This window comes from Escherichia sp. E1V33 (assembly GCF_004211955.1).
Taxonomy (GTDB): Bacteria; Pseudomonadota; Gammaproteobacteria; order Enterobacterales; family Enterobacteriaceae; genus Escherichia.
Genome location: NZ_RHJI01000010.1, coordinates 110,983 through 166,871, shown reverse-complemented (window position 1 = coordinate 166,871; position 55,889 = coordinate 110,983). Strand labels below are relative to the sequence as shown.

General features: G+C 49.7%; 64 protein-coding genes (2 of these 64 only partly in view). 34 read left to right on the top strand and 30 right to left on the bottom strand.

Annotation, left to right across the window (positions count from 1 at the left end; all coding sequences use genetic code 11):
- Window positions 1-361, top strand: partial view of a bifunctional 4-hydroxy-2-oxoglutarate aldolase/2-dehydro-3-deoxy-phosphogluconate aldolase gene (gene kdgA, locus D9742_RS08925; protein ID WP_064529269.1) — the 3' portion only. 281 nt of this gene lie to the left of the window's left edge; only the last 361 of its 642 coding nucleotides appear in the window; its start codon lies off the left edge, out of view; it ends in the stop codon at window positions 359-361.
- A 54-nt stretch (window positions 362-415) separates the two neighbouring features.
- Here the strand turns inward: kdgA and purT are convergent, their stop codons facing one another.
- The gene (purT, locus tag D9742_RS08920; protein ID WP_130236668.1) at window positions 416-1,594 is read right to left on the bottom strand and encodes a formate-dependent phosphoribosylglycinamide formyltransferase; all 1,179 of its coding nucleotides are present in this window, start codon (window positions 1,592-1,594) and stop codon (window positions 416-418) included.
- A gap of 141 nt (window positions 1,595-1,735) precedes the next feature.
- Here purT and yebG point away from each other — a divergent pair, with 141 nt between their 5' ends.
- From yebG to ptrB, 4 genes are all read left to right on the top strand, one after another.
- Window positions 1,736-2,026: a DNA damage-inducible protein YebG gene (yebG, locus tag D9742_RS08915; RefSeq protein ID WP_130208483.1), complete on the top strand. Its 291-nt coding sequence runs from the start codon at window positions 1,736-1,738 to the stop codon at window positions 2,024-2,026.
- Window positions 2,027-2,092: 66 nt separating this feature from the next.
- On the top strand, window positions 2,093-2,449 hold the full coding sequence (gene yebF, locus D9742_RS08910; protein WP_130236667.1) for a protein YebF: 357 nt from the start codon (window positions 2,093-2,095) through the stop codon (window positions 2,447-2,449).
- Window positions 2,450-2,743: 294 nt separating this feature from the next.
- Complete coding sequence (locus tag D9742_RS08905; protein ID WP_130236666.1) at window positions 2,744-3,400, top strand: tellurite resistance TerB family protein; 657 nt, start codon at window positions 2,744-2,746, stop codon at window positions 3,398-3,400.
- A 203-nt stretch (window positions 3,401-3,603) separates the two neighbouring features.
- A complete protein-coding gene (ptrB, locus tag D9742_RS08900; protein WP_130236665.1) occupies window positions 3,604-5,664 on the top strand; it encodes an oligopeptidase B in 2,061 nt (686 codons plus the stop codon).
- Here the strand turns inward: ptrB and exoX are convergent.
- From exoX to holE, 3 genes are all read right to left on the bottom strand, one after another.
- Window positions 5,661-6,323, bottom strand: a complete 663-nt coding sequence (gene exoX / locus D9742_RS08895) for an exodeoxyribonuclease X (protein WP_130236664.1) — start codon at window positions 6,321-6,323, stop codon at window positions 5,661-5,663. The two genes, ptrB and exoX, sit on opposite strands and share 4 nt — an antisense overlap.
- 24 nt (window positions 6,324-6,347) lie before the next feature.
- Complete coding sequence (yobB, locus tag D9742_RS08890; RefSeq protein WP_130236663.1) at window positions 6,348-7,004, bottom strand: carbon-nitrogen hydrolase family protein YobB; 657 nt, start codon at window positions 7,002-7,004, stop codon at window positions 6,348-6,350.
- A gap of 100 nt (window positions 7,005-7,104) precedes the next feature.
- Entirely contained in the window at window positions 7,105-7,335 is a 231-nt protein-coding gene (gene holE, locus D9742_RS08885) for a DNA polymerase III subunit theta (protein WP_000916758.1), read from the bottom strand.
- Window positions 7,336-7,473: 138 nt separating this feature from the next.
- Here holE and yobA point away from each other — a divergent pair, with 138 nt between their 5' ends.
- The 4 genes from yobA to pphA all read left to right on the top strand — a co-directional run bounded on the left by yobA (window position 7,474) and on the right by pphA (window position 10,143).
- Window positions 7,474-7,848 (top strand): CopC domain-containing protein YobA, encoded by a 375-nt coding sequence (gene yobA, locus D9742_RS08880; protein WP_130208471.1) that lies wholly within the window; start codon window positions 7,474-7,476, stop codon window positions 7,846-7,848.
- Between the two features lie 3 nt (window positions 7,849-7,851).
- Window positions 7,852-8,724 carry a copper homeostasis membrane protein CopD gene (copD, locus tag D9742_RS08875; RefSeq protein ID WP_130236662.1) on the top strand — a complete coding sequence of 291 codons (873 nt, stop codon included), beginning with the start codon at window positions 7,852-7,854 and terminating at the stop codon, window positions 8,722-8,724.
- A gap of 13 nt (window positions 8,725-8,737) precedes the next feature.
- Window positions 8,738-9,079 carry a YebY family protein gene (locus D9742_RS08870; RefSeq protein ID WP_130236661.1) on the top strand — a complete coding sequence of 114 codons (342 nt, stop codon included), beginning with the start codon at window positions 8,738-8,740 and terminating at the stop codon, window positions 9,077-9,079.
- 407 nt (window positions 9,080-9,486) lie between these two features.
- Window positions 9,487-10,143 (top strand): protein-serine/threonine phosphatase, encoded by a 657-nt coding sequence (gene pphA / locus D9742_RS08865; protein WP_130236660.1) that lies wholly within the window; start codon window positions 9,487-9,489, stop codon window positions 10,141-10,143.
- On the opposite strand, the gene D9742_RS08860 is transcribed toward pphA, so the two are convergent.
- The 5 genes from D9742_RS08860 to yebS all read right to left on the bottom strand — a co-directional run bounded on the left by D9742_RS08860 (window position 10,144) and on the right by yebS (window position 16,199).
- Window positions 10,144-10,335: a YebW family protein gene (locus tag D9742_RS08860; protein ID WP_130208463.1), complete on the bottom strand. Its 192-nt coding sequence runs from the start codon at window positions 10,333-10,335 to the stop codon at window positions 10,144-10,146.
- Window positions 10,336-10,440: 105 nt separating this feature from the next.
- Window positions 10,441-10,677: a DUF1480 family protein gene (locus tag D9742_RS08855; RefSeq protein WP_130236659.1), complete on the bottom strand. Its 237-nt coding sequence runs from the start codon at window positions 10,675-10,677 to the stop codon at window positions 10,441-10,443.
- Between the two features lie 117 nt (window positions 10,678-10,794).
- Window positions 10,795-12,234 carry a 16S rRNA (cytosine(1407)-C(5))-methyltransferase RsmF gene (rsmF, locus tag D9742_RS08850; protein WP_130236658.1) on the bottom strand — a complete coding sequence of 480 codons (1,440 nt, stop codon included), beginning with the start codon at window positions 12,232-12,234 and terminating at the stop codon, window positions 10,795-10,797.
- A 79-nt stretch (window positions 12,235-12,313) separates the two neighbouring features.
- Window positions 12,314-14,947 carry a lipid-binding membrane homeostasis protein YebT gene (yebT, locus tag D9742_RS08845; protein ID WP_130236657.1) on the bottom strand — a complete coding sequence of 878 codons (2,634 nt, stop codon included), beginning with the start codon at window positions 14,945-14,947 and terminating at the stop codon, window positions 12,314-12,316.
- Window positions 14,916-16,199: a membrane integrity lipid transport subunit YebS gene (gene yebS / locus D9742_RS08840; protein WP_130236656.1), complete on the bottom strand. Its 1,284-nt coding sequence runs from the start codon at window positions 16,197-16,199 to the stop codon at window positions 14,916-14,918. Before yebS ends, yebT begins: the two co-directional genes overlap by 32 nt.
- 129 nt (window positions 16,200-16,328) lie before the next feature.
- Here yebS and msrC point away from each other — a divergent pair, with 129 nt between their 5' ends.
- From msrC to htpX, 4 genes are all read left to right on the top strand, one after another.
- Entirely contained in the window at window positions 16,329-16,826 is a 498-nt protein-coding gene (msrC, locus tag D9742_RS08835; protein ID WP_130236655.1) for an L-methionine (R)-S-oxide reductase, read from the top strand.
- Between the two features lie 96 nt (window positions 16,827-16,922).
- Entirely contained in the window at window positions 16,923-17,621 is a 699-nt protein-coding gene (proQ, locus tag D9742_RS08830; RefSeq protein WP_000431365.1) for an RNA chaperone ProQ, read from the top strand.
- A 19-nt stretch (window positions 17,622-17,640) separates the two neighbouring features.
- On the top strand, window positions 17,641-19,689 hold the full coding sequence (gene prc, locus D9742_RS08825; RefSeq protein ID WP_130208453.1) for a carboxy terminal-processing peptidase: 2,049 nt from the start codon (window positions 17,641-17,643) through the stop codon (window positions 19,687-19,689).
- A gap of 191 nt (window positions 19,690-19,880) precedes the next feature.
- Window positions 19,881-20,762, top strand: coding sequence for a protease HtpX (gene htpX / locus D9742_RS08820; RefSeq protein WP_000984517.1), 882 nt, complete (start codon window positions 19,881-19,883; stop codon window positions 20,760-20,762).
- Between the two features lie 47 nt (window positions 20,763-20,809).
- Here htpX and D9742_RS08815 read toward each other — a convergent pair whose 3' ends face one another.
- A complete protein-coding gene (locus D9742_RS08815; RefSeq protein WP_130236654.1) occupies window positions 20,810-22,183 on the bottom strand; it encodes an MFS transporter in 1,374 nt (457 codons plus the stop codon).
- 176 nt (window positions 22,184-22,359) lie between these two features.
- On the opposite strand from D9742_RS08815, the gene kdgR reads away from it, so the two are divergent.
- Window positions 22,360-23,151, top strand: a complete 792-nt coding sequence (gene kdgR / locus D9742_RS08810; protein ID WP_096849880.1) for a DNA-binding transcriptional regulator KdgR — start codon at window positions 22,360-22,362, stop codon at window positions 23,149-23,151.
- 146 nt (window positions 23,152-23,297) lie between these two features.
- On the opposite strand, the gene D9742_RS08805 is transcribed toward kdgR, so the two are convergent.
- Window positions 23,298-23,537, bottom strand: a complete 240-nt coding sequence (locus D9742_RS08805) for a YobH family protein (RefSeq protein WP_130208729.1) — start codon at window positions 23,535-23,537, stop codon at window positions 23,298-23,300.
- Window positions 23,538-23,693: 156 nt separating this feature from the next.
- On the opposite strand from D9742_RS08805, the gene mgrB reads away from it, so the two are divergent.
- The 5 genes from mgrB to rlmA all read left to right on the top strand — a co-directional run bounded on the left by mgrB (window position 23,694) and on the right by rlmA (window position 26,205).
- A complete protein-coding gene (gene mgrB / locus D9742_RS08800; RefSeq protein WP_130236653.1) occupies window positions 23,694-23,837 on the top strand; it encodes a PhoP/PhoQ regulator MgrB in 144 nt (47 codons plus the stop codon).
- Between the two features lie 74 nt (window positions 23,838-23,911).
- Entirely contained in the window at window positions 23,912-24,199 is a 288-nt protein-coding gene (locus D9742_RS08795; protein WP_130236652.1) for a YebO family protein, read from the top strand.
- A gap of 664 nt (window positions 24,200-24,863) precedes the next feature.
- Window positions 24,864-24,980, top strand: coding sequence for a DUF2627 domain-containing protein (locus tag D9742_RS08790; protein WP_064529246.1), 117 nt, complete (start codon window positions 24,864-24,866; stop codon window positions 24,978-24,980).
- A gap of 39 nt (window positions 24,981-25,019) precedes the next feature.
- Entirely contained in the window at window positions 25,020-25,229 is a 210-nt protein-coding gene (gene cspE, locus D9742_RS08785) for a transcription antiterminator/RNA stability regulator CspE (protein WP_001062678.1), read from the top strand.
- A 166-nt stretch (window positions 25,230-25,395) separates the two neighbouring features.
- Window positions 25,396-26,205 (top strand): 23S rRNA (guanine(745)-N(1))-methyltransferase, encoded by an 810-nt coding sequence (gene rlmA / locus D9742_RS08780; protein ID WP_130236651.1) that lies wholly within the window; start codon window positions 25,396-25,398, stop codon window positions 26,203-26,205.
- Here the strand turns inward: rlmA and mntP are convergent.
- The 5 genes from mntP to manX form a co-directional block, all read right to left on the bottom strand.
- Window positions 26,202-26,768 carry a manganese efflux pump MntP gene (gene mntP, locus D9742_RS08775; protein ID WP_130236650.1) on the bottom strand — a complete coding sequence of 189 codons (567 nt, stop codon included), beginning with the start codon at window positions 26,766-26,768 and terminating at the stop codon, window positions 26,202-26,204. The two genes, rlmA and mntP, sit on opposite strands and share 4 nt — an antisense overlap.
- A 416-nt stretch (window positions 26,769-27,184) precedes the next feature.
- Window positions 27,185-27,643 (bottom strand): DUF986 family protein, encoded by a 459-nt coding sequence (locus D9742_RS08770; RefSeq protein ID WP_130236649.1) that lies wholly within the window; start codon window positions 27,641-27,643, stop codon window positions 27,185-27,187.
- Between the two features lie 54 nt (window positions 27,644-27,697).
- On the bottom strand, window positions 27,698-28,549 hold the full coding sequence (gene manZ / locus D9742_RS08765) for a PTS mannose transporter subunit IID (RefSeq protein WP_130236648.1): 852 nt from the start codon (window positions 28,547-28,549) through the stop codon (window positions 27,698-27,700).
- 12 nt (window positions 28,550-28,561) lie between these two features.
- Window positions 28,562-29,362 carry a PTS mannose transporter subunit IIC gene (gene manY / locus D9742_RS08760; protein ID WP_000406934.1) on the bottom strand — a complete coding sequence of 267 codons (801 nt, stop codon included), beginning with the start codon at window positions 29,360-29,362 and terminating at the stop codon, window positions 28,562-28,564.
- 62 nt (window positions 29,363-29,424) lie between these two features.
- Window positions 29,425-30,396, bottom strand: a complete 972-nt coding sequence (gene manX / locus D9742_RS08755) for a PTS mannose transporter subunit IIAB (protein WP_130236647.1) — start codon at window positions 30,394-30,396, stop codon at window positions 29,425-29,427.
- 315 nt (window positions 30,397-30,711) lie between these two features.
- Here manX and D9742_RS23660 point away from each other — a divergent pair, with 315 nt between their 5' ends.
- Together D9742_RS23660 and yoaE are read left to right on the top strand one after the other, a co-directional pair.
- A complete protein-coding gene (locus D9742_RS23660; protein WP_276319693.1) occupies window positions 30,712-30,870 on the top strand; it encodes a hypothetical protein in 159 nt (52 codons plus the stop codon).
- The gene (gene yoaE / locus D9742_RS08750) at window positions 30,858-32,414 is read left to right on the top strand and encodes a CNNM family cation transport protein YoaE (RefSeq protein ID WP_130236646.1); all 1,557 of its coding nucleotides are present in this window, start codon (window positions 30,858-30,860) and stop codon (window positions 32,412-32,414) included. Before D9742_RS23660 ends, yoaE begins: the two co-directional genes overlap by 13 nt.
- A gap of 2 nt (window positions 32,415-32,416) precedes the next feature.
- Here yoaE and D9742_RS08745 read toward each other — a convergent pair whose 3' ends face one another.
- From D9742_RS08745 to pabB, 4 genes are all read right to left on the bottom strand, one after another.
- Complete coding sequence (locus D9742_RS08745) at window positions 32,417-34,015, bottom strand: cyclic diguanylate phosphodiesterase (RefSeq protein ID WP_130236645.1); 1,599 nt, start codon at window positions 34,013-34,015, stop codon at window positions 32,417-32,419.
- Window positions 34,016-34,145: 130 nt separating this feature from the next.
- Window positions 34,146-35,510, bottom strand: coding sequence for an L-serine ammonia-lyase (gene sdaA, locus D9742_RS08740; RefSeq protein WP_130236644.1), 1,365 nt, complete (start codon window positions 35,508-35,510; stop codon window positions 34,146-34,148).
- A gap of 183 nt (window positions 35,511-35,693) precedes the next feature.
- Window positions 35,694-36,272 carry a CoA pyrophosphatase gene (locus tag D9742_RS08735; protein WP_130236643.1) on the bottom strand — a complete coding sequence of 193 codons (579 nt, stop codon included), beginning with the start codon at window positions 36,270-36,272 and terminating at the stop codon, window positions 35,694-35,696.
- Between the two features lie 3 nt (window positions 36,273-36,275).
- Window positions 36,276-37,637, bottom strand: a complete 1,362-nt coding sequence (gene pabB / locus D9742_RS08730; protein ID WP_130236642.1) for an aminodeoxychorismate synthase component 1 — start codon at window positions 37,635-37,637, stop codon at window positions 36,276-36,278.
- A gap of 73 nt (window positions 37,638-37,710) precedes the next feature.
- Between pabB and D9742_RS08725 the strand changes: the two genes are divergently transcribed.
- The gene (locus D9742_RS08725) at window positions 37,711-37,890 is read left to right on the top strand and encodes a YoaH family protein (protein ID WP_130236641.1); all 180 of its coding nucleotides are present in this window, start codon (window positions 37,711-37,713) and stop codon (window positions 37,888-37,890) included.
- Window positions 37,891-37,896: 6 nt separating this feature from the next.
- Window positions 37,897-38,349 carry a pentapeptide repeat-containing protein gene (locus tag D9742_RS08720; RefSeq protein WP_130236640.1) on the top strand — a complete coding sequence of 151 codons (453 nt, stop codon included), beginning with the start codon at window positions 37,897-37,899 and terminating at the stop codon, window positions 38,347-38,349.
- 89 nt (window positions 38,350-38,438) lie between these two features.
- Here the strand turns inward: D9742_RS08720 and D9742_RS08715 are convergent, their stop codons facing one another.
- Entirely contained in the window at window positions 38,439-38,738 is a 300-nt protein-coding gene (locus D9742_RS08715) for a DUF1889 family protein (protein ID WP_240780467.1), read from the bottom strand.
- Window positions 38,739-39,178: 440 nt separating this feature from the next.
- Window positions 39,179-39,523 carry a RidA family protein gene (locus D9742_RS08710; RefSeq protein ID WP_010376144.1) on the bottom strand — a complete coding sequence of 115 codons (345 nt, stop codon included), beginning with the start codon at window positions 39,521-39,523 and terminating at the stop codon, window positions 39,179-39,181.
- 131 nt (window positions 39,524-39,654) lie between these two features.
- On the opposite strand from D9742_RS08710, the gene D9742_RS08705 reads away from it, so the two are divergent.
- From D9742_RS08705 to rnd, 5 genes are all read left to right on the top strand, one after another.
- Complete coding sequence (locus D9742_RS08705; RefSeq protein WP_130236638.1) at window positions 39,655-41,565, top strand: ATP-dependent DNA helicase; 1,911 nt, start codon at window positions 39,655-39,657, stop codon at window positions 41,563-41,565.
- Between the two features lie 57 nt (window positions 41,566-41,622).
- Window positions 41,623-42,318, top strand: a complete 696-nt coding sequence (gene tsaB / locus D9742_RS08700) for a tRNA (adenosine(37)-N6)-threonylcarbamoyltransferase complex dimerization subunit type 1 TsaB (RefSeq protein ID WP_130236637.1) — start codon at window positions 41,623-41,625, stop codon at window positions 42,316-42,318.
- Between the two features lie 38 nt (window positions 42,319-42,356).
- Window positions 42,357-42,938, top strand: a complete 582-nt coding sequence (yeaY, locus tag D9742_RS08695; RefSeq protein WP_130208420.1) for a Slp family lipoprotein YeaY — start codon at window positions 42,357-42,359, stop codon at window positions 42,936-42,938.
- A gap of 204 nt (window positions 42,939-43,142) precedes the next feature.
- Window positions 43,143-44,828 (top strand): long-chain-fatty-acid--CoA ligase FadD, encoded by a 1,686-nt coding sequence (fadD, locus tag D9742_RS08690; RefSeq protein WP_130236636.1) that lies wholly within the window; start codon window positions 43,143-43,145, stop codon window positions 44,826-44,828.
- An 81-nt stretch (window positions 44,829-44,909) separates the two neighbouring features.
- The gene (gene rnd / locus D9742_RS08685) at window positions 44,910-46,025 is read left to right on the top strand and encodes a ribonuclease D (protein WP_130236635.1); all 1,116 of its coding nucleotides are present in this window, start codon (window positions 44,910-44,912) and stop codon (window positions 46,023-46,025) included.
- Between the two features lie 54 nt (window positions 46,026-46,079).
- Here rnd and yeaX read toward each other — a convergent pair whose 3' ends face one another.
- The 4 genes from yeaX to dmlA all read right to left on the bottom strand — a co-directional run bounded on the left by yeaX (window position 46,080) and on the right by dmlA (window position 51,203).
- Window positions 46,080-47,045: a carnitine monooxygenase reductase subunit YeaX gene (gene yeaX, locus D9742_RS08680; RefSeq protein WP_130236634.1), complete on the bottom strand. Its 966-nt coding sequence runs from the start codon at window positions 47,043-47,045 to the stop codon at window positions 46,080-46,082.
- A 55-nt stretch (window positions 47,046-47,100) separates the two neighbouring features.
- Entirely contained in the window at window positions 47,101-48,225 is a 1,125-nt protein-coding gene (yeaW, locus tag D9742_RS08675) for a carnitine monooxygenase, oxygenase subunit YeaW (RefSeq protein ID WP_033869918.1), read from the bottom strand.
- Window positions 48,226-48,256: 31 nt separating this feature from the next.
- The gene (gene yeaV, locus D9742_RS08670; protein ID WP_130236633.1) at window positions 48,257-49,867 is read right to left on the bottom strand and encodes a BCCT family transporter YeaV; all 1,611 of its coding nucleotides are present in this window, start codon (window positions 49,865-49,867) and stop codon (window positions 48,257-48,259) included.
- Window positions 49,868-50,117: 250 nt separating this feature from the next.
- A complete protein-coding gene (gene dmlA / locus D9742_RS08665; RefSeq protein WP_130236632.1) occupies window positions 50,118-51,203 on the bottom strand; it encodes a multifunctional D-malate/3-isopropylmalate/tartarate dehydrogenase in 1,086 nt (361 codons plus the stop codon).
- Window positions 51,204-51,305: 102 nt separating this feature from the next.
- Here dmlA and dmlR point away from each other — a divergent pair, with 102 nt between their 5' ends.
- The 5 genes from dmlR (at window position 51,306) to D9742_RS08640 (ending at window position 54,108) form a co-directional block, all read left to right on the top strand.
- Complete coding sequence (dmlR, locus tag D9742_RS08660; RefSeq protein WP_001061578.1) at window positions 51,306-52,229, top strand: DNA-binding transcriptional regulator DmlR; 924 nt, start codon at window positions 51,306-51,308, stop codon at window positions 52,227-52,229.
- 126 nt (window positions 52,230-52,355) lie between these two features.
- Entirely contained in the window at window positions 52,356-52,994 is a 639-nt protein-coding gene (gene leuE / locus D9742_RS08655; RefSeq protein WP_130208404.1) for a leucine efflux protein LeuE, read from the top strand.
- 181 nt (window positions 52,995-53,175) lie between these two features.
- Window positions 53,176-53,526, top strand: a complete 351-nt coding sequence (gene yeaR / locus D9742_RS08650; RefSeq protein WP_240780474.1) for a DUF1971 domain-containing protein YeaR — start codon at window positions 53,176-53,178, stop codon at window positions 53,524-53,526.
- Window positions 53,527-53,529: 3 nt separating this feature from the next.
- Window positions 53,530-53,712, top strand: coding sequence for a DUF1869 domain-containing protein (locus D9742_RS08645; protein ID WP_064529220.1), 183 nt, complete (start codon window positions 53,530-53,532; stop codon window positions 53,710-53,712).
- Window positions 53,713-53,859: 147 nt separating this feature from the next.
- Window positions 53,860-54,108 carry a GlsB/YeaQ/YmgE family stress response membrane protein gene (locus tag D9742_RS08640; protein ID WP_064529219.1) on the top strand — a complete coding sequence of 83 codons (249 nt, stop codon included), beginning with the start codon at window positions 53,860-53,862 and terminating at the stop codon, window positions 54,106-54,108.
- A 59-nt stretch (window positions 54,109-54,167) separates the two neighbouring features.
- Here D9742_RS08640 and yoaJ read toward each other — a convergent pair whose 3' ends face one another.
- Genes yoaJ through D9742_RS08625 form a run of 3 tightly spaced genes read right to left on the bottom strand, consistent with a single transcriptional unit; the run spans window position 54,168 to window position 55,401 of the window.
- The gene (gene yoaJ, locus D9742_RS08635) at window positions 54,168-54,242 is read right to left on the bottom strand and encodes a protein YoaJ (protein WP_001386836.1); all 75 of its coding nucleotides are present in this window, start codon (window positions 54,240-54,242) and stop codon (window positions 54,168-54,170) included.
- Window positions 54,243-54,244: 2 nt separating this feature from the next.
- Complete coding sequence (locus D9742_RS08630) at window positions 54,245-54,343, bottom strand: YoaK family small membrane protein (protein WP_001219350.1); 99 nt, start codon at window positions 54,341-54,343, stop codon at window positions 54,245-54,247.
- A gap of 32 nt (window positions 54,344-54,375) precedes the next feature.
- Window positions 54,376-55,401, bottom strand: coding sequence for a sensor domain-containing diguanylate cyclase (locus tag D9742_RS08625; protein ID WP_130236630.1), 1,026 nt, complete (start codon window positions 55,399-55,401; stop codon window positions 54,376-54,378).
- Between the two features lie 184 nt (window positions 55,402-55,585).
- Between D9742_RS08625 and D9742_RS08620 the strand changes: the two genes are divergently transcribed.
- On the top strand, window positions 55,586-55,840 hold the full coding sequence (locus D9742_RS08620; RefSeq protein WP_130236629.1) for a DUF333 domain-containing protein: 255 nt from the start codon (window positions 55,586-55,588) through the stop codon (window positions 55,838-55,840).
- Window positions 55,841-55,861: 21 nt separating this feature from the next.
- Here D9742_RS08620 and D9742_RS08615 read toward each other — a convergent pair whose 3' ends face one another.
- On the bottom strand, window positions 55,862-55,889 hold the 3' end of the coding sequence (locus tag D9742_RS08615) for a DUF488 domain-containing protein (protein WP_130236628.1). It continues 320 nt past the right edge of the window; the window shows 28 of its 348 coding nt (coding positions 321-348); the start codon falls outside the window, past its right edge — the gene reads right to left on this strand; its stop codon occupies window positions 55,862-55,864.

Genomic DNA, 55,889 nt, shown 5'->3' with positions numbered 1-55,889 from the left:
TGGTCTGACTGAACCACTGCTGAAAGCGGCGACAGAAGGTACTATTCCTCTGATTCCAGGTATCAGCACCGTTTCCGAACTCATGCTGGGTATGGACTACGGCCTGAAAGAGTTCAAATTCTTCCCGGCAGAAGCTAATGGTGGCGTGAAAGCACTGCAGGCGATTGCGGGGCCGTTCTCCCAGGTTCGTTTCTGCCCGACTGGTGGTATTTCTCCGGCTAACTACCGTGACTACCTGGCGCTGAAAAGCGTACTGTGCATTGGTGGTTCCTGGCTGGTTCCGGCAGATGCGCTGGAAGCGGGCGATTACGACCGTATTACTAAGCTGGCGCGTGAAGCAGTAGAAGGCGCGAAGCTGTAAAAGTCAAAATGCCCGATCGTGAATCGGGCATTTTTATCGCGTTTTTTTCCAGATTTAACCTTGTACTTTTACCTGTGCGGCGGCGTGCTTCGCGCGTTCAATCGCTTCATCAACACTTTCTGCGGTTGCCAGTGCTACTCCCAGACGACGGCTACCATCAATTTCCGGCTTACCAAATAAACGAATCTGCAAACCTGCGCCAACAGCCTTCTGCACGTTATCAAACGTGACATTCTGGCTGGTCAGTTGCGGCAGGATAACGGCTGAAGCTGCAGGACCATACTGGCGAATCCCCCCCACCGGCAGCCCCAGGAAAGCACGCACATGCAGGGCAAACTCAGAAAGATCCTGAGAAATTAACGTCACCATCCCGGTGTCATGCGGACGAGGGGAGACTTCACTAAAAATCACCTCATCACCACAGACAAACAACTCGACACCAAACAGACCATAACCACCCAGTGCAAGCACCACCTTGCGGGCAATCTCCTGCGCACGTTCGAGGGCCAGTGGGCTCATTTGCTGCGGTTGCCAGGATTCACGATAGTCACCATCTTCCTGGCGATGACCTACAGGCGCACAGAAATGAACACCATCCACCGCGCTGACGGTCAGCAGGGTAATTTCGAAATCAAACTTAACGACGCCTTCAACAATCACACGGCCAGCTCCAGCGCGGCCGCCTTGCTGGGCATACTCCCATGCCTGAGTCAGTTGTTCGGCAGAGCGAATAAACGTCTGCCCCTTGCCGGAAGAGCTCATTACCGGTTTAACAATGCAGGGATAGCCAATGGTGGCGACTGCCTCACGGAAAAGGCTTTCGCTATCAGCAAAACGATAAGTTGAAGTGGGAAGCTGAAGCTCTTCCGCCGCCAGACGACGAATACCTTCGCGGTTCATCGTCAATTGTGTTGCACGCGCGCAGGGGACAACATTTAGCCCTTCCTCTTCAAGCTGGATCAGCATATCGGTAGCAATAGCTTCGATCTCCGGCACGATATAATGTGGTTTTTCCAGTTCAACCACACGGCGCAATGCGTCGCCATCCAGCATATTAATGACATGGGCGCGATGCGAGACATGCATGGCGGGCGCGTCGGCGTAGCGATCGACCGCAATCACCTCTACGCCGAGGCGTTGGCATTCGATAGCCACTTCTTTACCCAGTTCACCGGAACCCAATAACATCACGCGAGTTGCTGCCGGACGCAGCGCAGTGCCTAATAACGTCATAACGAATATCCCCTGATTAATTCCGCGTGAAGTATAAACGAAAACGTTTGCGTGTGTCTTTATTGCTTGATTGCTTGCATTGATTTCTCGACTGAAAAGAAATATACTGTATAAAATTACAGTTATGGTGAGAGGCTGCAAATGGCGGTTGAAATTAAATACGTGGTCATTCGTGAGGGCGAAGAGAAGATGTCGTTTACCAGCAAAAAGGAAGCCGATGCTTATGACAAAATGCTCGATACAGCGGATCTACTCGATACATGGTTGGCGAATTCTCCGGTGACAATGGAAGACGAGCAGCGTGAAGCGCTTTCTTTGTGGTTGGCGGAACAGAAAGATGTGCTTAGTACCATTCTGAAAACCGGTAAATTACCTTCTCCTCAGGTGGTTGATACTGACACGGATGGGGAAGGTGAAACCCACGCCGCCTGAAGCAACTTGCGCTCCTGATAATTTGTACCATGCTTTCTCCTGAATCATTGTGCTATGGAGAAAAACATGAAAAAAAGAGGAGCGTTGTTGGGGCTGTTGTTGGTTTCCGCCTGTGCATCAGTTTTCGCTGCCAATAACGAAACCAGCAAGTCGGTAACTTTCCCCAAATGTGAAGGTTTAGATGCAGCCGGAATTGCTGCGAGTGTAAAACGTGATTATCAGCAAAACCGCGTGGCGCGCTGGGCCGACGATCAAAAAATCGTCGGTCAGGCCGATCCGGTTGCGTGGGTTAGTTTGCAGGATATTCGGGGTAAAGAAGACAAATGGTCAGTGCCGTTGACCGTACGCGGTAAAAGCGCCGATATTCATTATCTGGTTAATGTGGACTGTAAAGCGGGAATGGCGGAATATCAGCGGCGCTAATGGCTTCTGGTAATTCGATTGACCGTTGGCGGATGCGGCGCGAGCGCCTTATCCGCCCACCAACGTACCAGCCCCTACGGTCTTGATAAGAAGCGCCAACTTCGCATCAGGCAATTACAATCAAGTCTTCAAGCCTTAAATTAATCACATCACCCAGTACCTTACCTGACGCGGATTTCCTGTGAGGATTGCCTTCTGCCTCGCTTATTTGCGCATCTTTTGTCTCTATATACACTTTCTGACATCCTCATTCGCTATGCTATTGCCATTAAAATGGTGAATTGAGGAGCAAAAATGGCTAACTGGTTAAATCAACTGCAATCCCTTCTTGGGCAAAGCAGTTCTTCCTCTTCGTCTACAGATCAGGGAATGGGCAAACTTTTAGTACCCGGCGCATTAGGCGGGTTGGCAGGACTGCTGGTTGCGAATAAATCAGCACGTAAACTATTAACGAAATACGGTACAAACGCGTTGCTGGTTGGCGGCGGAGCAGTCGCTGGTACCGTACTGTGGAACAAATACAAAGATAAAATTCGTGCGGCGCATCAGAACGAACCGCAATTCGGCACCCAAAGTACGCCGCTGGATGAACGTACAGAACGTTTAATCCTCGCCCTGGTTTTTGCTGCCAAAAGCGATGGTCATATTGATAGTAAAGAACGCGCGGCTATCGACCAGCAATTGCGTGAAGCTGGTGTTGAAGAGCAGGGGCGTGTACTGATCGAACAGGCAATCGAGCAACCATTGGATCCGCAGCGCCTGGCCGAGGGGATTCGCAACGAAGAAGAGGCACTGGAGATCTATTTCCTGAGCTGTGCGGCTATTGATATTGACCATTTCATGGAGCGCAGTTACCTGAATGCACTGGGGGACGCGCTTAAAATTCCCCAGGAAGTCCGCGAAGGTATTGAACGCGATCTCGAACAGCAAAAACGCACTTTGTCTGAATAATCACTCCGTATAGCCTGATATGGCTGTTTATCGGGCTATATAAAACCGCACAGTTATTTGAGCGAATTAATTTCGCTGGCTACATCCTTTCGATTTTCACGCCATTACCTGTCATCATCTATACAATGACTGCCCTGTTTCGCTTGCATCCCGGGTGAGTTTTGCCACCCTTATAAGATGTTTCAACCAGAAAGAACAATAACATGCTACCAAAAGCCGCCCGCATCCCCCATGCCATGACGCTTCATGGCGACACGCGCATCGATAATTACTACTGGCTGCGGGACGACACACGCTCGCAGCCGGAAGTGCTGGATTACCTGCAACAAGAAAATAGCTACGGTCATCAGGTCATGGCTTCGCAACAAGCCTTGCAGGATCGGATATTAAAAGAAATCATTGACCGCATACCGCAAAGGGAAGTCTCTGCACCTTACGTCAAAAATGGCTATCGCTACCGGCATATTTATGAACCTGGTTGTGAATATGCTATCTACCAGCGGCAGTCGGCGTTCAGTGAAGAGTGGGACGAGTGGGAGACTTTGCTCGATGCGAACAAACGGGCGGCGCACAGTGAATTTTATTCAATGGGCGGAATGGCGATTACGCCCGATAACACGATTATGGCACTGGCAGAAGATTTCCTTTCCCGACGCCAGTACGGTATCCGTTTTCGCAATCTGGAAACGGGTAACTGGTATCCCGAACTGCTGGATAACGTGGAACCCAGCTTTGTCTGGGCGAATGACTCCTGGACATTTTATTATGTTCGCAAGCATCCGGTGACGTTGTTGCCGTATCAGGTCTGGCGGCATGCCATTGGCACACCGGCATCTGAAGACAAACTGATTTACGAAGAAAAAGACGATACCTTTTACGTCAGCCTGCATAAAACGACGTCGAAGCATTATGTAGTGATCCATCTGGCTAGCGCCACTACCAGCGAAGTTCGCCTGCTGGACGCGGAAATGGCCGATGCCGAGCCGTTTGTTTTTCTGCCGCGTCGCAAAGATCACGAATACAGCCTTGATCACTACCAGCATCGGTTTTATCTGCGCTCCAACCGCAATGGCAAAAATTTTGGCTTATACCGTACCCGTATGCGAGATGAGCAAGAGTGGGAAGAGTTAATCCCGCTGCGCGATAACATCATGCTCGAAGGCTTTACGCTGTTTACTGACTGGCTGGTGGTTGAAGAGCGTCAGCGCGGGTTAACCAGTTTGCGCCAAATCAACCGGAAAACGCGGGAGGTTATCGGTATTGCCTTTGATGATCCGGCTTACGTCACCTGGATTGCCTATAACCCTGAACCTGAAACTTCACGATTGCGTTATGGCTATTCCTCCATGACCACGCCAGATACTTTGTTTGAACTGGATATGGATACTGGCGAGCGTCGGGTACTAAAACAAACGGAAGTTCCTGGTTTCGATGCGGCGAATTACCGCAGCGAACACTTATGGATCACCGCCCGTGATGGCGTCGAAGTGCCTGTTTCGCTGGTCTATCATCGCAAGCATTTCCAGAAAGGCCATAACCCGTTGCTGGTATACGGATATGGCTCTTACGGCGCAAGCATTGATGCCGATTTCAGTTTTAGCCGCCTGAGTTTGTTGGATCGCGGTTTTGTCTATGCCATTGTCCATGTTCGTGGCGGCGGCGAGTTGGGGCAGCAATGGTACGAAGACGGTAAATTCCTGAAAAAGAAAAATACCTTTAATGACTATCTCGATGCCTGCGACGCATTGTTAAAACTGGGCTACGGTTCACCTTCACTCTGTTATGCGATGGGGGGCAGTGCTGGCGGTATGTTGATGGGCGTTGCAATTAATGAGCGCCCCGAGCTATTCCACGGCGTGATTGCCCAGGTACCGTTTGTTGATGTTGTAACAACGATGCTTGATGAGTCGATTCCTCTTACTACCGGCGAATTTGAAGAGTGGGGAAATCCGCAGGATCCGCAATATTATGAGTATATGAAAAGCTACAGCCCGTATGACAATGTCACCGCCCAGACTTATCCGCATCTGCTGGTTACGACCGGATTACACGATTCACAGGTGCAATACTGGGAACCGGCAAAATGGGTGGCTAAGTTGCGCGAGCTTAAAACTGATAACCATCTATTACTGCTTTGTACCGACATGGATTCAGGGCATGGCGGTAAATCCGGGCGTTTTAAATCTTACGAAGGTGTGGCGATGGAATATGCTTTTCTGATAGCCCTGGCGCAGGGGACGTTACCAGGCCAATCAGCGGTTTAAGCATTCTCCAGATAATGCTTCAAGGTTAAACGTAACTCCGGGCTCATCGTGTCAAGGTTGTTAAACAACCAGCGTAGATAGCCCGGATCGCGCTTTGCAACGTCTGATACGGCTTTACCGCGATACTTACCAAATGTGAAAGTCGTCAACAACGACGGCCGCCCGGTGATATCCGCCATTTGCTCCGCTGTCCAGCCGGATGTGTTCATAATATCGATAAGCAAGGCTGCGGTAATGTAGCAATCATACAACGCGCGGTGTTGATGCAGACCCGATGGTGTCTGGACATTCAGCTTGCGTGATTTATACAACGCCATATTGCTGTACTTGATCCCTGGCCACAAACGACGAGCCAGTTTCATGGTGCAAATCCACTCACCGGGCATTTCTGGCAACACCCGGCGGTCAAAGCTGGCATTGTGGGCGACATACCATTCGCTACCGTAATAGTGCGGGATAACTTCTTCAATCCACGGCTTGTCGGCAACCATGGACTCTGTAATACGGTGAATCGCCATGGCTTGTGGACTGATGGGGCGGTCGGGACGCACCAGGTGGCTCATAGGGTTGACGATTTTCCCGTTAACAACATCAACAGAAGCAATTTCAACGATCCCTCCCTGCAAACCGCAGGTTTCTGTATCGATAATGCGCAACATGGTCATGCTCCAGGAAGAAAACGCCTAGCGTAATGGAATGATATCACCTTGCCAACCCTGCGAAGAGCGCTGACCAACCAACAAAAGAGAACCGCGATCGGCGCGAACAATAAGTCGGCCATGTTCATCCCACAGTGCACTGTTACCGCGGGCGTTCGCCATTAGTACAGCGATAGAGTATTGATGTGAGAAAAACTCTAAGCGTCGGGTCGAAGCCAGTAGGTCAGGTTCACCGATACATTGCCCGGTGGTAAAAAGTGAACAAGTCGGGTCCATATCAATACCTTCCGGTTGACCATCCAATACAGTGATGGTTTCGGAACGTTGACCCAGACATGCACCATGACTTTGATGATAAATTCCTGGCGTTTTCATCCAGGGGGCGAATACTGCAATACCGCGAATAATACGCTCATTATATTCAACGGGAAGGCCCGCAATAATGGTCATTCGAGTGGTTGTTGCGGCATAACAAAGCGGGTCTAAAAGTGAGAGGTCGGGCGGAGACGGGAGCGGACGTCGCTTGTAATCGCATCCCAGTAGAGAAAGTGAAGGAAAAACCAACAGTTCGCACTGGTGCCTGGCGGCAACCCTCACGAACTCCAGATGACGGGCTACCTGTTCAGTGAGTGAAGCATTACGAGGCTCATATTGTGCGGCTGCAACTTTCCAGTACGACATGATGACTTCCTTTTCATAGTGTCTGCGAATAGTGATGTGTATGAGAAAATACTTATAATTTAGCAGGCACCATGTAAGAAAGTGTAACTTAATATAAGGTTTATTTAAGTTTGGGCTCGTAAGGTAAACGTGACAGATTTACAGAGGCGAGACGGTGGGCGATTAGGCGCTCACGAAACCAGCCGCGCAGGTGTTCCGGTTGTTCACGTTCAACCGCTTCAGCAATCACCGGCATATTGTACCGTTCTTTAAATGCCACTCCGGCAGCGGCCAGATCGACATTTACTTTATCCATTTCAGTTTGATCCAGTTTGGCCAGATTCTTCAGCATGCGGTGTCTCCTCGTTAATTGCGGGCAAAAGTTACTAAGAGTCAGTCAGGATGGCAAGCCTGAATTGATGATCCTCGACTCTCTCATTAGACAAGGTTATGCTCTGTAAAAAACTCATTACAAAAAGGAATAGATAATATGGTTTCAACTGCGCGTTCTCTTCGTTATACACTGGCAATAATTGCCGGTTCGCTGGCGGCCCCTTCCGTCTGGGCTCATGCGCACCTGACACACCAGTATCCTGCGGCGAATGCGGCGGTAACCGCTGCCCCACAGGCCATTACTTTAAATTTCTCTGAAGGTATTGAACCTGGATTCAGTGGGGCCAAAATCATCGGCCCGAAGAATGAAAATGTTAAAACATTACCCGCGAAGCGTAATGAACAAGACAAAAAGCAATTGATCGTTCCGCTTGCCGACGCCCTGAATCCAGGAAGTTATACCGTTGACTGGCATGTCGTTTCGGTGGACGGGCATAAAACCAAAGGACAGTACACCTTTACTGTGAAATAAAGCATGCTAGCGCTTACCTGGGTCGCACTACGATTTATCCATTTTATCTCTCTGATGCTGGTTTTTGGCTTCGCGATGTACGGGGCATGGTTGGCACCAGTGACGATTCGTCGATTATTGACGAAGCGTTTTTTGCGCTTACAACAGCACGCCGCCGCATGGAGTTTGATCAGTGCCGCAGCGATGTTCGCCGTTCAGGGGGGATTGATGGGCGCGGGATGGCCAGATGTCGTTTCGCTGAGCATCTGGCAGTCGGTGTTACAAACGCACTTTGGAGGCGTCTGGATCTGGCAAATCGTTCTCGCTCTCGTGACGTTGACCGTCGTCCTGATGCAACCACGGACTATGCTGCGGTTACTGTTTATGCTGACCACCGCGCAATTTATCCTGATGGCGGGGATGGGACACGCGACATTAAATGAAGGATTAACCGCAAAAATTCATCAGACTAATCACGCCGTACATCTTATCTGCGCCGCAGCATGGTTTGGAGGGCTACTACCGGTTGTCTGGTGTATGCGGCTGGTGAAAGGGCGATGGAGACGTTCGGCCATTCATGCGCTGATGCGTTTTTCCTGGTGCGGACATTTTGCTGTCATTGGCGTGCTGGTGAGTGGTGTGCTCAATGCATTACTAATCACGGGATTTCCCCCCACGCTTGCCACTTACTGGGGCCAGCTCTTATTGCTCAAAGTCATACTGGTCATGATTATGGTGGTCATCGCGCTGGCAAATCGTTATGTTCTGGTTCCAGGAATGCGGCATGACGAAGCCCGGGCCGTTCCCTGGTTTGTATGGATGACTCAACTCGAATGGGCGATAGGCGCGGTGGTACTGGTGATAATCAGCCTGCTGGCGACTCTGGAACCGTTTTGATGGATTACGATAAATGATGAAAAAAAGTATATTAGCATTTTTGTTACTCACCAGTTCCACTGCGGCGCTGGCGGCTCCTCAGGTGATTACCGTCAGCCGTTTTGAAATTGGCAAAGACAAATGGGCATTTAATCGCGAAGAAGTGATGTTGACATGCCGACCGGGTAATGCGCTGTATGTCATTAACCCTAGCACCCTGGTGCAATACCCTTTGAACGATGTTGCGCAAAAAGAGGTTTCCAGCGGGAAGACTAAGGCCCAGCCTATTTCGGTGATCCAGATTGAAGATCCCAACAAGCCCGGTGAAAAAATGAGCCTGACGCCATTTATAGAACGAGCTGAAAAACTTTGCTGATTACCTGAATTAGCCTTTTGATTTGCAAAAAAAACGCCCAGGATCTTTTATCAGATCGGGCGTTTTTTTTACTTTTAAAAGGATGATAAAGACGCTTTTTTCTGACCACTTTTCGTGTGGACTGGAAAACCTGGCGTCGTCATCTATTCTTAAAGGGCAAGGCAACTAAGCCTGCATTAATGCCAACTTTTAGCGCACGGCTCTCTCCCAAGAGCCATTTCCCTGGACCGAATACAGGAATCGTATTCGGTCTCTTTTTATCTATAAAGCCAGCGGGATGAATACATCACTGTTTTCTCTGTGCTGACTTCACAATCAACCATAACACACACTCTACTGCTTCAGTCCAGCCTTTTTTAACATTTATGTTAAAATAATGTGACCTTCTGCGCGGGAGTAAAAAATTGATGAAAGAGGCAGACCGCACCTATCAGAAAATTGATGGCAGCCATTGGCGACATATCTGGTTGGTGGGGGATATTCATGGTTGCCTTGAGCTACTGCGTATCAAATTATGGCACAGCCGTTTTGATCCGTGGCAGGATCTGTTGATCTCAGTAGGTGATGTTATTGATCGTGGCCCAGAGAGTTTGCGTTGTCTTCAACTCCTGGAGCAACGCTGGGTCAGAGCGGTAAGAGGCAATCATGAGCAGATGGCGATAGATGCGCTGGCGACGCAGCAGATGTCTTTATGGTATATGAACGGTGGTGACTGGTTTGCTGCACTGGCAGATAAGCAACAGAAGCAAGCTGAAAGGGCGCTCAGCAAAGGCCAGCATCTGCCTTTTATTCTTGAATTAAACAGTCGCACTGGCAAACATGTTATTGCTCATGCTGATTATCCTGACAATGTTTATCAATGGCAAAAGGAAGTCGATTTGCACCAGGTCTTGTGGAGTCGTTCGCGATTACGTGAAGGCCAAAAAGGGCAGGGAATTAGCGGTGCTGACCATTTCTGGTTTGGCCATACGCCATTACCTCATCGCGTAGATATTGGAAACTTGCATTATATAGACACCGGCGCCGTCTTCGGAGGGACGCTTACTGTGGAACAACTCCAGTAATTAAAAGTCACTGTACTCCTGCGCGGGCCGCCAGAACCCATCAATAAAATCCTCAACAGGAAAGCAGCCGCCGTGTCGGATCCGTTGATCGTCCATTGAGTAGACGCACTGCTGTTCCGTGTTGTAAACATCAACAACAATATCTTCACAGCCAGCGTCCAGATAGCAAACAAAAAGTACCAGCGCGAACATTTCATCCTCGAAGTGTGGTGCCGTACCGTTAAGTTTAGGAGAGTATTTTACTTCGGGGAAATAACCAGAATAAATAACCCGCCATGCCGACGGGTTGTTTTTGGATCAGGCAAGACGCATAATCCAGGCATCAGACTTTTGATCGTAGCGGGAGCGGTACAGGACAGAGTGTTCGCCGTTTAGTAGAGCTGGAATGCTGGTTTCGGCGTCCCAGGCATCCAGTTGCATACATAAATCGGGGTCAGATTTACAAGGAATTGTTAATGTTCGATCGCCTGGCGATTCGCCGTGTAACTCGCCGTCATCGATTTCAAAAGCGCCTATGCGCACACTGGTTTTCATCTTCGTGCTCTCCATTTATCTGCCGGTTGTGGTACGACCAGTCCGATCGCACCATTTTTCAGCGTAGTCAAGGCAGTGAGATTCGCCAGTCAAAACGTGCGCTTTTTTTGTGCGCTGTCAGGCGTTACCGGTAAACAGTTTTCCGTCACGTACCAGTTCCCGTGGATAACTGTTTTTCAGTCGCGAGCCAATACGTTTGGCTAAACCAATTGGCTGATGCTGGAAGGTTACCAGCACATCATCCGTAGTTGGCGCGGTTTGCGGGTAAACATCCCGCCCGCGATACCACTCTTCCGCTTCCTGAGGCGTCAGTTCGAAAGCGTTCGTATCGTTGGGGGATGCCAGGGCAATAACCGATTCATGCTGCCAGCGATAACCTTTGTTATGCGTCTCGGCAAGCTTAATTCCCAGACGGGAAAATCGGACTTTACCGATCAGGGCTTCAATGCCCACCGGGAACAGCCAGAGTTCTTTATCGCGCTGCCAGAGGCGCAGATTTTCATCCCACTGTAAGCCAACGGCAGTCGCCGCCTGGCGAATTTGTGCGGCTTCGCGATCTTTGATTGGGCTAAACGGGAAATTACCCACTTTGTATTTCGGTGCCGGTAAGGCGGGAATCGATTGTGTTTTGCGCAACCGGGCAACGAAGAAACCTTCGCAGTCGTAAATTTGCGGGAAAACGTGCAAAAAGCCTTCTTCGGTCAGTGCCTTGTCCGCGCCAGGGAAGAGATTGCCAAGCGGTAAAAACTCAACTGCGTCGGGGTAAGTCTCTTTCAGCCACAGGCAAACGGCTTCGTTTTCTTCCTTGTTTAAGGTACAGGTTGAGTAGACCAGCGTACCGCCAGGACGTAAAGCGTGAAAGGCACTGTCGATCAGTTCTCGTTGGGTCGCCGCAATTTCCTGATTGCTTTCCGGTGACCAGTTTTTCAGTGCGTCGGGATCTTTACGCACCACGCCTTCGCCAGAGCAGGGGGCGTCCAGTAAAATGGCATCGAACATTTCTGGTAACGCCGCACCAAAGACGCGACCATCAAAATGAGTCAGAGAGACGTTACGGATACCGCAGCGACTGATATTGGCATGTAACACTTTTACCCGGCTGGCGGAAAACTCATTGGCAAGGATCGCACCTTCGTTATTCATCCTCGCGGCAATTTGCGTGGTTTTTGAGCCTGGCGCGGCAGCGACATCCATCACCCGCTGTGGGGCATTACCGTCGGCAAATAACGCGGCAACCGGTAACATTGAACTGGCTTCCTGAATATAAAACAGGCCGCTTAAATGCTCGGCGGTACTACCCAACGGCAATGCCTCTTCATCGTCGCGTTCAATCCAGAAACCTTCTTCACACCACGGAATAGGTGTAAGCGTCCAGCCGTAAGGCGCGGTTAATTGCAGGAAATCAGCAACGGAGATTTTCAGCGTATTTACGCGAATGCTGCGGCGCAACGGGCGCTGACAAGCGGCGAGAAAATCATCAAAAGAGAGCGTCGAAGGCATGGCTTCGCGCATTTGTGTCAGAAAGGCGTCCGGGAAATAAACGGTGTGTTGGGCCACGAGCATGTACCACTGGCAAAAAAACAGGCGCGCAGTTTAGCATAAACGCTCCGGCGCAGGCACGCCGGAGCTATGTGGATTATCGGGGCAGTGCTGTTCCCCATTCACGCCACTCTTTCGGTTCACTTTCCAGCAACAGGAAGTGTTTGCCTTCCTGGGCTTTCGGCGCCAGCGGCGTACCTGGTGGCGTCGCGAAGGCGATCCCGCCACGGATAAACTGGTTAAATGTACCGGTTTTCACCACGCCGCCCGTCAGACCGAAGTCCAGGCTGTAGCCCGAAGCTAACCAGAAGACGGAATTGTTACGCACCAGGTGCTGGTAACGTTTACTGATGCGCATCGCAATCATCACCCGATCCGACAATGTACCCAGCGTCATACCGGTAACCGTGCCTACTTCCAGACCACGGAACAGTACTGGCGTACCAATGCCTAACGAACCAGCTTCCGGCGCTTCGACAATAATGCTTAAGCCATCAAGGTAACGAGAATCAGTAATAGTGGCTTCTTGCAACTCAAAGTCACGGCGAGGATTACCCCGACCTGGTTCGACGTTGATATACGGCTGGAGGATAGTATCAAGATGCTCAACGCCAGCGGCCGAAATTTGCGGTGTGACCACCGAGAAGCGCGTACCGCCGCGGGCGAAGGTCTGGACATACTCCGGATAGAGAACCGCTTTTGCCTGCACTTCATTGCGTGCGGTGATCAGATCCAGCGTCTGGATTTGCCCGATATCAATACCGAGATAGCGAATTGGCATCCCGACCGCCAGTTTTCCGGCATCAAAAGCATGGAGAGTAATCTGCCCACCAACCGCACGGGCCGCTGTTTCGGAAGCATACAGAATACGTTTGTCGCCTTTGCGCTGACTGGCGCTGGCACCGCTGAGATTATCGAAGCTGATAGCCCCTTTTAATGCTCTTGAAAGCGGGGATGCCTGTACGGTCAGGCCACTACCATTCAGTTGAACTTTCGCGCCGCCTTCAGCCCAGAACACGCTGTTGCTGGTCAGCAGGTTGCGATATTCCGGTTTAATGTGCAGATCGATATCGAACGCATTGGCCCGTGGACGTACGGTAATAACTTCACCAACTTCAAATTTACGGTACAGCACTACCGATCCCGCCTGCACATCCGGCAGCGTCTCTGCACTCAAACTCACGGTCGTTGTGGGTAAATCACTAAGACTATTTTCGAGGGCTTTTTCCAGATTGGCGTACAGTGGATAGCTGGCTTTCATCTCACCTTTGTCGCCTGGCAGAATACGTATCCCGCCGTTTATCCATTCTGAGGCGCTGGCACCGAGAAACTCAACGCCATCCAGACCCACTTTCACGTCGACACGACTATTAACGACAAATTTGCTATCGCCTTTTACCAGTTCGCGATGCTGAGGCTCGATGGCGACGGTAAAGGTGACGCCTTTGCTGGTGAGTTTACGGTCGATAACCTGACCGACCTGTACGCCGTGAAGAATGAGCGGCTGACCGGCATCGATGCCATAGCTTTCTGGTGCTGTCAGGGTTAGCGTCAGAACATCGGGCTCTTGCAGTAAAGCTTTCTCACCAGGCACTACAACGAACTCTTTGCGTGGTTCGCCATCACCAGGCACCAGTTCGAACGTTTTGCCCGTCAACAGGGCGCTGAGATTGGCGTCGCTAAGAGATAACTTCGGGTTACGTAATTCGATGCGGGTGTTTTCACGAAGCAGGGTGACGACGCTGGGATCAACGGTCATTTCCCCGGTGACTTTGCCACCTGGGTTTAAATTCAGTTTGGTCAGTTGCCCGACTTCCAGCCCCTGGTACATGAGCGGCGTTGAATCGGCGTTTAATCCGGCTCCGCCTGGTAGATCGAGCTTTATGATCACCCCACGCTGGCTGTGGGCGAGATCCTCATACAGACCAAAGGTATCTTCCGGATCGGCAGGTTTCGACTCTTCTGGTGAATCGAAGGCAATTGCACCGTTAACCAGGGCAGCCAGACTTTCCAGTTTCACCTTTGCGCCACTGATACTGACGTTGGCATCAACACCAGAAACGTTCCAGAAACGGCTGCCTTTTTTCACCAGATCGGTGAAGCGCCGTTCAATCAGGACATCAATCACCACACCTTGCTTATTGGGATTGATCGCATAGTCATAGACGCGTCCTACTGGGATTTTGCGGAAATAGACCAGCGAGCCGCTGTTCAATGAGCCGAGATCGGGGGCTTGCAGGTGAATCATCAGATCACCATTATCCAGTCGATACTTTGGCTGGGTATCGAGCGCCACAAAGTGATCCTGCTCCTTACCTTTACCGGGCATCATGCCGATATAGTTACCACCGACCAGCGCATCCAGCCCGGAAACACCTGCAAGTGAGGCTTTCGGCGTTACCAGCCAGAACTGCGTCTCTTCGCGCAGCGCATCTTTCATGTCGGACTTGATGCTGACCTTCACTTCAATCTTACGTAGATCGTCGCTGAGGCTGACATCCTGCACCGTTCCGACTTCAACGCCCTGATAACGCACAGGCGTGCGGCCCGGGACAATACCATCCGCCGACATAAAGTCGATGGTGACGGTATTGCCCCTATCCTGATAACTGTCCCAAATCAGCCAACCGGCAATCATTAGCGCGATGAACGGCAACAGCCAGAAGGGTGAGATACGGCGTTTAGTTTTAATTTGCGCTTCAGTCGTCGAAGCGGGCGTTTCCTGACTCATGTGCATCCCAAAGTAAGCGGCTGTCCAGCCATTCCACTGCAAGAATAGTCAAAATAACCGCTGCGCCGAAATAAAACGCAGCTGGTCCCATAGTAAAAGCGAGGATCTGATCGCGATTAATCAGCGACATGGTTAATGAAATGACAAACAGATCGAGCATCGACCAGCGGCCAATCCAGGTCACCATCCGCAATAGCAAAATTCGCGTGCGTAAGCCTTGCTGGCATTTAAAATGAATGCTTACCAGTAAAGTAAACATGACGATCACTTTGGTGAACGGCACCAGAATACTGGCGATAAAAACAATTCCGGCGACGGCAATATTGCTGTTTCCCAGCGACATAATTCCGGAAAGAATCGTATCTTCTTGTCGTCCACCGTTCAGGTAAATGATCGAAATAGGTAGCAGGTTGGCTGGTAACAACAAGACAATTGAAGCCAACAACGCCGCCCAGCATTTTTGAATACTATGATGGCGACGCAAGCGAAGTGGAATATGGCAGCGGGGGCAGCGACCGCGCGGATCGGGATAGCCGGTAAAGTGACAGCCCAGGCAAACGCGTAATTTCTCGTCCCTACGCGTGGCAGGGCGCTGCGGATAAAATCGCTCCCACAGCTGTTCAACATTAAGATGTGACAACGTCACCGTAGTTAAAATCACCAGCGCGAAAAAAGAGAATAGCCCGACGCCCGCCTGGATATGGGCGTAATCCTGTACCTTTATAGAAGCAACACCGATACCTACCAGATAGATATCAAGCATTACCCACTCTTTTAATCGCTCGAGCATCAGCAACACCGGGCGTAAATTCATTCCCAGCCGATTGCCAAACCATAAATAAGCAATAGAGGTCACCAGAATGAGAGGTGCGCCGATAACGCAGAAAAACACCATTGCGCCGGTTATCGCATCGCCCTGTTTGGTCATCTGCCAGATGCCTTGCATTACATTGGCGTCGATACGGATACCTAACAGCCAGATATGTAATAGAGGTTCGCCCCAGGCAAACGGCATAAGCAACAACATAGTAAAAGCCATTGCAGCCAGCCTTGTGAGCGACCAGTCACGCCCATCACGAATTTTTGCCTGACAGCGCGGGCAATAGGCACTCTGATGAGAATTTATCTCGGGCAGGCTAAACAGCATGTCACATTGCGGGCAACGTTGATAATCACCACGCGGTAGTTCCTCGCCAATTGCCCTCACTGTTATCTTTTTGGTCGGCGTAATTTGTGGGGTGTTAAGAGCCATGACATGCCAGATGTAATAAGAATTAACATTTATCTTAACCCATGATGGGAATGATCTTGAGCATTAACGCATTTAATGCTTATTTTAATAGGCTGGCAGTTCCAGGTAAGACAACTAAGTGATTATATAATGAACAAAACAGAATTTTACGCGGACTTAAACCGCGACTTTAATGCGTTGATGGCGGGAGAAACTAGTTTTCTGGCAACGCTGGCGAATACCAGTGCTTTGTTATACGAGCGTCTGACTGACGTAAACTGGGCTGGGTTTTATTTACTTGAGGACGATACGCTGGTTCTCGGACCGTTTCAGGGCAAAATTGCCTGCGTACGAATCCCGGTAGGGCGCGGCGTGTGTGGCACTGCAGTTGCCCGCAATGAAGTACAGCGAATCGACGATGTTCACGCCTTTGACGGACATATTGCCTGTGATGCGGCGAGTAATTCTGAAATTGTTCTGCCGCTGGTGGTGAAAAATCAGATTATTGGCGTTCTCGATATCGACAGTACAGTCTTCGGTCGCTTTACAGACGAGGACGAGCAAGGCTTACGTCAGCTTGTGGCACAGCTTGAAAAGGTGCTTGCAACGACGGATTACAAAAAATTCTTTGCGAGCGTCGCAGGATAATCAACGGATAACGTAGCATTTACTGATGACGTCATTATAATGACGCCTGTTCATGCCTGCGCTTGTTGGCTACGTCCGTTGTAATCAGGAAATTTCATGGAAAATCAACCTAAGTTGAATAGCAGTAAAGAAGTAATCGCGTTTCTGGCCGAACGTTTTCCCCACTGTTTCAGTGCGGAAGGTGAAGCGCGTCCGCTGAAAATCGGTATTTTTCAGGATTTGGTCGATCGCGTTGCTGGGGAAATGAACCTTAGCAAAACGCAACTGCGATCCGCTTTACGTCTCTACACTTCGAGCTGGCGCTATCTGTATGGCGTTAAACCTGGCGCGACGCGTGTCGATCTCGACGGCAACCCATGCGGTGAGCTGGACGAGCAGCATGTAGAACATGCTCGCAAGCAGCTTGAAGAAGCGAAAGCGCGCGTCCAGGCGCAGCGTGCCGAACAGCAGGCGAAAAAACGCGAAGCTGCCGCAGCTGCAGGTGAGAAAGAAGACGCACCACGCCGCGAACGCAAGCCACGTCCTGCCGCGCAACGCCGTAAAGAAGGCGCCGAGCGCAAACCTCGCGCGCAAAAACCGGCTGAGAAAGCGCCAAAAACAGTAAAAGCACCTCGCGAAGAACAGCATACCCCAGTTTCTGACATTTCAGCTCTGACTGTCGGACAAGCCCTGAAGGTGAAAGCTGGTCAAAATGCGATGGATGCCACCGTATTAGAAATCACCAAAGACGGCGTCCGCGTCCAGCTGAATTCGGGTATGTCTTTGATTGTGCGCGCAGAACACCTGGTGTTCTGAAACGGAGGCCGGGCCAGGCATGAACATGTTTTTTAGGCTTACCGCGTTAGCTGGCCTGCTTGCAATAGCAGGCCAGACCTTCGCAGTAGAAGATATTACGCGTGCTGATCAGATTCCGGTATTAAAGGAAGAGACGCAGCATGCGACGGTGAGTGAGCGCGTAACGTCGCGCTTTACCCGCTCCCATTATCGCCAGTTCGACCTCGATCAGGCGTTCTCGGCCAAAATCTTTGACCGCTACCTGAACCTGCTTGATTACAGCCACAATGTGCTGCTGGCAAGTGATGTTGAACAGTTCGCGAAAAAGAAAAATGAGCTGGGCGATGAACTACGCTCCGGTAAACTTGACGTTTTCTACGATCTCTACAATCTGGCGCAAAAACGCCGTTTTGAACGTTACCAGTACGCCTTGTCGGTACTGGAAAAACCGATGGATTTTACCGGCAACGACACTTATAACCTGGACCGCAGCAAAGCGCCCTGGCCTAAAAATGAGGCTGAGTTAAACGCGCTGTGGGATAGCAAAGTTAAATTCGACGAGTTAAGCCTGAAGCTGACGGGAAAAACGGATAAAGAAATTCGTGAAACCCTGACTCGTCGCTACAAATTTGCCATTCGCCGTCTGGCGCAAACTAACAGCGAAGATGTCTTCTCGCTGGCAATGACGGCGTTTGCGCGCGAAATTGATCCGCACACCAACTACCTTTCCCCGCGTAATACCGAACAGTTCAATACTGAAATGAGCTTGTCGTTGGAAGGTATTGGCGCGGTGCTGCAAATGGATGATGACTACACTGTTATCAATTCGATGGTGGCAGGTGGCCCGGCTGCGAAGAGTAAGGCTATCAGCGTTGGTGACAAAATTGTCGGTGTTGGTCAAACCGGTAAGCCGATGGTTGACGTGATTGGCTGGCGTCTTGATGATGTCGTTGCCTTAATCAAAGGACCGAAGGGCAGTAAAGTTCGTTTAGAAATTTTACCTGCCGGTAAAGGGACTAAAACCCGTACGGTAACGCTGACGCGTGAACGCATTCGTCTGGAAGACCGCGCAGTTAAAATGTCTGTGAAGACCGTCGGCAAAGAAAAAGTGGGCGTACTGGATATTCCCGGCTTCTATGTTGGCTTAACAGACGATGTCAAAGTTCAGTTACAGAAGCTGGAAAAACAGAATGTCAGCAGCGTCGTCATCGACCTGCGTAGCAATGGCGGCGGGGCGCTGACCGAGGCAGTATCGCTCTCTGGTTTGTTCATTCCTTCCGGTCCGATTGTTCAGGTCCGTGATAACAATGGTAAAGTCCGCGAGGACAGTGATACCGACGGCCAGGTGTTCTATAAAGGTCCGCTGGTGGTATTGGTCGACCGTTTCAGTGCTTCGGCTTCGGAAATCTTTGCTGCCGCGATGCAGGATTACGGTCGTGCGCTGGTTGTGGGTGAACCGACATTCGGCAAAGGCACTGTCCAGCAGTATCGTTCTCTGAATCGTATCTACGATCAGATGTTACGTCCTGAATGGCCGGCGCTGGGGTCAGTACAGTACACAATCCAGAAATTCTATCGCGTTAACGGTGGCAGCACCCAACGTAAGGGCGTGACGCCGGATATCATCATGCCGACGGGCAATGAAGAGACGGAAACGGGAGAGAAATTCGAAGATAACGCGCTGCCGTGGGATAGCATTGATGCTGCAACTTATGTGAAATCAGGCGATTTATCGGCGTTTGAGCCGGAATTGCTGAAGGAACATAATGCGCGCATTGCGAAGGATCCTGAATTCCAGAACATCATGAAGGATATTGCTCGTTTCAATGCCATGAAGGACAAACGCAATATTGTTTCTCTGAATTACGCTGTGCGTGAGAAAGAGAACAATGAAGATGATGCGATGCGTCTGGCGCGCTTGAACGATCGCTTTAAACGCGAAGGCAAACCGGAATTGAAGAAGCTGGATGATTTGCCAAAAGATTACAAGGAGCCAGATCCATATCTGGACGAGACAGTGAATATCGCACTCGATCTGGCGAAGCTGGAAAAATCCAGACCAGCGGAACAGCCCGCTCCCGTCAAGTAACATCAATCAGGCACAAGAAATTGTGCCTGATTTTTTAACAGTGGCAAGATGCCGTAAATCAGATGCTACAAAATGTAAAGTTGTGTCTTTCTGGTGACTTACGCTCTATCCAGACTTGAAAATAGTCGCGTAACCCATACGATGTGGGTATCGCATATTGCGTTTTGTTAAACTGAGGTAAAAAGAAAATTATGATGCGAATCGCGCTCTTCCTGCTAACGAACCTGGCCGTAATGGTCGTTTTCGGGCTGGTACTGAGCCTGACAGGGATACAGTCGAGCAGCGTTCAGGGGCTGATGATTATGGCCTTGCTGTTCGGTTTTGGTGGTTCCTTCGTTTCGCTTCTGATGTCCAAATGGATGGCATTACGATCTGTTGGCGGGGAAGTGATCGAGCAACCGCGTAACGAAAGGGAACGTTGGCTGGTCAATACTGTAGCAACCCAGGCCCGTCAGGCGGGGATTGCTATGCCGCAAGTAGCTATCTACCATGCGCCGGATATCAACGCCTTTGCGACAGGTGCTCGTCGTGATGCCTCTCTGGTTGCTGTCAGCACCGGTTTGCTGCAGAACATGAGCCCGGATGAAGCCGAGGCGGTAATTGCCCACGAAATTAGCCACATTGCTAATGGTGATATGGTTACCATGACGCTGATTCAGGGCGTGGTGAACACCTTCGTTATCTTTATTTCACGTATTCTGGCGCAGCTTGCCGCAGGCTTTATGGGCGGTAACCGTGATGAAGGTGAAGAGAGCAACGGCAACCCGCTGATCTACTTTGCGGTTGCGACGGTGCTGGAGCTGGTATTTGGTATTCTGGCGAGCATTATCACCATGTGGTTCTCGCGTCACCGTGAATTCCATGCCGATGCAGGGTCAGCCAAACTGGTTGGTCGTGAGAAAATGATTGCTGCGCTGCAGCGTCTGAAAACCAGCTATGAGCCGCAGGAAGCAACCAGCATGATGGCTTTTTGTATCAATGGTAAGTCCAAATCGCTGAGTGAGCTTTTCATGACTCACCCGCCGCTGGATAAACGTATTGAAGCCCTGCGTACGGGTGAATACCTGAAGTAACTTGCAGTAAATATTAAAAAAGCGCGTCCTGGGTGACGCGCTTTTTTTTAGCCTTGTGTGCGCGGTTGGGTAATGCGTAAACCACTGACACAGGCGGCGATCACTGCCAGAATAGCCGCAGCCGTCAGCGAGACGTGCGTACCATTATCGCCAAACTGATTCAACATCAGCGCCACCAGAGCTGCACCGCTACTCTGACCAAGCAGACGCGCTGTACCCAACATTCCACTTGCACCGCCGCTACGCTCACGCGGGGCGGAGGTAATAATGGTGTGATTATTGGGGGACTGGAATAACCCAAAGCCTGCACCGCATAAGATCATCGGCCAGATGATATTGATATCAGCAGGTGAAGCTGGCAACAGGACCAGAGAAAAAAGTCCCGCCGCCATGATGAACAGCCCTAAAGCACCAAGTAATCCTGCATGGACGCGCTCTATCAAATAACCTGCCAGCGGAGCCATTACCATCGTTGCCAACGGCCACGGGGTCAGGAGCAAACCTGTCTCAACTTCACTACGCCCAAGTACAGTTTGCAGATAAAAAGGCAGGGAAACCATCGCCAGCATTTGCGCGCAGAAAGAGCAAATAGAGGTACAAATTGATAGCGTAAACAGTGGAATACGCAGTAAATCTACCGGTAGCAGCGGTACGGGAAGCGAAAGTTGGCGACGAATAAAGAAAATACCAACAATTATCATTACCGCCAGTTCAGCGCCGATCAGCGTCAGCGATTGCCCCTGAGCAAAACCACTCAATGCGGTAATAAGCAGGCCGAATGTCAGCGCATTCATCACGGCGCTGGGCAGGTCAAACCGCGGCTTGCTGGTGCGAGAACCATTTGGCGGCAGAAAACGCATCGCCAGCAGAAGGGCGATAATGCCCAACGGTACGTTAATTAAAAATAACCACTTCCAGGACGCAATAGAAAGGATTGCGGCGGCGATCGTCGGCCCGGCAGCAGAGGAGACAGCAACGATGAACGAGTTAATTCCCATCCCTCGCCCCAGAAAACGTTGTGGGTAGATTAAGCGGATGAGTGCAGTATTGACGCTCATTAACGCCGCGCCGCCGACACCTTGTATTACACGCGCCAGGGTTAGCATTTGCAGTGAATCAGAAAGAGCGCAGAACAACGATGAAAGTAGAAAAACCACCAGGCCGAATTTATAAATTCGTCGATAGCCAAACATATCGCCCAAAAACGAGAACGAGAGTAAGGAGATAACGATCGCGATTTGGTAGGCATTCACCACCCAGATGGAACTGGCTGGCGTGGCGTGGAGATCGGTTGCAATGGTTGGCAAGGCGACATTGGCAATAGCTCCGTCAAGAACCGCCATCGAAATACCAATAATAATGGTTAAAATTGCGCCGTACCGCTGAGGCAACGGCAGGCCATCGGCCTGAACTTTTGGCATAGGAATTTTATATCTTTTGGTAATAATCAACAGGGGTATGATTTTAGCACTGATATTCACGGTGAATGTCGCAGAATTGTAACTAACCGGCAAAAGATGGATTGCGACCACCCTGGCGCGAAATTATAATAAAAAACAGTTCTAATTTTTATAAAACACTCGCAATGAGGTGATAAATGGCTAACGCAGATCTGGATAAACAACCTGATTCTGTATCTTCCGTACTGAAGGTTTTTGGCATTTTGCAGGCGCTGGGGGAAGAGCGCGAAATAGGGATAACCGAGCTGTCACAGCGCGTCATGATGTCAAAAAGCACCGTTTATCGCTTTTTACAGACCATGAAAACCCTGGGCTATGTCGCGCAGGAAGGGGAGTCGGAGAAATACTCTCTGACCCTGAAATTGTTTGAGCTGGGCGCTCGCGCTTTACAAAACGTCGATCTTATTCGCAGTGCAGATATCCAGATGCGAGAGATCTCCCGTTTGACCAAAGAAACCATTCATCTTGGCGCACTGGATGAAGACAGCATTGTTTACATCCACAAAATTGACTCTATGTACAATTTGCGCATGTATTCACGGATTGGCCGTCGTAATCCTCTTTACAGCACTGCGATCGGTAAAGTGCTGCTGGCCTGGCGCGATCGCGATGAAGTGAAGCAAATCCTTGAAGGCGTGGAATATAAACGCAGTACCGATCGGACCATCACCAGCACAGAGGCGTTATTACCCGTGTTAGATCAGGTCCGCGAGCAGGGATACGGCGAAGATAACGAAGAACAAGAAGAAGGGCTACGCTGCATCGCTGTTCCGGTGTTTGACCGTTTTGGTGTGGTGATTGCTGGCTTGAGTATTTCCTTTCCGACGCTGCGTTTTTCTGAAGAACGTTTGCAGGAGTATGTGGCTATGTTGCATACGGCAGCGCGCAAAATATCCGCACAAATGGGGTATCACGACTATCCATTCTGATTAGAATAAGAACCTGTCTGCGTGAAATCCAGACAGGTTCTTCATTTAGTGTGAATTAAATAATGTTAATAGAGATATCGTTCGAACAGGAGATGAAAGGACTTTATATCCATTAGTTTTGGTGTGGATATTTGTACCGTTATCTATCAATCATTATCGACGACGATATTGCTTTTACGTAGCAGCGGGCAATCTGTAATCCCCAAAAAACCGCTTTTCGTATGCAGATATTGCACCGTGCTTGTGCTTCGGGCGGTGAGATACGTGCATTGCAGCCCTAACCCGGCAGCATTTTCCTTGCTTCCAATCAGAACGCCATATCCGCTGAGTAATAATCCTGTCCATACCAGTGCTATCAAGATAATTGTGCGAATAATGAATCGCATTACGACCTCTTCTCTTTTTGTTTGCTTAATCGTAGCGGCAATATGGACTGAAGCAAGCGTATCATTCCGAAAAAGCACGAATATCGACATAGTTAGGCGTTGTTTAACTAACACATGATAGTTTAAAGGCAGAAGATAGGTTAAACGGAGATTGGAGTGAAAAAGTTTCGATGGGTCGTTCTGATTGTCGCTGTGCTGGCTTTCTTGCTGCTATGGATGCAGGTATTCAACATAATGTGCGATCAGGATGTGCAATTTTTCAGCGGAATTTGTGCCATCAATCAGTTCATCCCGTGGTGATATCATTTTTTCATCAGTAGATTTCCTTCCTGCGTAGCAGTGGTAAAATGGCGCCTCTACTTAGAGGTGGTTAAATGAACGAAGTTGTAAATTCAGGCGTGATGAACATTGCGTCTTTGGTTGTATCGGTAGTGGTTCTCATTATTGGGCTCATCTTGTGGTTTTTCATCAACCGTGCCAGTTCCCGGACTAACGAACAGATTGAATTGCTTGAGGCATTGCTGGAGCAGCAAAAACGGCAGAATGTACTGTTACGCCGCTTGTGCGAAGCTAACGAACCTGAAAAAGCGGATGAAAAGGTTACAGAGAACCAAAAAACGGCTGAAGATGAAGATATTATTCGTCTGGTAGCAGAACGGTAATCCTTCCTGCAATTTGAGTAACCCTGTGTTGATGGGTTACTCATCTCATCATTCTTATATGCACTATAATGATGCAATTGATTCAAATTAATCCTTTATTTGATTTTGATTATTTATCCTGTTATTTATTCATTTATTTCGACATCAGAAAAAGTTATTTTTTGTACTGGCTTGTTGGGATGTTTGCATCGGAATAGTGATTAATCACAGTATTGTTTATAAGCGAAACGTTTCTCTCCTCATTTTTTTACTATTCATCATTTTTTCTTATTTTACATTATTAATATGCCTGGGATATGGCTTCAGTATTGTATCTGTGTATGTTGTTAACTGACTGTTTTATGAGATAAAGTTATATAACGCTTTATCATTACATAGTATAAAAAGTGATATCACACACATTGTGTGATTAAATTGTATTTCTGAGCTGGAAGATTAGAACTTATTGAACTATGGTAGAAACCACATCAGATAAGGCATCTGTTTGTACTGGTATGCTTAAGTGTCTCGATATATCGACACGGATTCCGTTGCATAAATGTGCAAAATAGTGGAAGGCGTATCGAGATTTGTGCAGCTGATCGAGACATGTTTAAAAATGGCTTGCCATATTTAACGTTGTATGTGATAACAGCTTTGGGTTAAACGAGGTACAGTTCTGTTTATGTGTGGCATTTTCAGTAAAGAAGTCCTGAGTAAACACGTTGTCGTTGAATACCGCTTCTCTGCCGAACCTTATATTAGTGCCTCAAGCAGTAATGTGTCAGTTTTATCTCTGTAATGCCTGCGGGCGAAGAAAACAATCTAAGGAATTTTTCAAATGGCAAAGATTAAAGGTCAGGTTAAGTGGTTCAACGAGTCTAAAGGTTTTGGCTTCATTACTCCGGCTGATGGCAGCAAAGATGTATTCGTACACTTCTCCGCTATCCAGGGTAATGGGTTCAAAACTCTGGCCGAAGGCCAGAACGTTGAGTTCGAAATTCAGGACGGCCAGAAAGGTCCGGCAGCTGTTAACGTAACCGCTATCTGATCGAATTCACTGATCTGAAGTGTTAACGCACTTCAATCTCGCTATAAAGCCTCGTCGAAAAACGAGGCTTTTTACTTTGTTAAATGTTCGCTTCCAACCTTCGAATATTTGCCCGCAGCGCGATTCGCGTTACACTTGCGGCATTTAGTATCCTGCCGGAGTTTTCATGTCGTTTTCCTGTCCACTTTGCCATCAGCCTCTATCGCTTGAAAAAAATAGCTATATCTGTCCCCAGCGGCATCAATTTGATATGGCGAAAGAGGGATATGTCAATCTCATGCCCGTTCAACATAAACGATCCCGCGATCCGGGCGACAGCGCGGAAATGATGCAGGCGCGACGCGCGTTTTTAGATGCCGGTCATTACCAGCCGCTTCGTGATGCAATGGTCGCTCAATTAGGTGGATGTCTTAATGAGCACGCAACGGCTGTACTGGATATAGGCTGTGGGGAAGGGTATTACACTCATGCTTTTGCCGATGCATTGCCAGAAGTGACAACCTTTGGTCTTGATGTCTCTAAAGTTGCAATCAAAGCTGCGGCGAAACGCTATAAGCAGGTTACCTTTTGTGTCGCTTCCAGCCACCGTCTGCCTTTTGCCGACGCCAGTATGGATGCCATTATTCGCATCTACGCGCCATGCAAAGCAGAAGAGTTAGCGCGTGTCGTGAAACCGGGCGGGTGGGTAATTACCGTTACTCCAGGGCCACGACATTTAATGGAGTTGAAAGGGCTGATTTACGACGAAGTACTTCTGCATGCGCCTCATACTGAACAACTGGAAGGTTTTGCATTACAGCAGAGCGATGAACTGCGGTATCCGATGCGTCTTCGCGGCGATGAAGCCGTCGCGTTGTTACAGATGACGCCGTTCGCCTGGCGTGCGAAGCCAGATGTCTGGCAAACATTGGCAGCAAAAGAAGTATTCGACTGCCAGACGGACTTTAATATTCACCTCTGGCAGCGAACAAATTAACCGTGGTAGTGCGTCCAGAGGATCTGGGCGCCGATGCCGATCAGTACCAGCCCGCCGAGAATTTCCGCTTTTTTCCCAATAATTGAGCCGATAAAGCGACCAATCATCATCCCTAATGTCGACATAATCAACGTTGCACAACCAATAGCCAGCGCGGTTGCGATAATGTTGACTTGCAGAAAGGCCAGACCTACACCAACTGCCATCGCATCCAGACTGGTGGCAATCGCGGTAGTCACCAGCAACCAAAAGCCATGACGGCGGCGTGGCTCTTCATCTTCATCATCTCCACCGCGAAAACCCTCAATAATCATTCGCCCGCCGAGGAATATCAGCAGCACAAACGCAATCCAGTGGTTCCATTCAAGGACAAAGCGGCTAGCCAGCATGCCCAGCCCCCAGCCGATTAGCGGCGTCAGCGTTTCGACGGCACCAAAAATAAGGCCGGTTCGCAGGGCTTCAGAAAATTTCGGTTTATGGAGGGTGGCACCTTTACCGATTGATGCAGCGAAGGCATCCATCGACATACCAAAAGCAAGAAGAACAGTAGCAGTGATATTCATGACAACGTCCTGACCGGGGTATCCATAAAACACATCTCCGCCCCCCGCAAACATGCACACATGAACGACAAGACGCGTTCATGCAGGCATAGCGATTGATGTGCATATGGTCTCGCCTGACTGAAAATGTTCAGTCCGTACGTGCCACGTTTTGCAACGAGTATGTTGACACGTACATTTCCGGAGTCTGGAAATCGGCTACTCCCCAAATGAGGGCGCAACCTTAACATATTTTGAGAATATAAAACAATGGGGGGAATATATTATTTCATTATTTTGTTGATAACGATTTTCATTTAGATTTATATATCAATGAAACGTTAAAATAAATAACAAATTATCGAAGAGATAATATAGCCTAAGCTATGTCTGGTTATTAAAAATACACTTAACATAGCTTTGGCTAAAGATGTAACTTATTGAGTGGAAATAAGAAGTTTATAAATTTTCTCCAGGTCGTCGATATTTCGAACGCGGATTAACAACCGACGCTGTTCTAATTGCATGACCAGGACACCATCTTCCGATAAGTTCATTGCTTTTATCCGGCTATATTCAATCCAGACATTGGCGAAGAAAAAACCTTTCTGTTTGAAGATAATTTTCGGAACGCGGATCCAGAATATATAAAAACCCATCAGCGCCAGAGCACTTAATAACCAGGTGGTAATTTGTGCGCCATGACTGGTCACATTATTGTAGATAAGAATGACAATCAGCCCGACGAAGATAACGCTGTCGATGCGACCGCGCCGCAGCAAAGGGATTGCAAGCAAGGTGGGGCCGTTGCGGCGGGGCATAATGAACTGATCGTATATCGCAAAGGCAAGCAGTGCGGCGATGAACAGAATCAGTACCAGTTCCGTGATTGTCATTAATCCTCCAGATAAAAAAACGGGGCCAAAAGGCCCCGGTAGTGTACAACAGTCTTACAGACCAAGCAGGCCGCAAGCGTAACCAGCGATACCGATGACGAAGAAGCCAACGATGATCCACAGCGGGTTCACTTTTTTGCGCAGCAGCCACATACAGGCGAAGGTCAGCAGCAGCGGCACCAGGCCCGGCATTAACTGATCAAGAATGGTCTGTACAGTGGTAACGTGCTCTTTACCCGTCTGGTCAGTGATGCGTGAGACGACCAACGGGATATTGACATGTGTCCACTTGTTAACCAATGCCCCCATGACAAACAGGCCGAGAATAGACGCCCCTTCCGTCAGTTTTTGCAGGAAGCCGCCGCCCATATCTTTAACGATATCGATGCCCTTAGAGTAACCGTATGCTACGCCGTAGTAACGTGTTGCCAGACGTACCAGGTTAAACAGGATAAAGAACAGCAACGGACCTAACAGGCTGCCGCTCATCGCGATACCGGCGCCCAGCGCTGCAAATACCGGACGTACCGTACCCCAGAAGATTGGGTCGCCTACACCTGCCAGCGGCCCCATCAGACCAACTTTGATACCGTTGATTGCGCCATCGTCGATCTCTGCGCCGTTAGCACGCTGTTCTTCCAGCGCCAGGGTTACACCCAGAATTGGCGCCGCCACGAACGGTTGGGTGTTAAAGAATTCGAGGTGACGTTTAATCGCTTGTTTACGGGCATCGTTGTTCTCTGGGTAGAGGCGACGAATCGCCGGCACCATAGAGAAGCAGAAGCCCAGCGCCTGCATACGTTCGAAGTTCCATGAACCCTGGAAGAGGTTAGAACGCAGGAAGACGCCACGAATATCACTCTGAGTGAGTTTTTTCTCGGTGGTAGTTTGAGTTGTATCAACCATTTCGCTCACCTGTTAGTCCAGTTCGTTGTCGAGGTCGTTGTTACCAGCAGCCTGAACTGGCGCACCGGCGACGCGGTTATATTTCGGGCTAAGCTGAATGTAGAGCACCGCCATAACGGTACCGATAACACCCAGAGCAACCAGGTTAAAGTTGGTGAATGCTGCGGTTACAAAGCCGAGGTAGAAGAACGGCATCAGGTAGCCAGCGCGCATCATGTTGATAACCATTGCATAACCAACTACCACGATCATGCCACCGGCAATGTTCAGACCATTGGTCACCACTTCCGGAATGGCGTTCAGCATGTTTTGAACTTCGCTGGTACCAACAGAAAGCGCAACGATAACGGCCGGAATAGCCACACGCATTGCTTGCAGGAACAGAGACGAAACATGGATCCAGGAAATCGCCGTCAGGTTACCGTTTTCTGCCGCCTTATCCGCAGCGTGCTGGAAAGCAACGGTAATAGTACGAACGATAATGGTCAGAACCTGGCCTGCTGCTGCCAACGGAATTGCCAGCGCGATACCGGCACCGATGCTCTGATGACCAGCAATAACCAGAATGGTAGAAATAATAGAAGCCAGGGCGGCGTCAGGTGCAACAGCTGCACCGATGTTCATCCAGCCCAGAGCGATCATTTCCAGGGTACCACCGATAATAATACCGGTTTTCATATCCCCAAGAACGATACCCACCAGGGTACACGCGATTAGCGGACGGTGAAACTGAAATTCATCGAGGATTGATCCCATACCTGCGATACAGGCTACGATAAATACCAGCACAATTTGAAGAGTGGTAATCTCCATTGTACTTCTCCTGTTTACGTAAGACTTAAGTGTGAAAACTGAGTGATAATCAACACAATACGTTACTTATCGATTTTGCTGATCAGATCCATCATTTTCAGTTTCGGATCGGTGGAAACCTTACGGACTTCCAGCTCGATACCGCGTGCATTCAGTTTCTTGAATGCTTCGATATCTTTTTCATCAACCGAAACTGCGTTATTCACCTGAGTTTTGCCCTGACGGTATGCCATACCACCGACGTTGACTGAGGTGATTTTCACGCCGCCTTCAACGAGACGCTCAACATCTGTCGGGTTGGTAAATAACAGCATCACGCGTTCGCCCGCATATTTCGGGTTGTTGTAGACGCGAATCATTTTGGCGACATCAACTACATGCGCTGTTACGCCGGGAGGTGCAACCTGGGTGAGCAGTGTCTTACGAACGGTATCCGCAGCCACTTCGTCACTAACTACGATGATACGGGAGACATTAGTTTCTTTGGTCCAGCGGGTAGCAACCTGACCGTGAATCAAACGGTCGTCGATACGCGCGAGGCCAATTACCATATAGTCGTTTGGTCCCATTGGTTTTGCCGGAGCAGGGGCCGCTTTCGGTGCCGCTGCGGCGGGGGCTGGAGCTGCTTTTTCAACGGGTTTCGCTTTCAGTGCTTTCACACCTTCGCGGCCTGTTTCTACGGCCAGTGCTACCAGCTCGTCAAAGCTTGGGTCATCATCACGAGCCATTAACGTTTCCACTAGCATTGGAATGTTAACACCTGCGATCACTTCATAATGCTCTTTGTCGACGACAATGCGGCTGGCAGCATTGAATGGACTGCCTCCCCATGTATCAACGAGAAACAGCACGCCTTTAGTGGTGTCGAGTTTTGCCAACTGAGCGTTGTACTTTTCGATTAGCGTTTCGGCATTTTCGCCTGGAACAAAATCGATCCAGCCAACGTTTTCCTGCTCGCCTAACAGCATCTCTGCCGTTTTAAGCAACTGCTCTGCAGCCCAACCATGTGTGCCTATAACAATAGCAATGGTCACTTGCTACCTCCTTATTATTGTTAACATCTCAACGTGCCAGATGTATTTTTGAATCGTCGTCCACAATCGAATCGATTCAGATAAGGGCTACAACCAGAAACCCCCTGTGCCTCGCGATTTATTTTAGATATCGAAAAAAATATTTTTTGTGATGAAGATCCGTAAATTAACTTTGAATTGACAAAATTCCGAAAGACGAAAAAATGTTGTCACATTCATTTGCAAAGGAAGGTAAATCTTTGCCAAATCAGCGATCTCTCTGATATGTTTAACTCCCGTTTAACAACCAAGGAGTATAGGGCTGCAGCCCGCAATATGGATCGTCACCGACGTCACTTCAGCATCAGGCCATATAGCGCCTGCCTTACTGGCATTTTTTGCCGCACCTTTTGTTTGTATTTTCTCGTTTCGCCTGCATTATTTCTGGCGCCGATTAGCTATTCCTTAAGCAGGAGCTTGTCATGGAATTCTTAATGGATCCCTCGATTTGGGCGGGGCTGCTCACGCTTGTCGTCCTTGAAATCGTGCTGGGTATCGATAACCTGGTTTTTATCGCCATCCTTGCCGATAAACTGCCGCCAAAACAACGTGATAAAGCGCGTTTGTTGGGGCTATCGCTGGCGTTGATTATGCGCCTGGGGCTGTTATCGCTTATTTCATGGATGGTCACGCTGACCAAACCACTATTTACCGTAATGGATTTTTCTTTCTCCGGGCGCGATCTGATTATGCTGTTCGGGGGGATATTCTTGCTGTTCAAAGCGACAACCGAGTTGCATGAGCGGCTGGAAAACCGCGATCATGATTCCGGTCACGGTAAAGGTTATGCCAGTTTCTGGGTGGTCGTCACACAGATAGTCATCCTTGACGCTGTCTTCTCGCTGGATGCGGTGATTACTGCAGTAGGGATGGTCAACCATCTGCCGGTAATGATGGCTGCGGTCGTGATTGCGATGGCGGTTATGTTGCTGGCATCGAAACCGCTGACTCGCTTCGTTAACCAGCATCCAACAGTTGTTGTGCTCTGTTTGAGCTTCCTGTTGATGATTGGTCTGAGCCTCGTAGCTGAAGGTTTTGGTTTCCATATTCCAAAAGGCTACTTGTATGCAGCAATTGGTTTCTCGATCATCATCGAAGTGTTTAACCAGATTGCGCGCCGTAACTTTATTCGCCATCAGTCGACCTTACCGCTGCGTGCGCGTACCGCCGACGCCATTCTGCGTTTGATGGGTGGGAAACGTCAGGCAAATATTCAGCACGATGCCGATAACCCGGTGGCAATTCCGGTTCCAGAAGGTGCCTTTGCCGAAGAAGAGCGTTATATGATTAACGGCGTACTGACTTTGGCGTCACGCTCTCTTCGCGGCATTATGACGCCACGCGGTGAAATCAGTTGGGTAGATGCTAACCTTGGCGTTGATGAAATCCGCCAGCAATTGCTCTCTTCACCGCACAGCCTGTTTCCGGTATGTCGTGGTGAACTGGATGAAATTATCGGTATCGTGCGTGCTAAAGAACTGCTGGTGGCGCTGGAAGTCGGTGTTGACGTGACGGCGATTGCTTCGGCTTCTCCGGCGATAATCGTTCCGGAAACCCTTGACCCTATTAACTTGTTGGGTGTGTTGCGACGTGCTCGCGGTAGTTTTGTTATCGTTACCAACGAATTTGGTGTGGTGCAAGGTCTTGTTACGCCGTTGGATGTACTGGAAGCCATTGCTGGTGAGTTCCCGGATGCAGATGAAACGCCGGAAATTGTTACCGATGGCGATGGCTGGTTGGTAAAAGGTGGTACAGACTTACATGCCTTACAGCAGGCGCTTGATGTTGAGCACCTTGCCGATGATGATGATATTGCGACGGTTGCAGGTTTGGTAATTTCTGCAAATGGTCACATTCCTCGCGCAGGAGATGTGATTGATGTTGGACCACTGCATATCACCATCGTAGAAGCCAATGATTATCGTGTTGATCTGGTTCGTATTGTTAAAGAGCAACCGCCGCACGATGAAGACGAATAACACTAACGCAATGGCATAACGGGCGTAACGTGTCTGTTATGCCGGGCGGGCGGCGGTTGGCTGCCCGCCAGCCATTTCGGGAAATCACGCAGCGGCATGGGTTGCGCGTATAAATACCCTTGTAAAATATGCACTCCATGACGGCGCAAATACTTCGCCTGTTCTTGCGTTTCCACACCTTCCGCCACCAGTTCAATATTCAGTCTCTGCCCCAGCGCTATGATGATATCGGTCACCGTCGAGTTAACTGCGTCTGAACCAATTGCCGCAGTGAAAGACTTATCGATCTTCAGGACGTCGGGGCGTAACGTTTCCAGCCATGAAAACGAACTGTTGCCAGTACCGAAATCATCGATCGCCAGCTTGACATTTTTTCGGTGTAGCTCACGTGCAATGCGGTAATCGACATCCAGCAAGGCATCGCGCTCGGTAATTTCGAGGATTAGCGGCTGAATCGGGTTAGCACTAAACCAGTAATGATTGAGATCTTTTAACAATGCGCCGCGGCGAAAATGGCTGGGGGCGACGTTAATGCCGATGTGGAACTGGTTGCTCATAGGAAAAACGTGGAGTTGACGGATGGTTTCCATCATCACATAACGGGTAAGCGGCACTATCAGGTGATGTTCTTCCGCAATGGGGATAAATACATCCGGCGAGATCCATCCCTGACGCGGGTTATTCCAGCGCAGCAATATCTCTACACCAATACATTGCTGCGAGCGTGCATTGAGCAGGGGCTGGCAAAATAACTCAAATTCGCGCTGCACCAGCCCGAGATTTATCTCGCGCGAAAAGCTCATTCTATGGGCCGTGGCCAACCATGCGATGTAACCTACCAGTAAACTCAACAGTACCGCTAGTGGAAACTGGCTGGGAAGATAGTGCAACGCTAGCGCCGTCGCACCAGGTCCACTAACGCTGATGATAAAAGGAAAATTCTGTGATGAAACCTGATAACGTTCATTGCCATTAAGTGGAGGTAAAGAATCAACCAGACCGTCATCATAGAGTAAATGGCGGTCGGCCACCGTCAGGCTGGCAGTTCTTATTTGCGGCAATTGCGGCTCCAGCAACATAGCCATCAACAGGTCGATGTTGATCATCTCCATCACGCCATCTCTGCCATTGCCTGGTAAAGGCGTCCACTGAATCAATACCGGGCTGTCTTTAATCAATACGCGGTCGGTAGTCAGGCGTAAAAGGGGCTGCGGAGCGGGTAAATCAGCCTGAATATCCTCAGCGGGGACATTGCGATAACCAAAAATGCTGGAACAATAAAGCGTGCCGTCTTGCACCAGGCCAATTGACCGTACAGTTTGCAGTTTTGCCGCCTGTTTGCGTAAGGGGAGATGGGCGACAGAGCAGGGGAGTCCAATCAGGGGAAGCAGTACGTTGTTACCTTCCTGAAGTGGAAGCAGGACTTTGTCTAATTCCTCGACGGCGTGATTGGCAAAGAGCACTACCCGCTGCTGATTTAAGTTCCGCTGTGAAATAAATCGCACGCTTAGTGTTGCCACAAATGTAAAGAGTGCACAAATCGTACAAACAATCATTCGATTACGGCGATAGGTTTTAATGATCCGTTGTGCTTTTTGCATGCGGGCCACCCGGTAAGCGTATGGCGACAAACGCCTGACGCAACAGTGGAAGTGTAGTGGGGAAAATTACAGCAGACGAGAAAGCGAGGATAAATTCGCCCATCCGTTGCAGATGGGCGAGGATAAAGTATTAGTCACACTGGACTTTTATCGCCAGACCACCGCGTGAGGTTTCGCGATATTTAGCGTTCATATCCTTTCCTGTTTCGTACATCGTTTCGATGACTTTATCCAGTGAGACGCGTGGTGCGCTGGTACGACGCAGAGCCATCCGCGCGGCGTTAATCGCCTTCACTGATGCAATGGCGTTACGTTCAATGCACGGAACCTGAACCTGACCAGCAACCGGATCGCAAGTCAGACCAAGGTTGTGTTCCATGCCAATTTCGGCCGCCACGCAAACCTGTTCAGGGCTACCGCCCAACAGTTCTGCAAGACCCGCCGCAGCCATTGAACAAGCAACGCCCACTTCGCCCTGGCAACCGACTTCCGCACCGGAAATAGACGCGTTCATTTTGTACAGTGCGCCAATCGCTCCGGCCGCCATAAAGTAGCGGGTATAAATATCAGGGCTGACCGATTCAATGAAGTGGTCATAGTATGCCAGCACTGCAGGAACGATGCCGCAGGCACCGTTAGTCGGTGCAGTTACCACACGCCCACCCGCTGCGTTTTCTTCGTTAACTGCCAGCGCAAACATGTTTACCCAGTCGATGACATTCATCGGATCGTTAGACAGTTTATCGCTGGAAACCAGCATACGGCGCAGGGCAGACGCACGACGAGGCACGCGCAACGGTCCAGGCAATACGCCTTCGGTATTCATGCCGCGATCAATACATGCCTGCATGGTTTGCCAGACATGGGCGAAATACTCGTCGATTTCTTTCTTACTGTGCAGCGCCAGTTCGTTCTGCATCGCCAGGCCGGAAAGGGAATAGCCGGTTTCATTACAGTAAGCCAGCAGTTCGGTTGCTGATTTAAACGGATAAGGCACGCTGACGTCGTTGGCAGCATCCTGTCCAAAATGTTCTTCATCGACGATGAAACCGCCGCCGATGGAATAATACGTTTTGCTGTAAACGACTTCATAGCCGTTATAAGCGTGGATCTGCATGCCGTTTTCATGCAGCGGCAGATTGCCATTATGAAAACGCATTCCGTTGTCACGAGGGAAATCGACTTCATGCCGACCCTGCGCCAGCAGCAGACGTTCGCGCTCTTCCACGTCGCGAATAAAACCGGGGATGCTGTCGATATCCACGGTGGCAGGTTCGTTACCTGCAAGACCCATAATAATAGCGATATCGGTATGGTGGCCTTTACCCGTTAATGACAGTGAGCCATAAACATCCACAGCGACACGGGTAACGCTATCCAGTAAGCCTTTTTCGACCAGGTCATCGACGAACTGTTTACCTGCCTTCATAGGCCCTACGGTATGGGAAGATGAGGGGCCAATCCCCACCTTAAACATGTCGAATAGACTAATCACGATAATACTCCTGACAAGGTGACTGGACTTCCAGTAACGAACTAATAACAGCGCATAGTGTAAGAGGGAACGCGGCGACAGGTTTAACTATTCACATGAATTAAACTAATCAAAAACCGCGATTTAACTAATATTGCGATGATTGTCTCAAGTAGTGTTTTGTAGATGTAAAGATAAGTATAGTCAGGGTTTCACACCAATTTGCAGCGCCAGTTCACGAATTATGCCTGCGGTCATTCCCCATACAAAATACTGTTCGTACCAGGAAAGCCATACCCGATGCGAATCGCCACGGCGGTAGATATCCAAAGGATGATACCGGCCCAAATGTAACGCCTGGGCGAGCGGCATTTCAAACACGGCGGAGACTTCATCTTCACTGGCGCGATACGGTAAATCTGGCGGGATAATGCCGACCACGGGAGTGACCTGGTAGCCCGTTACGCTATCGACAGGGGGCAGCACGCCGATAACCTCAACGGCTGAAGGCGGTATGGCGACCTCTTCTTCGGCTTCACGTAGCGCAGCGGCGATAACTGACGTGTCCGTGTCATCGACTGCGCCTCCAGGGAATGCGACTTGTCCAGCGTGTTTACGCAGATGAATGGAACGCTGAGTCAGCAACAAGCCCGGTTGCGGTCGGCGGACGATGGGGATTAACACGGCAGCCTGACGATGATTTAAGGTTTCCCGGTTAATTTGCGGACGCAATAGTTGAAATCGCGATAAAAAATCATCAAGCGTCAGGCCACGGTATTCCACGTCTTACTTCTCCAGTTGCTTCAGGATACGATTAACTTTATCAAAAGTTTCCTGATATTCCGCTTCTTCCTGGCTATCAGCAACGATGCCGCCACCAGCGGAACAGTAAATCTGCCCGTTAACCGCCGTCAGCGTGCGGATGGTGATGCTGGTATCCATATTGCCGCAGAAGCTTAAATAGCCAATGCTGCCGCACCAGGCGTTGCGTCGCTGCGGTTCCAGTTCATCAATAATCTCCATTGCCCGCACTTTCGGCGCGCCGGTGATTGAGCCGCCGGGAAAAGCAGCGCGCAGCAGATCGCTGGCATGCAACTGCTCTGGCAGGCGTGCCGTTATGGTGCTGACCAGATGATGTACAGCAGGGAAGGGTTCTACCACAAAAAGTTCAGGCACTTTTACTGAGCCAGGTACGGCAACACGGCCGATATCATTGCGCATTAAATCGACAATCATCAGGTTTTCGGCGCGATCTTTCGGTGAGTTCGCCAGTTTTGCTGCTTGTTGGCTATCTTCCTGAGGATCGGGCAGACGAGGGAGTGTGCCTTTAATCGGGCGGGTCTGGATCTCATCGGCATCACAAAGAATAAACCGTTCTGGCGAAAGGCTTAAAATCACACCTTGTTCCAGACGCAGGAAGGCACTAAACGGTGCGCGGTTTGCCTGATTAAGCTGCACGAATGCCTGCCATTCATCGCCAGAATAGGTCGCGTGAAAACGCTGGGCGAGATTTACCTGATAGCAATCGCCGCTGTGCAGATATTCCTGCACCTGGCGAAATTTTTCGCCGTACTGCTCGCGGGTCATATTGGATTGCCAGTCGGAAGTGAGCGTGAAATCTTCCTGCGGGGAGAATTGCTGGCTTTCCAGCCAGGCCCGACGGGCATTGACATCATTATGACTCAGCAAAGAAACTGTTTGACGCTGGTGGTCGACAACCAGCGCCCAGTCGTAGATACCCACTGCCATATCCGGCAGAACGATATCTTGTTCCGCAATTTCTGGCAGTGACTCAAAACGGCGGCCCAGATCGTAGCCAAACAACCCCAGCGCGCCGCCCTGAAATGGCAAATCTTCGTTATGCGCTGGGCGAATGTCTGCGCGATCCAGCACCTGCTGGAGCACCTGTAGCGGGTCATCAGTGGTCGTTGTGCGTTTTTCGCTTTCACTAACAACGGTTTCTTTACCGAAAGTGGTTAAAGTGCAAATTGGCTCAGCGACCACAATATCAAAGCGGCTATATGGATGTTCGGCGTAGCCGGAGTGCAATAACATCGCCCACGGCAGGTGGCTTAAGCGGGCAAAATAGAATTCAGCGGCGTCCTGACGCCAGGGTAAAGTAATCACAGCGGGAGATAACGTCTTCATCAGTCCTGACTCTACTGGCTATGTGCCGGGTAGCATGAAATAATTAGCGCCAACAATTTAGCAGGAGTTAACAATGTTTGCAGGTTTACCTTTACTCACCCATGAACAGCAGCAAAAAGCCGTTGAGCGTATTCAGGAACTAATGGCACAGGGGATGAGCAGCGGTCAGGCAATCGCGCTGGTGGCAGAAGAGCTGCGTGCTAACCATTCCGGCGAACGGATTGTGGCGCGTTTTGAGGATGAAGACGAGTAATACAAAATGATCCGTATCGATTTCGTCACGGATGACGTCCTGTATCTTGATACGGATAGCCTCATCGGCTGGGATTTTTCCGGCATGAACTTACATCGTGCCATTTTTGACGGTATATGCCTGGACGGCGCGCGGTTTAATGATGCGCATCTGCGTAATATCAGTTTTATCAACGCTTCCCTTATTGGGGCCGACCTCTCGTCCAGCGCACTGATGTGTGCCTGGTTAAATCACGCCGATCTGACGAATTGTAATTTTGCTCAGTCACGACCCATTGCTGCTGATTTTAGTCTTGCACGACTTTATGGGGCAGATTTTACCGACGCCGATTTAAGAGGCGCTAATTTTTCATCGACACATCTTCAGAATGTTTGTTTTAACGGGGCGCATTATGACAAACGAACTGTCTGGCCCGCAGAGTTTGATCCAAAGATTTACGGGGCTGTGTTGGTTGATTGAATTTGGCGGGGTTAATGATGGCAAGAAAAAGACGCTTTTATGTGGTCAACAAAAGCGTCCAGGTCAATTTTTGCTGATAGAGAATTAACTCATACCAGTGCTTTGAGTTCTTCCTGCATGTACGATGAAAAGTATTCTGGGTTTTTAATCACAATGCGTTCACCAGACTCCATTTTTTTTGCCCATCCTACCATTTTTTCCGTGAATCCTGGATTCCAGCCCTCTTGATCGGCTCGCGCAGTAATATCGGCGGAACTGGCGGGTACACCCAGGTCATGCAAATATTTAAATATTCCCTTCGCCGTACTTTCATTCATAGAACTTGGTGTTGGTGCTGATACATCCATGGCACCAATAAAATCCAGAGCTTTATCTATTACTGCAGGCATATTCTTTTCCTTAAAATTAACCATGTGAACAATAAGGCTATATATGACCTTAAATTGCGTCCAATATCAAAGGGATTATAACGATATCTCATTAGTTAACCTATTGACATTCAGGTATTTTAAAGGTAGCAGGTCATAGCCGGTTATGTAGTGATGTACCGCAAATTAACTGCAAATAGAAACGCTTCAGCCCGAGTTTTCAAGCAAGAAAGAGAGCAGGAAGAAGTTCAGAGTAGGCTAATCAGGGAGTTAACATAATAATTTGATTTTGCTGATTAATATCAGTTTTGTATAAATAACACCGAATCAATAAAAATAAAGAATAAATGATCTGAAGGTGCATTACACATCTAAAACACTGGCCGTTTAATTCAAAATCGGCCAGTGTTTTAGATAAATTATTGTGAGGCTTTTGCAGAAATAGAATTCTTTTTCTGAAATTAAACCGCCGCGATAATCTTAATTTCAACCTTGTACTGCGGATTCATCAGGCCCGCTTGCACCGTGCAGCGCACCGGCGCGTGACCCGCGACAACCCAGGCATCCCATGCTTTATTCATTGCCGCAAAGTCGTTTTTATCGGCAAGGAAAATGGTGGCATCCAGAATGCTCGATTTATTGCTGCCCTGTTTTTCCAGCACGGCATCAATTTGTGCCAGCGTGTTGGCGGTTTGCTCAAAAGCATCAGCATCGAGGTTTTCTGGTACGCCAGTGTAGTAGAGCGTGTTGTTGTGGATCACCACATCAGACCAGCGGGCTTCAGCGTCGATACGAACGATAGTCATCATTATGTCCTCGTTAACTTTCCATTTTTGTGCTGCAAAGACTGCCACAATGTGAGGTCGCAGTCACCACTTCAACTGGCGAAAACCAACCGGGCCTGACATAATCCCTGTTCAAATCAACAGGGGGTAGTGTGACGGACGATTTTGCACCAGACGGTCAACTGGCGAAAGCGATACCAGGCTTTAAGCCTCGTGAACCACAGCGACAGATGGCAGTCGCTGTGACCCAGGCGATTGAAAAAAGCCAGCCGCTGGTGGTGGAAGCGGGAACCGGTACGGGTAAAACCTATGCCTACCTGGCACCTGCGCTGCGGGCGAAAAAGAAAGTCATTATCTCAACCGGCTCAAAAGCGTTGCAGGATCAGCTCTACAGCCGCGATTTGCCGACAGTAGCAAAGGCGCTGAAATTCACTGGCAACGTAGCATTGCTAAAAGGGCGCTCAAACTATCTCTGCCTCGAACGTCTCGAACAACAGGCGCTGGCGGGCGGCGATTTGCCAGTACAAACCTTAAGTGATGTGATCCTCCTGCGCTCCTGGTCAAATCAGACGGTAGATGGCGATATCAGCACCTGCGTTAGCGTGGCGGAAGATTCGCAGGCGTGGCCGTTGGTCACCAGCACCAACGATAATTGTCTCGGCAGCGATTGCCCGATGTATAAAGATTGCTTTGTGGTTAAAGCACGCAAAAAAGCGATGGACGCCGATGTGGTGGTGGTAAACCATCATCTGTTTCTGGCGGATATGGTGGTGAAAGAGAGCGGATTTGGCGAACTGATCCCAGAAGCAGACGTCATGATCTTCGACGAAGCCCACCAGCTACCGGACATTGCCAGCCAGTACTTTGGTCAGTCGCTCTCCAGTCGACAACTGCTTGATTTAGCGAAAGACATCACCATCGCCTATCGCACCGAATTAAAAGACACCCAGCAGTTACAAAAATGCGCCGACCGCCTTGCTCAGAGTGCACAGGATTTTCGTCTGCAACTCGGCGAGCCAGGTTATCGCGGTAATCTGCGCGAACTGTTAGCAAACCCGCAAATTCAGCGGGCGTTTTTACTGCTCGATGACACTCTTGAACTCTGTTATGACGTGGCGAAACTGTCACTAGGGCGTTCCGCCTTGCTGGATGCAGCATTTGAACGCGCCACCCTTTATCGCACGCGGCTTAAACGGCTGAAAGAGATCAACCAGCCGGGTTACAGCTACTGGTATGAATGCACCTCGCGCCATTTTACCCTGGCGCTGACGCCGTTAAGCGTGGCGGATAAATTCAAAGAATTAATGGCGCAAAAGCCCGGTAGCTGGATCTTTACCTCGGCAACGCTGTCGGTGAATGACGATCTGCATCATTTCACCTCGCGGCTAGGCATCGAACAGGCCGAGTCGTTGCTGTTGCCAAGTCCCTTTGACTACAGTCGCCAGGCGTTACTCTGTGTGCCGCGCAATCTGCCGCAAACCAATCAGCCGGGTTCCGCACGTCAACTGGCGGCAATGCTGCGACCGATCATCGAGGCTAACAACGGTCGTTGTTTTATGCTTTGTACCTCGCACGCCATGATGCGCGATCTGGCCGAGCAGTTCCGTGCTACCATGACGCTTCCCGTGTTGTTGCAGGGGGAAACCAGCAAAGGCCAACTGTTGCAGCAGTTTGTCAGTGCCGGTAACGCGCTTCTTGTGGCAACCAGCAGTTTCTGGGAAGGTGTGGACGTTCGTGGCGATACGTTGTCGCTGGTGATTATCGACAAGTTGCCGTTTACTTCGCCGGATGACCCGCTGTTAAAAGCGCGAATGGAAGATTGCCGTTTGCGCGGTGGCGATCCGTTCGATGAAGTGCAACTGCCAGATGCCGTCATTACTCTCAAACAGGGAGTAGGGCGACTGATTCGCGACGCCGACGATCGCGGCGTGCTGGTGATTTGCGATAATCGGCTGGTGATGCGCCCTTATGGCGCCACTTTCCTTGCCAGCCTGCCGCCCGCGCCGCGTACCCGTGATATTGCCCGTGCAGTTCGCTTTCTGGCGATACCATCCTCCGGGTAATTTGTGATGGAGTATGGTATAATGCGCGCCTTTTTATTGATCTAAGCACGAAGACCCATGCGAATTCTGGCTATCGATACTGCGACAGAGGCCTGCTCTGTCGCCCTGTGGAACGACGGTACTGTCAATGCTCATTTCGAGCTTTGCCCTCGTGAACATACTCAACGAATCTTACCGATGGTGCAGGATATCCTGACCACCAGCGGGACCTCCCTGACTGACATAAATGCGCTGGCTTACGGACGCGGCCCCGGCAGTTTTACCGGCGTGCGCATCGGTATTGGTATTGCGCAAGGGCTTGCACTTGGCGCGGAACTACCGATGATTGGCGTCTCCACGCTAATGACAATGGCGCAAGGGGCATGGCGCAAAACTGGCGCAACCCGCGTACTGGCAGCTATTGATGCACGAATGGGCGAAGTTTACTGGGCCGAATACCAGCGTGATGAAAACGGTATCTGGCATGGTGAAGACACCGAAGCCGTACTGAAACCTGAATTAGCCCATGAGCGGATGCTGCAGCTTTCTGGTGAATGGGTGACCGTGGGTACAGGCTGGCAAGCCTGGCCAGATCTCGGTAAAGAGAGCGGGCTGGTTTTGCGCGACGGAGAAGTTTTACTGCCCGCTGCAGAAGATATGCTGCCGATTGCTTGTCAGATGTTTGCCGAGGGTAAAACGGTGGCGGTGGAACATGCCGAACCGGTTTATTTACGTAACAACGTCGCATGGAAGAAACTTCCAGGCAAAGAATGAATCTTAAGAGTATGCCCTGAGAAAAAAGGAGTCGCATCATGGCGGTTCAAAACAACGTTATCAAAGGCATACTGGCAGGTACGTTTGCGCTAATACTAAGCGGTTGTGTCACTGTGCCGGACGCCATTAAAGGCAGTAGCCCAACCCCACAACAAGACTTAGTTCGGGTGATGAGTGCGCCGCAGCTGTACGTTGGTCAGGAAGCGCGATTTGGCGGTAAAGTGGTTGCGGTGCAAAACCAGCAAGGGAAAACCCGCCTGGAAATTGCCACTGTACCACTCGATAGCGGAGCAAGGCCGACGCTGGGAGAACCGTCGCGTGGGCGCATTTATGCCGATGTGAATGGTTTTCTTGATCCGGTCGATTTCCGTGGGCAGCTGGTGACAGTTGTCGGGCCAATCACCGGTACGGTTGACGGAAAAATCGGCAACACGCCATATAAATTTATGGTAATGCAGGCAACGGGTTACAAACGTTGGCATTTAACCCAGCAGGTGATTATGCCGCCACAGCCGATTGATCCCTGGTTTTATGGTGGGCGAGGCTGGCCCTATGGTTACGGCGGCTGGGGCTGGTATAATCCTGGTCCCGCAAGAGTACAAACAGTTGTAACTGAATAATTGCTTGTTTTTAAAGAAAAAGAAACAGCGGCTGGTCCGCTGTTTCTGCATTCTTACGGTAAAGATAAAAATAAATAGTGACGCGCTTCGCAACCTTTTCCTTGGGTAATTATCAAGCTGGTAAGATGAGTTAATATTATGTTAACAACATGTTTATCACTTGGGGTTGCGATGACGACGAACACGCATTTTAGAGGTGAAGAATTGAAGAAGGTTTGGCTTAACCGTTATCCCGCGGACGTTCCGACGGAGATCAACCCTGACCGTTATCAATCTCTGGTAGATATGTTTGAGCAGTCGGTCGCGCGTTACGCCGATCAGCCCGCGTTTATGAATATGGGGGAGGTAATGACCTTCCGCAAGCTGGAAGAACGCAGTCGCGCGTTTGCCGCTTATTTGCAACAAGGGCTGGGGCTTAAAAAGGGCGATCGCGTTGCACTGATGATGCCTAACTTATTGCAGTATCCGGTGGCGCTGTTTGGTATTTTGCGTGCCGGGATGATCGTCGTAAACGTCAACCCGTTGTATACCCCGCGCGAGCTCGAGCATCAGCTCAATGACAGCGGCGCATCGGCGATTGTCATTGTGTCCAACTTTGCTCACACGCTGGAAAAAGTGGTCGATAAAACCGCAGTTCAGCACGTTATCCTGACCCGTATGGGCGATCAGCTTTCCACAGCGAAAGGCACACTGGTTAACTTCGTTGTTAAATACATCAAACGTCTGGTGCCGAAATATCATCTGCCAGATGCCATTTCATTTCGTAGCGCCCTGCACAACGGCTACCGTATGCAGTATGTCAAACCTGAACTGGTGCCAGAAGATTTAGCCTTCCTGCAATACACTGGCGGCACCACAGGTGTGGCGAAAGGCGCGATGCTGACTCACCGCAATATGCTGGCGAACCTGGAACAAGTTAACGCTACGTATGGGCCGCTGCTGCATCCGGGCAAAGAGCTGGTGGTGACGGCGCTGCCGCTGTATCACATTTTTGCACTGACCATTAACTGCCTGCTGTTTATCGAACTGGGTGGGCAGAACCTGCTTATCACTAACCCGCGGGATATTCCGGGGCTGGTCAAAGAGCTGGCGAAATATCCGTTTACCGCTATCACCGGCGTAAACACCTTGTTCAACGCGTTGCTGAACAATAAAGAGTTTCAACAACTGGATTTCTCCAGTCTGCACCTTTCTGCAGGCGGTGGGATGCCTGTTCAGCAAGTGGTGGCAGAACGCTGGGTGAAACTGACCGGACAGTATCTGCTGGAAGGTTATGGCCTGACCGAATGTGCGCCGCTGGTCAGCGTGAACCCCTATGATATTGATTATCATAGCGGTAGCATTGGTTTGCCGGTGCCGTCGACGGAAGCCAAACTGGTGGATGACGACGATAATGAAGTACCGCCAGGTCAGCCAGGTGAACTTTGCGTCAGAGGTCCACAGGTGATGCTGGGCTATTGGCAGCGTCCGGATGCTACCGATGAAATCATCAAAAATGGCTGGTTACACACCGGCGACATCGCGGTAATGGATGAAGAAGGATTCCTGCGCATTGTTGATCGTAAAAAAGACATGATTCTGGTTTCCGGTTTTAACGTCTATCCCAACGAGATTGAAGATGTCGTCATGCAGCATCCTGGCGTACAGGAAGTCGCGGCTGTTGGCGTACCTTCCGGCTCCAGTGGTGAAGCGGTGAAAATCTTCGTAGTGAAAAAAGATCCATCGCTTACCGAAGAGTCACTGGTGACCTTTTGCCGCCGTCAGCTCACGGGCTACAAAGTACCGAAGCTGGTGGAGTTTCGTGATGAGTTACCGAAATCTAACGTCGGAAAAATTTTGCGACGAGAATTACGTGACGAAGCGCGCGGCAAAGTGGACAATAAAGCCTGAGCGTTAAGTCAGTCGTCATACGCCGGTTAATCCGGCGTTTTTTTTGACGCCCACTAAAGAGATTACAATTTGAATTACCAAATGATTACCACGGACGATGCGCTGGCTTCTTTGTGTGAAGCTGTCCGTGCCTTTCCGGCAATAGCCCTGGATACTGAATTTGTTCGTACGCGCACTTATTACCCGCAACTGGGACTGATTCAACTTTTTGATGGCGAGCATCTGGCGCTAATCGATCCGCTCGGGATCACTGACTGGTCACCGCTAAGGGCAATCTTGCGCGATCCGTCCATCACCAAATTTCTCCATGCGGGCAGTGAGGATCTGGAAGTGTTCCTCAATGTCTTTGGCGAGTTACCACAACCCCTGATTGACACGCAAATTCTGGCAGCTTTCTGCGGACGCCCGATGTCGTGGGGATTTGCCTCCATGGTGGAAGAGTATACCGGCGTTACGCTGGACAAGAGCGAATCGCGCACCGACTGGTTGGCCAGACCGCTAACCGAACGTCAGTGCGAATACGCGGCAGCGGACGTCTGGTATCTGTTACCGATCACCGCCAAGCTTATGGTAGAAACGGAGGCCTCCGGCTGGCTACCAGCGGCGCTGGATGAATGTCGCCTGATGCAAATGCGTCGTCAGGAAGTCGTTGCGCCGGAAGATGCCTGGCGTGATATCACCAATGCCTGGCAATTACGCACACGCCAACTGGCCTGTCTGCAACTGTTAGCCGACTGGCGACTGCGCAAGGCGCGAGAGCGCGATCTGGCGGTGAACTTTGTCGTGCGTGAAGAGCATTTGTGGTCGGTAGCACGTTATATGCCGGGAAGTCTTGGCGAACTGGATAGCCTGGGCTTATCCGGTAGCGAAATCCGCTTCCACGGTAAAACGCTGCTGGCTCTGGTGGAAAAAGCCCAGGCATTGCCGGAAGAGGCGTTACCGCAGCCGATGCTTAACCTGATGGACATGCCTGGTTATCGCAAAGCGTTTAAAGCGATTAAGTCGCTGATTACTGACGTGAGCGAAACGCACAAGATCAGCGTCGAATTGCTGGCGTCGCGTCGGCAAATCAACCAACTGCTGAACTGGCACTGGAAACTGAAACCGCAGAACAATTTACCGGAGCTGATTTCTGGCTGGCGTGGTGAATTGATGGCGGAAGCATTACACAATTTATTGCAGGAATATCCGCAGTAAAACCTTCCTGAGCCGGACAGGGCGCGGCCAGCGCCGCATCCGGCTTCAGACAAACTATAAATCTAACACCAGGCGTTTACCCTTCGCGCGCGAACAACAGATCAACATACTCTGCTGGCTGGCGCGTTCTTCATCGCTAAAATACTGGTCGCGATGGTCAGCTTCACCTTCCAGAATTGCCGTTTCGCAGGTCCCGCATACTCCTTCGCGACATAAACATTCCACTTTTGCCGCTTTATTATTTTCAATAACCTGCAAAATGGTCATCTCTTTCGGCACCACAAACTCTTTACCGGAACGGGCGAGCACCAGGGTAAATGCATCGCCGGTTTTGTCTTCAATAGCAAACTGCTCAAAGTGCAGCGTATCGGCGGCGATGTTCAGACGCGCGGCTTCGCTTTTTACCGCTTTATTCAGTACCTCGGGACCACAGGTATAAACGTGTGTACCTGGTTCGATATCCGCCAATAGCCGCGCTAATTCCAGCCGCGTTCCGGTCGATGAGTGATGAAAATGGATTTTATCCGTCTGCGGATGTTGGACTAGCTCATCACGAAATGCGCAACTTTCTGGATTTCGCGTGCAGTAATGTAGCTGCCAGTCGACGTCGCTGTGTTGCAACTCTGCCATGTGCGACAGGAAAGGGGTGATACCAATGCCGCCCGCGATAAACAGATGCTTTCTGGCCGAGGGAATTAGCGCAAACAGGTTATTAGGCGTCGAAATCGTTAACCGATCGCCCACTTTTACCTGCTGATGCAAAAAGCGGGAACCGCCGCGCGAGTTTTCTTCCAGTCGAACGGCAATCTGATAATGAGTTGTATCGAGAGGCGAACTCAGCAGTGAATACGCATTGCTGTACTGGTTATCACCATCGCTCATCTGCACAATGACGTGACTTCCTCCAGTAAACGCAGGTAATGGTTTGCCATCGGTTGCCACCAGCGTGAAGCGTTTCACCTGTTCGGTAAGGGGTTCAACCTGGCTCACCTGTACTTCAAACATTTGATAGTCTGACATTGCTGTACTCCATCAAAAATCAGCCCGGCGACGGAATAGACCGCCGCCGATGTCATTAGTCCTTAAACACCTGCGCCAGCAGATTATGGAAATGGGCGATACCGTGTTCGGAAATCCCGCTACCGCTACTGTCGGCCATGATGCGCCCCTGACCACGATAGCCACGCGATTTCAGCCCTTTTTGTACGCTTTCAACCAGACGTAAATCTTCCGGACGGAACACATCGCGATACCACTCAATCAGCGATTTTTGCTCGTCAGTTAACTCTTCATTGGTGAAGTAGATATCATAGTTTTGCAGGGTGGTTTCAGAATCCACAGGGAATTCATAAATGACCGTCATCATCCCTTTGATCGGGGTGACGTTCAGCATCGTGCACGGCCACAGCCAGAAACCGTGGAATGCCGCATCCGTACCCTCTTCAAATTTAAACGACTGTTCGGACGGTTTGGCAAAGCCGTATTGCAGCGTCCAGTTGCCGTGCATGGTGTGCCAGTAACGGTCGACCTGAACGGAGTCGGAGAAACCAGGATGCGCCGGACCACAGTGATAGCACTCAAGATAGTTATCGACAATGTTCTTCCAGTTGGCAGGCGTGCGGGTGGTAAAGCGGGCTGCCAGTTTCAGGTCGTGGACTTCCGGGCAGGCTTCCAGCACTTTTGCCCCCAGACCAGGTAACTGATCTTCCACGCTGGTAGCGTTAGGGTCCATGTTGATGAAGACGAATCCGGCATATTCTTCCAGACGCACCGGAACCAGTTGCGCTTTGTCGCTATCGAAATTGGCGACGTTTTCACAGTTACGTGCGTGAGCCAGGTTGCCATCGAGTTTGAATGCCCAGGCGTGATACGGGCAGGTAATCACATTTTTCGCTTTCCCTTCACCGCTCAACAACTGATGACCACGGTGCGGACACACGTTATAGAACGCGCGCAAAACCTTATCACGACCGCGTACCAGAACAATGCTTTCGCCAATGATCTCTCGCGTCACGTAATCATTCGCATTCGCCAGTTCGCTACTGTGGGCGACGCAAATCCAGCTTTTAGCAAAGACGTTCTCTTTTTCGTGCTCAAAGGCGTTCTGATCGGTATAGAAACGCGCCGGAATAGTCCATGCTTCTTGCGGGTTGGCGCAAAAATTTTCAGGTAGTACTAAGTCAGGGCTTAGATTGCTCATAGGGATACCTTTATCGTTAGGATGATGGCGTTCAGTTGTCGCCTTTGAATACCGTTCCTGGCGGGATCAGCGGATTTTTTTCCGATGCTTCTACCGGTGTCTGCGGGAGATAATCTTCAACTTGATGGGCCGGGATATCGGCGTAATCCTGCTTCAGCCAGCGAATAAATCCACCGACTTTCACCAGTAAAATGACGAGGAAGGGCAGGGCTGTTAGTACCACAGTGGTTTTCATGGTTTCCAGCGATGCACCAGTAAATAAGATAGACAGTGGAATCAGGGTGATCACCACGCACCAGAACAAGCGCAGACCACGGTCAGGGTCGTCACCTTCCTGGAGATTTCGCGTACTGGTCGCCGCCATAGTGTAGGCAACAGCATCCATATGCGAGGCAAGGAAAATAATCATCACGCCCAGGTATGCGGCGAGGAATAATTTACCGGCTGGCAATGACATCAGGACTTGTTGAACGGCAGTTTCACCGCCCAGAGTTTCCAGCACTTGCGGGACGTTGATCACGCCATTGATAAACTGATGAATAGCATAGCTTTCCATTACACCGAAGAAGAACCAGCAGCCGACGGTGCTTCCGAGGATCAAGCCCCAGATAACCTCTTTGATCTTACGACCACGTGATACGCGGGTGACAAACATTGCCACGCCGGGCGTGTAAGAGATCCACCACAGCCAGTAGAAAACGGTCCAGTTGCGGGTAAATGAACCATCGCCAAGCGGATCGGTAAATAAGCTCATTTGCAGGAAGTTTTGCGTGGTCAGGCCGATGGCATTGATGATGCTGTTGGTAATAAATTCGGTTGGACCGACAATCAGGACCAGCAATGGCAGCAGGAACGCGCCCCAGCCAACCATTTTGCTCAGACGTTGCAAACCGTTGTTGATACCAATCCATGAACTTAGGCAAAAAATGCCGCCGGAAAGCAGGATAACAAAAGCCTGCACGGTGAAGTTATCTGGTAAACCGGTCAGCGCGGAAAGCCCACGGGTAAAGGTTGCTGCGGTTACAACAAGGGAAATGGTCAGTGCGCCGACAGTGGCGATCAGGAACATCAAATCGACCAGTTTTCCCCACGGGCCTTGCGGACGAACGCCGGTAATGGCGGCAATAATGCCGGAAAGACTCAGCCCCTTGTTTTTCCGAACATGAAAGTGATAAGCCATGATTAATGAGGCCAGCGTATAAGTTGCCCACGCGCTGATTCCCCAGTGGAAGAAGGAGTAGGGAACGCTAAATTCGAGGGCCTGTTGTGAACGCGGTGCGATATTTAAACCAGGCGTTTGATAATAATAGGCCCACTCAGCAACCCCCCAATAAAGCGTAGAAGAACCTAAACCGGCACAAATAAACATAAACAGCCAGGAGAGTGTACTGTATTCCGGTTTACCTTCGCCGAGGCGAATATTACCGTATTTGCTGGTGGCTAAATAAATCACCAGTCCCATTGCCAGCAAAACCAATACCTGTACGGCGGAACCTAATGTACGCGTAACAAAAGTGTATATTGCGTTGGCCGCGTCGGCCGATTGTTGTGGGAAAAGGCTTAATGCAGCTGCGATGAAAAGAATGGCCACCAGGCTGATGCTAATCAGCGGCACATCTTTTTTCTTAACGTTGCTCATCATGAGTCATCTCCTGGGCATAAAAGCCCGTCGCTGGCTTTTGCCAGTTGTAATTATGTGCAGGGTAATGAGTTGTATGTTGTATTTAACAGATTGATTATTTGCATGTTACATAAATTAAACAATTAAGAATACGGAAAGCCATAAAACACGAAACGGAAACAATGAAAGGTGAAATGACGCAGGTTATTTACTGCAAAGAACGAATAAAAAAACCGCGTCAGTGACGCGGTTCAAATAAACTGGTTTGACCTTAACGCAAAATGATTTTGCAAATCGCCTCGGCAACCTGTGACGTGGTGGCATTGCCTTTCATATCCGGTGTTTTCGGCCCGTGAGCAATCACTTCTTCAATCGCAGCCAGAATGCCATTGTGCGCTTGCTGGAAACGCTCATCGCCATTGCCGAGAAAATCGAGCATCATTGCCCCGGCCCAAATCGTGGCGATAGGGTTAGCGATATTTTTACCGTAGATATCCGGCGCGGAACCGTGGACTGGCTCGAAGAGCGACGGAAACGTACGTTCCGGATTCAGGTTGGCGGAAGGGGCAATACCGATTGTGCCGGTGCAGGCTGGACCAAGATCGGAAAGGATATCGCCAAACAAATTGGATGCCACCACCACATCAAAACGTTCTGGTTGCATCACAAAGCGCGCGCAGAGAATATCAATATGCTGCTTGTCCCAGCGGATCGCCGGGTAATTTTCTGCCATTGCTTCCACGCGCTCATCCCAGTACGGCATGCTGATGGCTAAACCGTTCGATTTAGTGGCAGAAGTTAGCGTCTTGCGTGGGCGGCTTTGCGCAAGTTCGAAGGCATAACGCAAAATGCGATCGACACCACGGCGGGTAAATACCGACTCCTGGATGACAACTTCATGCTCCGTTCCTTCGTTTAGTCGTCCGCCCAGAGACGAGTATTCGCCTTCGGTGTTCTCGCGCACTACGTAAAAATCGATGTCGCCAGGCTGTTTCCCCGCCAGTGGACAAGGTACGCCAGGAAAGAGGCGGACCGGACGCAGGTTAACGTATTGGTCAAACTCACGGCGAAATTTCAGCAGCGATCCCCATAACGAAATATGGTCCGGAACGGTATCCGGCCAGCCGACGGCACCAAAGTAAATAGCGTCGAAACTGCTTAGTTGTTCATGCCAGTCGTCCGGCATCATTTTGCCGTGATGGCTGTAATATTCACAGCTTGCCCACTCCATCTGCTCAAAACTTAAGGCGAAGCCCCAGCGTTCAGCGGCAGCCTGTAACACACGAATCCCTTCAGGAAGGACTTCTTTGCCGATTCCATCCCCGGGTATTGCAGCGATCCGAAACGTTTTCATCATTGGGTTCTCACTTCCTGACCATCAAAATTGACAATACTCTCATCCTATAATTGACTGAAAAGGAATTAATCCCCGCAACTGGTGAAACATAAAACACGAATCATGAATAATTTACCGCTGCTGAACGATTTGCGCGTCTTTATGCTGGTGGCTCGCCGGGCTGGTTTTGCCGCCGTGGCGGAAGAACTGGGCGTTTCACCGGCGTTCGTCAGCAAGCGCATCGCCTTGCTGGAGCAAACGCTAAACGTGGTGTTGTTACACCGCACCACCCGCCGCGTCACCATTACCGAAGAAGGAGAGCGGATTTATGAATGGGCGCAGCGGATTTTGCAGGATGTCGGTCAGATGATGGACGAACTTTCTGACGTGCGTCAGGTGCCACAGGGGATGCTGCGTATTATCAGCAGCTTTGGTTTTGGACGACAGGTGGTGGCTCCGGCGTTATCAGCGCTGGCGAAGGCGTATCCGCAACTGGAATTACGTTTTGATGTGGAAGACCGGCTGGTCGATTTGGTCAATGAAGGTGTCGATCTCGATATTCGCATTGGCGATGACATCGCCCCTAATTTAATCGCCCGCAAACTGGCGACCAATTACCGCATTCTCTGCGCGTCGCCGGAATTTATTGCGCAACATGGCGCGCCGAAACATTTAACCGATCTTTCTGCATTGCCGTGCCTGGTCATTAAAGAGCGCGATCATCCTTTTGGTGTCTGGCAATTACGCAATAAAGAAGGCCACCATGCGATTAAAGTCACCGGCCCACTGTCGTCTAATCATGGAGAAATTGTCCATCAGTGGTGTCTCGATGGGCAGGGGATTGCTCTGCGTTCCTGGTGGGATGTTAGCGAAAACATTGCTAGTGGTCATTTAGTGCAAGTGCTACCGGAATATTACCAGCCAGCGAACGTCTGGGCCGTTTATGTTTCAAGGCTGGCGACGTCAGCGAAAGTGCGGATAACGGTAGAATTTTTACGCCAGTATTTTGCCGAGCACTACCCGAATTTTTCACTGGAGCATGCCTGATTAATGATTCAATTATCGGGTTATTATCAGGTTAAAACCTGATTTTCTCCTTTCTAACCCACTACAGATTGGTTAGCATATTCACCTTTAATCGCGCATTTCCCAAAGAAAATTAAAGAGGTTAACGTGTTCGCTGAATATGGGGTTCTGAATTACTGGACCTATCTGGTTGGGGCCATTTTTATCGTGCTGGTGCCTGGGCCGAATACCCTGTTTGTGCTTAAAAATAGCGTCAGCAGTGGAGTGAAAGGTGGTTATCTTGCAGCCTGCGGCGTATTTATTGGTGATGCGGTATTAATGTTTCTGGCGTGGGCAGGTGTGGCAACGTTGATTAAGACCACACCGATATTATTCAACATCGTACGTTATCTTGGTGCGTTTTATTTGCTCTATCTTGGGGGCAAAATTCTTTATGCCACCCTGAAGGGCAACAATAGCGAAGCCAAATCGGATGAACCGCAATATGGTGCTATTTTCAAGCGTGCCTTAATATTGAGCCTGACCAACCCGAAAGCTATTTTATTCTATGTATCATTTTTCGTGCAATTTATCGACGTTAATGCGCCACATACGGGTATTTCGTTCTTTATCCTGGCGATGACACTTGAGATAGTCAGCTTCTGTTATTTGAGCTTCCTGATTATTTCCGGCGCCTTTGTCACGCAGTACATTCGCACTAAAAAGAAACTGGCAAAACTAGGCAACTCTCTGATTGGTTTGATGTTTGTCGGTTTTGCCGCACGACTGGCGACGCTGCAATCCTAATTCTCTCCGCCCGCGTTTCCGCGGGCTTCCCTCCTGAACGCTACTGCGATTGGACGCTGATACGGTGCTAAAAAGTAACCAATAAATGGTATTTAAAATGCAAATTATCAGGCGTACTCTGAAACGGCTGGAATAAACGGTTTTCAGCGCATTTACCGAAGGAGGGGGAAGGATGCTACAAATCCCACAGAATTATATTCACACACGCTCAACGCCTTTCTGGAGTAAACAAACCGCACCTGCCGGAATATTCGAACGTCATCTTGATAAAGGAACGCGTCCGGGGGTTTACCCTCGATTGTCTGTCATGCATGGGGCGGTCAAATATCTCGGCTATGCTGATGAACACAGCACAGAACCAGATCAGGTGATCCTTATCGAAGCGGGGCAATTTGCGGTGTTCCCGCCAGAAAAATGGCACAACATTGAAGCCATGACTGACGATACTTATTTCAACATCGACTTCTTCGTTGCTCCTGAAGTCCTGATGGAAGGCGCGAAACAACGGAAAGTCATTCATAGCGGGAAATGAATTATGGGCAAAGCAACGTATACCGTAACCGTCACCAATAACAGTAATGGTGTCTCTGTTGATTACGAAACAGAGACACCGATGACATTGCTGGTGCCAGAAGTGGCGGCGGAAGTGTTAAAAGATCTTGTTAACACGGTGCGCTCTTATGATACGGAAAACGAACATGATGTTTGTGGCTGGTAATTTAACCTGATAGAAAATGGCGCCGTTTTATGCGCCATTGCAAAAAAATATGCGTGATGCTCATCACAATTTTTACTTCTTTAATGTTGTGCTATGCTTTTTATTAGCGACTAACACGCTAATACAAAACAGATAAGGAAGGATAAAATGGGCATTTTGTCATGGATTATTTTTGGGCTTATTGCTGGTATTCTGGCGAAGTGGATTATGCCAGGTAAAGATGGTGGTGGATTCTTCATGACTATCCTGTTAGGGATTGTCGGCGCCGTGGTCGGCGGATGGATCAGTACACTGTTTGGTTTTGGTAAAGTCGATGGCTTTAACTTTGGCAGCTTCGTGGTTGCGGTGATCGGTGCACTTGTCGTGCTGTTTATCTACAGAAAAGTCAAAAGCTAACGCTGAAATAAAACAAAGGCTGCGTATACGCAGCCTTTGCTATTTTTACAGATGCAGTGTTACCACCATCCTAGCTCGGTACCAAGGACGACAATAATCGCAACACCCATCATAATAATCGTTGTTTTTTTCATCTTTATGCTCCCGGGGCAGCATAGCCGCCAATAAAAAACCACGCTAAAAATACGACTGCCGTAATAAAGATTACGACAGGGAAAATAATACCGATTCGCATGTTATCACCAATCAAAAGGATGTGAATACGCCTCAGGAATCCAGAGCTGAATGCGCGACAAAAGGTTTTTTCTCTTTGTGTTTTTTCTCCTGGTACATTGCGATATCGGCGGCATGCAGGGCGCTGTCGGCATCGGTTGTTTCAGGATCCACTTCAATAATGCCAAGGCTGGCGCCAGGATAAAACAAGTCAACATCACCTAAGTGATATTCACCGCGTATTTGCTGCTGAATACGCTCACGCAATGACTGGATATCGGCATTTTCATCGGCCAGCGAAACGACCAAAAATTCATCACCGCCGAGACGACCTATGATCTCGCTATTCTGATGTAGTGTGTTAAGGCGCTGGCCAACCTGAATAAGAAACAGATCGCCGCTATTATGACCAAAACGGTCATTGATTAATTTGAAGTTATCCAGATCGATAAAGGCAATAATTGCTTTACGCTTCAAATGCCGTGCGAGAGAAAACAGTGTCGTCAGATTATCAAAAATTGCCCTTCGATTCGGCAGCCCCGTCAAAGAGTCAGTATAGGATTGTGCGATCAACGCCGCATTCGCTTCACGCAATTGCTCAACCAGCGCCTCTTTTTGGATGTATTGTGTAATAAGCCCGGCGAATAGCTGCAAAACTTGCTCCGCGCGTTCGCTCCACGGGCGTTTCTCGCTGCTGGCGGCGCAAAGCGTGCCGTAAAATGAGCCATCCGGTAAGTGAATTGGCGTGCTCAGAAATGTCGTGATCCCAAGATTGCGTGCCGCAATGCAGTCACCCCAACGGTCAGGGACTTCATCGCTGAAAAAACAGTTCTCATCAATTGCGCGTTTGCATAATGAATGATCCCAGGAAACGGTAAAATTTTCCGGGATGTGCATTTTTTGGCTATTACGGGCATACAAAATGTGTTGCAGGCGCGCGTCAATATCCACTTTTGTCAGATACGTCGACTCCATGTCGGTAACCATTTCTAACATCTCCAGAAGTTGCCGGACCAGACTTTCCAGAGACTGTTCTGAGGCGAGTGACTGCGAGACGCGAGCAATGATCTGATCTGACACGAAAGAACTCCAGTAGGTGGTGGGTAAAATGCTGAATATTTAATCTTTGCAGGCATGATAAAACATCATCAACGAAGATGAAACCAGACGTAATATATTTTGAGTGAATGTAAAAGAAATAGTGCTGCAAAACATAACGATACCGCGATACTCTAAAGTGTATATAAACGAGAGGGATCACTATATGAAAGTTATCCGTTTTGCTCTGCCTTGCCTGTTAGCCCTGGCGGGGTGTTCAACCGCTTCTCAACCGGATGCGCCTAAACCGCCACATGTTGGAATGGCTAACCCCGCATCGGTCTACTGCCAGCAAAAGGGAGGTACGCTTATTCCGGTACAAACAGCGCAAGGGGTCAGCAACAATTGCAAATTACCGGGCGGTGAAACGATTGATGAATGGGCATTATGGCGGAGGGATCATCCGGCTGATAGAAAATAACAACCGGATGCCGGGCTAGAATCACAAATTGCGTAGCCAATCGGCCAGC

Excerpts from the sequence above, each read along its gene's own strand:
- purT (WP_130236668.1), bottom strand. The coding sequence starts at position 1,594 with ATGACGTTATTAGGCACTGCGCTGCGTCCGGCAGCAACTCGCGTGATG.
- yebG (WP_130208483.1), top strand. The coding sequence starts at position 1,736 with ATGGCGGTTGAAATTAAATACGTGGTCATTCGTGAGGGCGAAGAGAAG.
- yebF (WP_130236667.1), top strand. The coding sequence starts at position 2,093 with ATGAAAAAAAGAGGAGCGTTGTTGGGGCTGTTGTTGGTTTCCGCCTGT.
- D9742_RS08905 (WP_130236666.1), top strand. The coding sequence starts at position 2,744 with ATGGCTAACTGGTTAAATCAACTGCAATCCCTTCTTGGGCAAAGCAGT.
- ptrB (WP_130236665.1), top strand. The coding sequence starts at position 3,604 with ATGCTACCAAAAGCCGCCCGCATCCCCCATGCCATGACGCTTCATGGC.
- exoX (WP_130236664.1), bottom strand. The coding sequence starts at position 6,323 with ATGTTGCGCATTATCGATACAGAAACCTGCGGTTTGCAGGGAGGGATC.
- yobB (WP_130236663.1), bottom strand. The coding sequence starts at position 7,004 with ATGTCGTACTGGAAAGTTGCAGCCGCACAATATGAGCCTCGTAATGCT.
- holE (WP_000916758.1), bottom strand. The coding sequence starts at position 7,335 with ATGCTGAAGAATCTGGCCAAACTGGATCAAACTGAAATGGATAAAGTA.
- yobA (WP_130208471.1), top strand. The coding sequence starts at position 7,474 with ATGGTTTCAACTGCGCGTTCTCTTCGTTATACACTGGCAATAATTGCC.
- copD (WP_130236662.1), top strand. The coding sequence starts at position 7,852 with ATGCTAGCGCTTACCTGGGTCGCACTACGATTTATCCATTTTATCTCT.
- D9742_RS08870 (WP_130236661.1), top strand. The coding sequence starts at position 8,738 with ATGATGAAAAAAAGTATATTAGCATTTTTGTTACTCACCAGTTCCACT.
- pphA (WP_130236660.1), top strand. The coding sequence starts at position 9,487 with ATGAAAGAGGCAGACCGCACCTATCAGAAAATTGATGGCAGCCATTGG.
- D9742_RS08860 (WP_130208463.1), bottom strand. The coding sequence starts at position 10,335 with ATGTTCGCGCTGGTACTTTTTGTTTGCTATCTGGACGCTGGCTGTGAA.
- D9742_RS08855 (WP_130236659.1), bottom strand. The coding sequence starts at position 10,677 with ATGAAAACCAGTGTGCGCATAGGCGCTTTTGAAATCGATGACGGCGAG.
- yebT (WP_130236657.1), bottom strand. The coding sequence starts at position 14,947 with ATGAGTCAGGAAACGCCCGCTTCGACGACTGAAGCGCAAATTAAAACT.
- yebS (WP_130236656.1), bottom strand. The coding sequence starts at position 16,199 with ATGGCTCTTAACACCCCACAAATTACGCCGACCAAAAAGATAACAGTG.
- msrC (WP_130236655.1), top strand. The coding sequence starts at position 16,329 with ATGAACAAAACAGAATTTTACGCGGACTTAAACCGCGACTTTAATGCG.
- proQ (WP_000431365.1), top strand. The coding sequence starts at position 16,923 with ATGGAAAATCAACCTAAGTTGAATAGCAGTAAAGAAGTAATCGCGTTT.
- prc (WP_130208453.1), top strand. The coding sequence starts at position 17,641 with ATGAACATGTTTTTTAGGCTTACCGCGTTAGCTGGCCTGCTTGCAATA.
- htpX (WP_000984517.1), top strand. The coding sequence starts at position 19,881 with ATGATGCGAATCGCGCTCTTCCTGCTAACGAACCTGGCCGTAATGGTC.
- D9742_RS08815 (WP_130236654.1), bottom strand. The coding sequence starts at position 22,183 with ATGCCAAAAGTTCAGGCCGATGGCCTGCCGTTGCCTCAGCGGTACGGC.
- kdgR (WP_096849880.1), top strand. The coding sequence starts at position 22,360 with ATGGCTAACGCAGATCTGGATAAACAACCTGATTCTGTATCTTCCGTA.
- D9742_RS08805 (WP_130208729.1), bottom strand. The coding sequence starts at position 23,537 with ATGCGATTCATTATTCGCACAATTATCTTGATAGCACTGGTATGGACA.
- D9742_RS08795 (WP_130236652.1), top strand. The coding sequence starts at position 23,912 with ATGAACGAAGTTGTAAATTCAGGCGTGATGAACATTGCGTCTTTGGTT.
- D9742_RS08790 (WP_064529246.1), top strand. The coding sequence starts at position 24,864 with ATGTGTGGCATTTTCAGTAAAGAAGTCCTGAGTAAACACGTTGTCGTT.
- cspE (WP_001062678.1), top strand. The coding sequence starts at position 25,020 with ATGGCAAAGATTAAAGGTCAGGTTAAGTGGTTCAACGAGTCTAAAGGT.
- rlmA (WP_130236651.1), top strand. The coding sequence starts at position 25,396 with ATGTCGTTTTCCTGTCCACTTTGCCATCAGCCTCTATCGCTTGAAAAA.
- mntP (WP_130236650.1), bottom strand. The coding sequence starts at position 26,768 with ATGAATATCACTGCTACTGTTCTTCTTGCTTTTGGTATGTCGATGGAT.
- D9742_RS08770 (WP_130236649.1), bottom strand. The coding sequence starts at position 27,643 with ATGACAATCACGGAACTGGTACTGATTCTGTTCATCGCCGCACTGCTT.
- manZ (WP_130236648.1), bottom strand. The coding sequence starts at position 28,549 with ATGGTTGATACAACTCAAACTACCACCGAGAAAAAACTCACTCAGAGT.
- manY (WP_000406934.1), bottom strand. The coding sequence starts at position 29,362 with ATGGAGATTACCACTCTTCAAATTGTGCTGGTATTTATCGTAGCCTGT.
- D9742_RS23660 (WP_276319693.1), top strand. The coding sequence starts at position 30,712 with ATGGATCGTCACCGACGTCACTTCAGCATCAGGCCATATAGCGCCTGC.
- yoaE (WP_130236646.1), top strand. The coding sequence starts at position 30,858 with ATGGAATTCTTAATGGATCCCTCGATTTGGGCGGGGCTGCTCACGCTT.
- D9742_RS08745 (WP_130236645.1), bottom strand. The coding sequence starts at position 34,015 with ATGCAAAAAGCACAACGGATCATTAAAACCTATCGCCGTAATCGAATG.
- pabB (WP_130236642.1), bottom strand. The coding sequence starts at position 37,637 with ATGAAGACGTTATCTCCCGCTGTGATTACTTTACCCTGGCGTCAGGAC.
- D9742_RS08725 (WP_130236641.1), top strand. The coding sequence starts at position 37,711 with ATGTTTGCAGGTTTACCTTTACTCACCCATGAACAGCAGCAAAAAGCC.
- D9742_RS08720 (WP_130236640.1), top strand. The coding sequence starts at position 37,897 with ATGATCCGTATCGATTTCGTCACGGATGACGTCCTGTATCTTGATACG.
- D9742_RS08715 (WP_240780467.1), bottom strand. The coding sequence starts at position 38,738 with ATGCCTGCAGTAATAGATAAAGCTCTGGATTTTATTGGTGCCATGGAT.
- D9742_RS08710 (WP_010376144.1), bottom strand. The coding sequence starts at position 39,523 with ATGACTATCGTTCGTATCGACGCTGAAGCCCGCTGGTCTGATGTGGTG.
- tsaB (WP_130236637.1), top strand. The coding sequence starts at position 41,623 with ATGCGAATTCTGGCTATCGATACTGCGACAGAGGCCTGCTCTGTCGCC.
- yeaY (WP_130208420.1), top strand. The coding sequence starts at position 42,357 with ATGGCGGTTCAAAACAACGTTATCAAAGGCATACTGGCAGGTACGTTT.
- rnd (WP_130236635.1), top strand. The coding sequence starts at position 44,910 with ATGATTACCACGGACGATGCGCTGGCTTCTTTGTGTGAAGCTGTCCGT.
- yeaX (WP_130236634.1), bottom strand. The coding sequence starts at position 47,045 with ATGTCAGACTATCAAATGTTTGAAGTACAGGTGAGCCAGGTTGAACCC.
- yeaW (WP_033869918.1), bottom strand. The coding sequence starts at position 48,225 with ATGAGCAATCTAAGCCCTGACTTAGTACTACCTGAAAATTTTTGCGCC.
- yeaV (WP_130236633.1), bottom strand. The coding sequence starts at position 49,867 with ATGATGAGCAACGTTAAGAAAAAAGATGTGCCGCTGATTAGCATCAGC.
- dmlA (WP_130236632.1), bottom strand. The coding sequence starts at position 51,203 with ATGATGAAAACGTTTCGGATCGCTGCAATACCCGGGGATGGAATCGGC.
- dmlR (WP_001061578.1), top strand. The coding sequence starts at position 51,306 with ATGAATAATTTACCGCTGCTGAACGATTTGCGCGTCTTTATGCTGGTG.
- D9742_RS08645 (WP_064529220.1), top strand. The coding sequence starts at position 53,530 with ATGGGCAAAGCAACGTATACCGTAACCGTCACCAATAACAGTAATGGT.
- D9742_RS08640 (WP_064529219.1), top strand. The coding sequence starts at position 53,860 with ATGGGCATTTTGTCATGGATTATTTTTGGGCTTATTGCTGGTATTCTG.
- D9742_RS08630 (WP_001219350.1), bottom strand. The coding sequence starts at position 54,343 with ATGCGAATCGGTATTATTTTCCCTGTCGTAATCTTTATTACGGCAGTC.
- D9742_RS08620 (WP_130236629.1), top strand. The coding sequence starts at position 55,586 with ATGAAAGTTATCCGTTTTGCTCTGCCTTGCCTGTTAGCCCTGGCGGGG.